Source organism: Kastovskya adunca, from assembly GCF_059505785.1.
Genome location: NZ_JCACLG010000013.1, coordinates 1 through 57,671 on the forward strand (window position 1 = coordinate 1; position 57,671 = coordinate 57,671).

A 57,671-nucleotide genomic window follows, 5' to 3' on the forward strand; every position below is an offset into this window, starting at 1 on the left:
GGGAAGCTAGATGTTGCTTCGCCTTTGATATCACGGGGGACTTTGAATCTAGTTCACCCCTTGATAAGGGGACTTTGAATCTAGTTCACCCCTTGATAAGGGGACTTTGAATCTAGTTCACCCCTTGATAAGGGGGGTCAGGGGGGTCAATCAACTTTGAACGAGTTGCTCGATTTCTTCAGCTTTGGTTGGTAAATCTGCTGTCAAAACTTCGCTACCGGATTCTGTGACTAAAACATCATCTTCGATGCGAATTCCCCGGACATCGGAGAATTGCGCTAGGCGTTCCCAGTCAACGACATCCTGATATTTTGACCGTAGGGCGGGATCGTTGAGAATTGCTGGAACTTGGTAAAATCCTGGCTCAATGGTGACGAGCATTCCTGCTTTTAAGGGACGATTGAGTCGGAGGAAGCCTAAGCCAAAGCGATCGCTTCTAGTTTTCCCAGCTTCATAGCCTGCTAAATCTCCCAAATCTTCCATATCGTGGACATCCAACCCCAGCAAATGTCCGACTCCGTGGGGAAAAAACAAGGCATGAGCGTCCATTTCAACTAAATCTGCAACTTTACCGCGCAAAATGCCCAAATCAGCTAATCCTTGGGCAATTACACTGGCGGCTAAAAAGTGTACGTCCTGATACTCCACACCAGGGCGAACTTTCTCAATGCAGGCATCATGCGCCGCCAATACTACATCGTAGAGGTCGCGTTGTGTGGGGGAAAACTTGCCGCTAACGGGCCAAGTACGGGTGACATCAGACGCCCAACCATTCTCTGTTTCTGCCCCGACATCGGCTAGTAATAAAGCGTCCGCTAGCAGGGCGTGGTGATATTGATTGTTGTGGAGAACTTCACCGTGAACTGTCACAATGCTGCTATAGGCAAAGGTCATATTATGGGCAATAATTACACCCTCCATTGCTGCTCGGACTTCTGCTTCTAGTTTGGCGTTAGGAGTTGCCTGCATCCCGGCTTTGTGAGCTTGCACGGTACAAGTGGCGGCTTGGCGTAACTCGGCTAGAGCAGTGGCGTCATGAGTTAGGCGCAGGGTGATAATCGCTCTTGCTAGCTCCAAATCAATGCTGTGGGGAGCATTGGCAGGGGCAATTGGGCGATTTAAAACTTCGGCTTGTTCCTGGTAGGTGGTAGGATTTTGAACGGCGATCGTTGCGGCTTCCGTGGAATGCGATCGCAACTCCGCCAAGGGAAAAGCTGCATCCGCGCCAATTAACTGAGCAAAGTCCTCCCGTGTCGGCATTTCTCCATGCCACAAGGCACTTCCCGGAACCGCGTCATCCATAAACAGTTGCAGCTTACCATCCTCTAGGCGAATCGCTGCATTCTCTAACGGCAACCCTGCAAAGTAGAGAAAGTGGCTGCTAGAGCGAAAGGAATAAAGATTTGCAGGAAAGTTTCGGGAACTAGCGGTTCCTGACCAGAGAATTGCCGGAAAATCAATAATTTCGGCAAGTCGCTGCCGTCGAGAACGGAGATTTGTTGCAATAGAGATAGGAGCGCTCTTTATTGACATGGAATAGACTCCTTATGGGCAGCTTCTATCCGTCAGGATATCAACCCTAATTAAAGAATGCGAGGTGGTAAGAATGTCTCCTCAACCGAAAGCCCGTCCCCACTCAATTCGTCCCCGCAACTGGCAACTCGAACAACTGCCAGGATTGAGTGCGGAAGATCGCTTACACCTAGAAACCTGCGGCATTACCACCACCAGGCAACTCCTCCAGAAAGCGAGTACCCCCACCTCCCGACAAGCCTTGGCAAATCAGTTGCAACTCCCTGTCAAACACGTCAATAAGTGGGTTGCTCTGTCCGATTTAGCGCGGGTTCCTGGCGTCGGCTACCAGCACTGCGGGCTGTTGCTACATTCCGGTATCGTCTCGGTTAACCAACTCGCGCAAATACCCGCCCACAAGTTGCAGCAACAAATTCTCCGCCTCCAAGTCGCTACCCTACAACGCCGCGATCTCTGTCCTTCGGTAGATGAAGTACAAGTCTGGATTCAACAAGCACAGCAACTTGTCAAGTCATGAATATAGGCGATCGCTAACTGTTTGAGGTGTTGAGTTGTGGATAGAGAAGAGTTAGTTAGAAAGTACGCTGGGGGAGAAAAAGATTTCACTGGACGTAGGTTTCGGAATTCTAACTGGATTGACGAAATAGTTAGAGGTGGTATCTACCGAGAAGCCGACTTCAGCAATGCCTACTTCGTGAGAAGCGGATTTGATGAGGCTGACTTGAGTTTCGCTAAATTCGTTAGAGCGCGTATGTATGAAAGTGGTTTCGGGAGCACTTGTTGTTTGGAAGGGATTGACTTTACCTATGCTGTTTTCAGTCAATGTAACTTTAGTGAGGTTGATCTCAGAGGAGCCATATTTAGGAACGCTACTCTTAGCGAAGTCAATTTCAGAAATGCCAACCTCAGTTATGCCGATTTGAGAGGGGCTAGAAAGCTGACTGTTGGAAGTTGTGAGAATGCCATTTTTTATGAAACTATCATGCCCAACGGTAGGATTTATACTGCTTGAATCTAGCTCATTTATCCAATTGTCTGCTTCTGAATTAGCCAGAAGTGCTGCTAAGAAACGCGATCTCTGTCCTTCGGTAGATGAAGTACAAGTCTGGATTCAACAAGCACAGCAACTTGTCAAGTCATGAATATAGGCGATCGCTAATTATTTGAGGTGTTGAGTTGTGGACAGAGAAGAATTAATTAGAAAGTACGCTGGGGGAGAAAAAGATTTCACTGGCGGTAACTTTCGGAGCGCTAACTGGATTAGCAAAAGAGTTAGAGGTGGTATCTACCGAGAAGCCAACTTCAGCGATGCCTATTTCGATGGCAGTAGCTTCGTTGAAGCTGATTTGAGCTTTGCTAAATTCGTTAGAGTGCGTATCTATGAAAGTGTTTTCGCGAAGAATTGTTACATGGAAGGGGCTGATTTTAGTTACGCCGTTTTCGGGCAAGTTACTTTCTGTAACGTCGATCTCAGCAGAGCCATCTTTAGAAATGCTCGTCTTAGTGAAACTAGTTTCGAGAATGCCAATCTCAGTTATGCCGATTTCAGGGGAGCCAGAAGGTTCAACGAAGTTAGCTTTGAAAATGTTATCTTCTATGAAACTATTATGCCCGACGGCAGTATCTATACTGATAGTATCTAAAGTTAGTTTATTTATCAGATTATCAGCTTCTAAATTAGGCAGAAGTGCTGCTGCTAAAGAATTTGCATTAATCCATTACAATATTTCCTCTTTGTCCCTGTCTTCAATAACATCTTGAATTTTTGCGGGGATATTTGAAAGAAAATCGTAAGCCAAACTGCTTTCTGCTTCATCGCCCTTAAGTGCGATCGCGATCGCTCGTAGGTTAGGTTGAACAATAGAGAAACCCAACAGCCGCCACTCTATTCCCCCGCTAGCATCCCCTCAAAAGTTATCTCCTCATTCATCCCCAATTCATCGGCTCAACTCCCGGCGCTACACACCGATGAAAACTCGAATATTCCCAATCCTTCGCAGCCTTCACCAAACCCGGTTTGACAGGATTGAAATGGATGTAGTCGAAATGATGTTAAAAATCCGCAGGGTCGAAGGAGGTAATTTGAGCTTCGGCGAGTTGTCCGGTAGGGAGGTCAACGATTTGGAGGGTGATGTCTAGGGGGTGAGGGGTGAGGTGGTTTGACCAGATAGAGGTTGCGCTATTTTTGAGTTGATTAACTATTTGAGGAGTTGAACTATGGATAGAGAGGAATTGCTCAGAAGGTATGCGGCTGGAGAGAGAGATTTCACTGGTATCAAACTGACGGGGATTCGTTTGTCTGATGTCAACTGCCCTGACATCATTCTTAGAAACGCCAATATTAGTGAGACTTCCATTGAATTGTCTGACTTTAGCTTTGCTGACTTGAGAGATAGTAATATGACTAGAATTCGTCTTGATGAAGTTTCTCTGAGAGGGGCTAATTTGAGTGGTGCCAATTTGAGTAGTGCTATCTTTAGCGTACCTTACCTTAGAGATGCCAACCTCAGCCATACTAACTTGAGTAATGCTATCTTTGGTGATGCTTCTTTCAAAAATGCTAATTTCAGCCATGCTAACTTGAGAGGCGTTCGTGGTTTCCGTATCAATAAATGTAAAGGAGCTATCTTTAAAGACACGATCATGCCCGATGGAACTATCAGGAACAGTGCGATCGCGATCGCCCGTAGGTTAGGTTGAACAATAGAGAAACCCAACCTACTAGGTATTATTAGCTATTACCCTCTCACTATTCTTTCGCTAAAACGCCGTTGAGAAAGATATCAGCTATCCCTTCTGCCATTTCTTGCATCTCTTGGGGCGAAGCGTCGGGTTCTCCGAGGGTTTTGTGGCTGAAACCCGCGACAGCAAACATGCCTAAAAAGACTTGGGCGACAATTTTGGGATTCGTGCGGCGATAAATGCCTTTATCCATTGCCGTTTGAAAGAAGGCTTCGGCAACATCCGTCATTTTGGCAATGACTTCCGACTGAATGCGATCGCGTAACTCTGGGTGAAACTGCGCCTCCATAAAGCACACCCGCATCATGTCGGCATTCTCGCGCATTCGCAGCATCCGCCGCCGCATCACCTGCGCCACCGCTTTATAGCTGCCCATTTCGCTCAGTTCCGTGAGCAAATCCGTGAGAATTTCTACCCATCCCTGCGTCGCTACCTCAATGAGGATAGCCTTCTTATTTTCAAAATGACGAAACAGCGTACCTTCTGCAACACCAGCCGCTTGAGCCAAATCGCGGGTTGTTGTACCGTCGTATCCCCGACGAGAAAACAAGCGTTGCGCCGCTTGCAGGATGCGCTGTCTTGTCTCCATCTCTGACTGAGGACGCCGATTTAAAATTCGCATGAATTCTCAATATAAGCTGTAGCGTTATTGTGCAACAGGTTCCCTGATAATCGACAAAAGTGTCATAGTTCCTCACAAATTCCCCCTTTCCGCCTGAGGTAAAGCAGAGGTGCAGGGGAGCCGGGGAGCAGGGGAGCCGGGGAGCAGGGAAGCAGGGAAGCAGGGAAGCAGGGAAGCAGGGGAGCAGGGGATAACTACACTTCATCCTTCATACTTTATACTTCACCCTTCACCCTTCATCCTTCATACTTTATACTTCACCCTTCATACTTCACCCTTCATCCTTCATACTTTCTTCCCTACTCAGGACTCAGGACTCAGGACTCAGGACTCAGGACTAATTAACCCTTTGGAACACTCAAAGGGTTGAGAAATTCTTATCCTAGAAGACAGTGCCAATTGCTACTGCTTTATGAGTCAGTCGAATCAATTTATTTTGCTTTTGATGAATTTAACTACCTGGTGGAGGCTGCGCCGTTGGCGTACCGGAATGGCGGTATTTCTATCAGCGATAATGCTGGCGTGGGGAATGCTTCCTGCTGTTGCGTTGGCTCGCACGGAGACACCTGTTCCGCAGTCGGAGTCTATCCAGCCTTATTTGGATCGAGTCATTGAAAAGGTGAGCGAGTTTAGCCTTGACAATGGCATGAAGTTCATTGTTTTGGAACGTCACCAGGCACCTGTTGTGTCGTTTGTGACTTATGCCGATGTTGGGGGAGTTGATGAACCCGATGGAAAGACAGGGGTTGCTCACTTTCTGGAACACTTGGCGTTCAAAGGAACTACCCGCATTGGGACAACGGATTACCAAGCAGAGAGTCAGCTCCTAGACCGATTGGATCAGTTGTTTGAGCAAATTCAAGCCGCGAAAGCTGCGGGTAACCAGGCAGAAGTCGCGAGGCTAGAAGCGGAGTTTGCCAAGGTAGACGCGGAAGCATTAGAGTATGTCACGCAAAATGAGTTGGGGCAGATTGTTGAGCAGGCGGGGGGCGTTGGCTTAAATGCCGCCACCTCTGCGGATGCGACGGTGTACTTTTACAGCTTTCCGTCTAATAAGCTAGAACTCTGGATGTCTCTGGAGTCAGAGCGCTTTCTAGACCCAGTGTTTCGGGAATTTTATAAGGAAAAAGATGTCATTTTGGAGGAGCGGCGTCTGAGGACGGACAACTCTCCTATCGGTCAGATGATTGAGGCGTTCCTTGATGAGGCTTTTCAGGTACATCCTTACAAGCGTCCGGTGATTGGTTACAACGAAGATATCCGTAACCTCACCCGTGCAGATGTCCAGGAATTTTTTGAGACTTATTATCCTCCCAACAACCTAACAATTGCAGTGGTGGGTGATGTTGATGCCTCGGAAGTCAAGCAGTTAGCTGAAACTTACTTTGGGCGTTTCAAAGGTCGTGAAAAGCCGCCAGCCGTGACGGCGGTTGAGCCGCCTCAGAAGCAAACGCGGGAAGTAACGTTAGAACTAGCGTCCCAACCGTGGTATTTGGAGGGCTATCATCGACCTGCGATCGATCATCCTGACCATGTGGTTTACGACATTATCGGGCGTCTGCTAAGTGATGGTCGTACCTCTCGACTGTATAAGTCTTTGGTGGAAGAGAAACAGGTGGCACTAACAGCGCAAGGCTTTAGTGGTTTTCCGGGAGACAGGTATCCGAATTTAGTGTTGTTGTATGCTTTGACGGCTCCGGGTCATACGGTAGAGGAAGTGGCGACAGCATTACGGGCTGAAATTGAGCGGCTGAGGACGGAACCTGTATCAGCGCAAGAGTTAGAGCGGGTGAAAACCCAGGCGCGGGCAGAGGTATTGCGATCGCTTGATTCCAATATGGGTATGGCACGCAATCTGGTGGAGTATGAAGTGAAAACGGGCGACTGGCGCAATTTATTTGAAGAGCTAGAAGCGATCGCAGCAGTCACGCCTAAAGATATTCAACGGGTAGCCCAGGTAACCTTCCAACCCGAAAACCGCACAATTGGACGCATCTTGCCCAAAGCCAATGAAGGACAGAGTCCTGAGTCCTGAGTTCTGAGTCCTGAGTAGGGGAAAAAGTATGAAGGGTGAAGGGTGAAGTATGAAGTATGAAGGGTGAAGGATGAAGGATGAAGGGTGAAGTGTGAAGTGTGAAGTATGAAGGGTGAAGGATGAAGGAGGTTATCAGTTTTCCTCATCGCCTCATCTCCTCTGCCCCTCTGCACCTCATCTCCTCTGCCCCTCTGCCCCTCTGCCCCTCTGCCCCTTTGCTCCCCCGCACCTCTGCACCCCTGCACCCCTGCTCCCCCGCTCCCCCGCTCCCCCGCTCCCCTGCACCCCTGCACCCCTGCTCCCCTGCTCCTCATTCTCTTTACATAATTGAATTGCCTTTTATGACCCATTCTCATTTTCCAATTTCTAGTAGACGCGATCGCGCCTTGCTTAGCTATCGCCGCCCTAATCTCCGCAAAGTTTTTCCCTGGTTAGGGCTAATGATGGTAACAGCGTTGCTGGTTGTGGCATCGAGTTTGCCAGCCGCGGCAGAGACAGCACAGCATTACACTGAGTTAGAGTTCAAGTCGTTACCGGAAGTGGAGTTTCCGGATTACACGCGCTATGAGCTAGACAATGGCATGGTTGTCTATCTGATGGAAGACCATGAGTTGCCATTGGTTGAGGGTATGGCGATGATTCGCACGGGTAGTCGCCTTGAACCCGCCAACGAAGTTGGTTTAGCGTCGCTCACTGGGGAAGTGATGCGTACAGGTGGTACGACCGAACACACGGGCGATGAACTCAATCAGCTTTTGGAACAACGCGCCGCAGCGGTGGAAGTTGGCATTGATACAGCAGTAGCCACTGCAAGCTTCAACGCCTTGAGTGAAGACCTGGATACGGTTTTTGATTTGTTTGCGGAAGTGCTGCAAAAGCCGGCTTTTCCTCAAGACAAGCTGGAGTTGGCAAAAAATCAGCAGGCGGGACAAATTGCCCGTCGGAATGATGACCCCAATGACATTGTGGGGCGAGAGTTTCAGAAACTGGTTTACGGCGAAAATAGCCCCTATGCCCAGACAGTAGAGTATTCCACGCTGGAGAATATTTCTCGTGAGGATTTAGTCGGGTTTTACAACCAGTATTTCCACCCCTCGGATATGATTCTGGGAATCGTTGGGGATTTTGACTCTGCCAAAATGCGATCGCGCATTCAGGAGGAATTTGGCAACTGGAAGCCAAAATCTAAACCTCCTCAGCCGGAAGTTCCCTCAGCGTCCCAAGCAAAGACAGGTGGACTCTTTTTTATCAATCAGCCGCAACTAAGTCAAAGTTACATTCAGATGGGGCATCTGGGTGGGGTGTTGAATAACCCCGACTATCCCGCCTTGGAGGTTTTAAATGGAGTTATGAATGGCTTTGGCGGACGGCTGTTTAATGAAGTGCGATCGCGTCAAGGTCTGGCTTACTCTGTCTACGGCTTTTGGAGTCCCCGCTACGACTATCAGGGAACCTTTCTCGCTGGCGGACAAACACGCTCTGATGCCACTGTCCCCCTGATTCAAGCTGTTCTTGCTGAAATTGAGAAACTACGGACAACACCGATCACAGCCCAGGAACTCGCCTATGCCAAAGAGGGCGTCCTCAACTCCTTTGTCTTCAATTTCCAAGACCCCGCCCAGTCTTTATCGCGGCTGATGCGCTACGAGTACTATGGTTACCCCAAGGATTTCATTTTCCGCTATCGAGAGGGCGTGGAAGCCACAACTATTGAGGATGTTCAACGGGTTGCCCAAAAATACCTGCAACCCGATCAAATCGTCACGCTAGTTGTGGGTAACGCGGCGGAGATTCAACCGCAGCTTACCCGTTTGTCAACTGATATCACCTCCCTAGATATCACTATTCCAAAACCAGAAAGCTAAGGTGTGGCGTGCAAAGTCAGATGAGTGACGGCAAAACAACGTCAAGGCGATCGCCTAGTGCAATTATCCTCGCCGGGGGACAAAGTTCTCGCATGGGTGAGGATAAAGCCCTGATTGCCTTGCACGGTGTTCCCTTACTGCGGCAAATTTGCGAAGTTGCCCAACAGTGTGCGGCACCAGTGTACGTCGTCACGCCCTGGATAGAGCGCTATCAGGAGGTTATACCAAACGATGTGCGGTTGATTCAGGAAGTCCCTTTGCCGAAAGAAACAACCCCCCACGGCCCTTTGGTGGGGTTTGCTCAAGGGTTAGCGCAGGTGGAAACAGACTGGGTGTTGTTGCTGGCTTGTGATTTGCCGCAGTTGCAAGTTGCAGTATTACAGGATTGGGTAGGGAGATTAGAGACGGTGCCAGAAGAGGCGATCGCCTTTTTACCCCGACACCCAAAAGGCTGGTGGGAACCCCTTTGTGGGTTCTACCGCCGTCAGTGTTTCCCCCTACTGACGGATTACATTCAGCAGGATAAAAGGTCGTTCCAGGGCTGGTTGGCACAACATCCGGTAGAGGAATTGCAGGTAAAAGAGCGATCGCTTTTGTTTAATTGCAATACACCGGATGACCTCAAAGAAGTCAACAACAGGCACCAGAATGAAGCATGAAGTCCAACCCCATCAATAAATTCCGGCGCTTGAGATTATTGATGGACTTTCACTTTTCATCTATCGGTTCCTTTTTGGTCTAAAGCACTTGCAAAGGAACCGATAGGTGCCAAAATTCACCGATGCAGATTTAGGGATTTAATTTAATATACTTACGTAGAAATATCAACGCCCGGTTCTTTATACGTACGAGTTTCTACTGAACCAAGGACAGCTCCGGATTGAACGATGTCAGACTCCAGCAGTTTTACGCCACAATCGACCGAGGATGGCTCGTTTACCTTTTTCTCTACCCAGTTTGGGGAGTGCTTTCATAGCCACACAGGAGCCTATACCGAAGCCCAAAAGAAGTTTGTCGAGCCAACGGAACTTCTGCAAAAAGCCAAGACGGCTAAACGCTTGCGGCTGCTGGATATTTGTTACGGTCTGGGCTACAACACGGCGGCGGCTTTGGAAGCAATTTGGAGCGTCAACCCTGAGTGTTATGTAGAAGTCATTGGTTTAGAGATAGATTTGACTGTCCCCAAAAGCGCGATCGCTCATCAACTTTTGCAGCCCTGGAACGCGCCAATTCCAAAGCTTTTAGAAACCTTAGTCACAACAACCCAGTCGGTACAAACTGAGCGTCTTTCTGCCCGACTTTTACTCGGTGATGCCAGACTCACGATTCAACAGATAAAGCAGTCCAGTTTCCGTGCGGATGCGATTTTTCTTGACCCTTTTTCCCCACCCGTTTGTCCGCAACTCTGGACAGTTGAGTTTTTGCAGTTAGTTGCTGATTGTTGTGCCAAAACGGGTAGGCTGGCAACCTATTCTTGTGCCGCCGCAGTCCGAGCGGCATTGATAGCCGTGGGGTTCCAGATTGGTCAAGTTCCCGATTTAGGGCAACGACCGGGCACAATAGCGAGTTTTAGCGCGGCTGGTTTGCCTCCCCTCTCAGCGCGATCGCAAGAGCATTTACAAACCCGTGCGGCGGTTCCCTACCACGATCCTCAGCTTTGTGACGAGGCAAGGGTGATTGTACAACGCCGCCACCAAGAGCAACAAATTTCTCCTTTAGAACCGTCCTCCCACTGGAAACGACGATGGTTAAATCACTGGAGAGAAAGGATGAAAGAGGAAGAATCAAGGATGAAGTAAAAACTCGGAACTGGTGCTCTTTACCCTTAGCGTTACCTTACAAATTAAAATTACAGAAAAGTTAGCAGGATTACCGGAAAAACATTAACTTTCAATACTTTTTGTTGATTAAAAGCATAATTGAGAGACATTGTTGACTGATTTCAGCTAAACATATCCGTAAAAAACCTGATTTAAAACTTACGCAATTTCAGCATACTGAAAACAAACCTCTAGATTAAGTCATGATAGATGGGTCTGATCGTGCCATTTCATCTAAAACCAGTTTTTATTCAGTGAACTTCTCAGAATCTGATCGTCTCAAAATTCTTGTTGTTGATGACCATCCTTCTAGCCGCATGACAGCGGTCGCTCTTCTAACCATAGAAGGCTACGACGTTGTAGAAGCGGAGAGTGGCCCGGTTGCCCTCAAACGAGTTACTGAGTTCAATCCTGACTTAATTCTCCTGGATGTGATGATGCCAGGAATGGATGGGTATGAGGTTTGTCGGCATCTTAAACAGGACGAGCAAACCCGCTTAATTCCTGTGGTTTTTATTACGGCATTGGGCGATAAGCGATCGCGCATTATGGGCATTGAAGTAGGAGGCGATGACTTTCTCACTAAACCCTTCGACCGCCTAGAACTCTCCGCTAGGGTTAAATCCCTTACCCGTCAAAAACGTCTCAACGAAGATTTAGACCACGCTGAAAAAGTTCTCTTTTCCATCGCCAGTGCTGTTGAAAGTCGCGACCCCAATACGGGCGATCACTGCGAACGGCTTGTCAATATGGGCAAAGCCTTTGGTGAGTACCTACAACTCTCCCGTGCTGATATTCGCCATCTGATGTGGGGAGGATACCTGCATGACATCGGTAAAGTCGGAATCCCGGATGCGGTGTTGCTAAAAAAAGGCAAGTTTACGCCGGAAGAACGGGAGATCATCAATCAACACGTCCTAATTGGCGAGAAGATTTGTCAGCCGTTGCGAACGATGCGCGGCGTCATTCCGATTATTAAATACCACCACGAACGTTGGGATGGCACAGGCTACCCTGATGGATTAATGGGAGATGAAATTCCCTATCTGGCGCAGCTATTTCAAATTATTGATATCTATGATGCGTTAACCAACGAACGTCCCTATAAACCAGCTTATTCCAGTGAAGAAGCCTTAAAAATCATGAGGGAGGAAACCGATAAAGGGTGGCGTAACCCGCAACTGATGGAGCAGTTTGCTGAATTTATCGCCTCGATCCTGCCGCAGCCAGCAACAGCCTCAAACACGCCTCATCGTAATTTTTGAAGGCTTGGCTCAAACAGACCTCATCAGCGTGGATGAAAAAGACAGTGCAGGTACCATCAAGCGCGGTATACTCCAGTCGAAGAGATTAGCTAACAAGGGAATGGTTGCAGTAGCAATTCTTGCGGCAGGACGAGGGACACGGATGAAATCTCAACTCCCTAAGGTGTGTCATGCTTTGGGGGGGCGATCGCTAGTTGAACGCGTCCTGATTAATTGTTTGTCTATCGAACCCTCGCGGCGTTTGGTAATTATTGGCTATCAAGGAGGTCTGGTCAAAACTTCCTTAAAAGCATTTGATAATTTAGAGTTTGTTGAACAAACTGAGCAACTGGGTACAGGTCATGCCGCCCAGCAACTGCTACCGCATCTAGAAGGCTTTACAGGCGACCTACTGGTCTTAAATGGGGATGTCCCCTTGCTGCGTCCCGATACCCTCAAGCTGCTTCTGGAGACGCATCAAGCCCATCAAAACGCAGCGACACTGCTCACTGCCAACTTGCCCAATCCTCAAGGCTACGGGCGGGTGTTTTGTGATGGTCAAAATCACCTGACGCAAATTATTGAAGACCGGGATTGTACAACGGCACAAAAGCAAAATCGCCGGATCAATGCTGGGGTGTACTGCTTTAATTGGTCTCAACTCGCAAAGGTGCTGCCCCAGCTCACTGCTGACAATGACCAGCAGGAATATTATCTCACCGACGCGGTGAACTACCTTTCCCCCGTAATGGCAGTTGATGTAGAGGATTACCAGGAAATTATTGGTATTAATGACCGCAAACAACTCGCCGCCGCCGATGCAATTTTGCAAGCACGGGTCAAAGATAAGTGGATGACCGCAGGTGTTACCTTAATTGAGCCAAATAGCATCACGATTGATGACACGGTGGAACTGGAACCGGATACGACTATCGAACCGCAAACCCATCTGCGCGGCAACACTATAATTCGCTCCGGTTGCCGCATCGGGCCGGGTAGCTTAATTGAAAATAGTGAGATTGGGGAGAATGTGAAGGTGCTGTTCTCAGTAGTGAGTGATAGCGCGATCGCTGCCCATACCCGTGTTGGCCCCTATGCCCATCTGCGTGGTCACGCGACGGTTGGGGAAGCCTGCCGGGTGGGGAATTTTGTGGAATTGAAAAATGTCACTATGGGCGATCGCACTAATGTGGCTCACCTGTCCTATCTGGGGGACGCCACCCTAGGCAATCAAGTCAATATCGGGGCGGGGACGATTACGGCAAACTACGATGGCGTCAGGAAGCATCGTACCGAAATTGGCGATCGCACCAAAACTGGATCGAATAGCGTCCTCGTTGCGCCCCTCACCCTAGGCGAAGATGTCACCGTCGCCGCTGGTTCGACTGTGACGGAGGATGTCCCTAGTGATTCTTTAGTTGTTGCCCGTGCGCGTCAAGTTGTCAAACCCGGTTGGCGCTTAGAAACGGCTCCTAAACCATCCAGTTAAGGCAAGGCAATCCCTAGGGGCGCTCATCGAGAACGCCCCTAAAACCTTCGACTAAGCCGCAAAGCTTGTTAAAGCCTCTCCCGTCCATTCCAGGGTGTCACCCAGTTGATTGCCATCGTGGTAGGCAGCTAGCAGGACTTGGCTAGTTTTGCCCCAAGCGATCGCGCCTGTGGCATCAATAGCGATCGCGCCAAAGTCCCGACGATTCTGCTGCGCTTCCGCAAAGGAACGCTGCATCGCCTGCTCCAAAGACATACCATCCGTCACGCGCACCACAATCCGCGCCGCCAGACACTCATCGATAATATCTTCCCCAATCCCCGTGCAACTCACCGCTGCATGGGGGTTGGCGTAGTTCCCGGCTGGCATAGCAGAATCGCTGACTCGTCCGATGCGCTCGAACCCTTTGCCCCCTGTAGAGGTGCCCGCCGCTAGATTGCCCTCTCGATCGAGGACAACCACCCCAATCGTGCCGCGTCGCGGTTCTGAGGTGGTGAGTAACTCCGGTTCAGCAACCACTCCCGCCGCATCATCTTCAAAATTATGCTCTCGTTCCCGTATCCACTCCTGCAAGCGGAGATTCGTCATGGGGTTGTAAACCGGAAGCTTCAGTTCTCGCAGCAGTTCCGCTGCACCGAAATCGGAGAGGACGCGGTCATCGGAATTTTGCAAAAACTGGGCAAGCTCAATCGGGTGCTGCACGCGGGAGACATTGATTACCCCGCTAAAACGCTGCGTCTTCCCCGCCATCAACGCCGCACTCATGCGAATCTGCCCATCTGATTGCAGCACTGAACCTGTCCCGGCATTAAAGCGCGGATTATCTTCCAACATCTGACACCCTTGAACCACCGCCTCATGGGCGCTGACTCCCTCTAATAACAGGGCATAAATCGGTTCAACGATTTCATAAAGCGATCGCCTCACTGACTCTATAGATTTTCCTCCGTGCAGAGAACTCCCCGCCCCACCATGAACAATTAGCTTCGGTTGCACAAAATTGCCTGCCATTTTAATCTCTTATCGCCACTCAAAACAAACTACTAACTGCTTTGGTACTGACCGTCACCTGCGACAGCATTCTCAACAAACAGTACTTTATATCATTCAATCAATCTAGCCATTTTATCCATCAAGAAAAGAAAAAGTGACCGACTCAGCAAATTTCCCTAGCTCTGCAATCACTTCCTCATAGTTATTGCGGAGGGAATTATCTTTTCAAATGCTTACAATCTTATTAGTGTATAGAAAGTTCTGTTTCGGTTTTTCCCGGCTTGAGTTGGCTCTAACTAACTCCTCCCCAGTCCTACAGGATGCCAGTTTTAACGAGTTGTTCCCTGAAGATTTATCACTTATTCCCTTCTAGAACTTAGGTATGAATAGCCCTAACCTCTGGCTGTATTCCTCTCTATCTCGTTTACAACAACCGAAAAGTTACAAAGGCAAAATCATGCTAGTTGCCTTTGTCGGTACTCATATACCGCTGTTGACTTTGCTGCTGTATTTCCTCATTTCCAACTCTTTTTCGCTGGAGATGACAATACGTGTCTTGGTGATCGCCTTAGTGGCAACATTAGTCGGCACCGGGTGCACACTCTGTGCCTTACACCATCTGCTACTTCCCGTCAGTTTAACCTCGCGAGCACTGCAATCCTACCTGCGCGAAAAAAAGCTCCCCCAATTGCCAACCCAGTTTACTGACGAAGCTGGCACATTGATGACAGATACGGTACAAACAATTAAAAAACTAGACGTTGTCATTCAACGGCTGACTGATTACGATGACCTTACAGATCTGCCCAATCGAGACTTATTCCGTAACTATTGCCAAAAAACTTTAATAAATTTACCGAATGACAAGCATTTATTTGCAGTCATCGCTTTAAACATCAATAACTTCAGGAGCATCAACAATACCCTAGGAGCGAGAATCGGTGACCTCCTCCTAAAAGCCGTTGCCGAACGATTGGTGACTAATGGGGGTCAAAATAATTATGTTTGTCGTCTAGGGAACGATGAATTTGCGATCGCCATCTCCCATCTCACCACGATAGAAGCCGTCACAGAGCGAGCCGAAACACTCCTCAAGACCCTCTTGCCAGCCTTTATTTTAGAGGGCAAAGAAATATACATCAGTGCCAGCCTAGGCATTGCGGTATCTCCCAATGATGGCTCCCACATCGATTCTCTGTTGCAAAACGCCACTACCGCCCTAAATCAGCCACAACGGTGCGAACCAAACCGTTACCAGTTTTACGGTTCTGAGATGAATGCTCAGTTGCAGAAGCGCTTGCTAATGGAAAACCAATTGCGTCAAGCGTTAGAGCGGGGTGAATTTTTCCTACACTACCAACCACGAGTCAAAGCCCATACTGGACAGGTTGTTGCTGTAGAAGCGCTACTACGTTGGCACAACCCTATTTTGGGAATGGTTTCCCCTGCTGTATTTATCCCCATTGCCGAAGCCAATGGTCTGATTGGGGAGATTGGGGAGTGGGCATTGTACATCGCCTGCGCTCAAAACAAGGCTTGGCAATCAGCAGGATTACCACCAATCCGCATGTCAGTTAACTTGTCAGCCCAGCAAGTGAAACAGCCCAATCTGGCAGAGCAAGTTTCCCAAATTTTGGAAAAAACGGGTCTAGATGTTGCTTATCTAGAACTAGAAGTCACTGAAAGCCTGATGATGGAAAATGTTCAGCAAGCCCTTGCCACCTTGCAACAACTCCACGAACTAGGCATCATGCTGGCACTTGATGATTTTGGGACAGGTTACTCATCCTTGAGTTATTTGAGGCATTTCCCTATTGATACTCTCAAGATTGACCGCTCATTTGTCACCGATGTTGTGACTAACCTAGATAACTCAGCGATCACGAACGCCATTATCGCCTTAGCCAAGAGTTTGTATTTGAATATCACAGCGGAGGGCGTAGAGACACAAGAGCAATTAGAATATCTCCAAGCCCAAGGCTGTCATGAAATTCAGGGCTACTACTTCAGTCCTCCAATTCCTGCCGAGGCAATTGCTGATTTTTTGCAGCCACCCCCGCTACCCTTGAGTGATAACTCGCAGGAGTACAATCAGCGATCGCTAACACATATTACTCCTACACCTATTAGCCAGCTTGTCCATTATCACTCCCCTGATTGATTTCACCCTTCATCCTGCCCTCACTGTAGGTTTTCACCTTTAACATTGTTTTGGGCAGGGGAGCGGGGGAGCAGGGGAGCGGGGGGGCAGAGGGGCAGAGGAGATGAAGCGATGAGGAGATGAGGAAAACTGATAACCTCCTTCATACTTCACCCTTCATACTTCATACTTCACCCTTCATCCTTTCTTCCCAAATGTCCTTAGATCAAATCCGCATCATCTTAGTAGAACCAGCTGGCCCTCTAAATGTGGGTGCAGTGGCGCGTGTGATGAAAAATATGGGACTAAGGCAGTTAGTGCTAGTTAATCCCCAGTGCGATCCCCTAGGGGAAGAAGCGCGGCAAATGGCGGTGCATGGGGGGGATATCCTGGAAGCGGCGCAACGAGTGGAAACTCTGCCGGAAGCCTTAGTTGGTTGTCAACGCGCGATCGCCACAACAGGACGCAGTCGTTCTCTACCAACGCAGTTGGAACCTCCTCGCGCCGCTTTGCCTTGGTTGCTGGAGTCATCGGTGCCATCAGCCTTAATTTTTGGTAGAGAAGACCGAGGACTGAGCAATGTTGAGCTAAACTATGCCCAACGCTTTGTCGGCATTCCTTCTAACCCGGAGTATCCGGCTCTAAACCTGGCGCAAGCGGTAGCGGTTTGCTGTTACGAACTTTATCAAAGTACCCAGCCCCAAACCCCTCAGAACCCAGAACTCAGGACTCAGGACGTAGTATCTACCACTGACGTTGCCCCCTTAGATGTATTAGAGGGTTACTACAACCATTTGGAAGCTGTGTTAGTAAAAATTGGTTATCTTTATCCTCACACCGCCCAAACCCGTCTAGAGAAATTCCGACGTCTGTATAATCGTGCTAACCTGACGACGGCAGAAGTCGTAATGCTACGGGGAATCCTCCGCCAAACAGAATGGGCAATAGAAAATTTAAACCCGTCTGTTAAGAATGACGTTCCGGAGCAGAAAGAGTCCTAAAATAAACTTGCATCAGATGAGTTGTTAGGTGTTAAGTGAGTTAGTAGTAGCTAGTTGCCGATCTAGAGCGCTAATTGGCGAAAAATCAGCGTTTCCTTGTCGTTCAGCAGACTACAGCTTTAGTTGGTTGTGTGGGAGGTGTGATCCGTGGCAGTAACGTTAAGAAATGACCCTCAACCGGAGGATTTACCACCGCAACAGGGCGATCGCGAAGTATCCCCTGCGGATTCTCGCCTCCGTTCGCGTCGCTACGAGCAAAAACAGTCATCTACACCGGAATCTTCTCGCTCTGTCAATAGGCGACGGCGCGAACATCAACTCGCTCGCTCTCGCAATCGCTCCGAATCTCAACAGCTAAATGGGGAGGCTAATGGCATTGCGGCTAAGGGCAAAAGCAATGGTAAGCCGCCGAAAAGATCCTTTGGTCGTAGCAGCGAAAAACGGTCGAAAAAACCTCTAACCGCCGCCCAACGCCGCCAGGTTCGGGAACGCCACCTAGCTCGCTTGGCAACTAGCCCCTCCACTGCCAATCCTCACCCCGCATCGCCTCCAGAAACGACAGCTCCCCGACGCCCAAATTCCCGGACTGACAACTCTTCTAGTCTCAACAGAAAACGGGGAGTCCGTAGCGCTCAGAAACGCCCCCTTTCACCACTGTTATACGTTGTCCGGCTGTTGATTTTGGGGGTGGGAATTGGCACGATTGCCGGGACGATTTTATCAATCTCCGATCCAGCGACGCGCCAATCGGAGTTGAACCCAACTGAGAAAAAGGAAGTGCAAGCCAGCGATACAGGTGGGGGCGTCCCTAGTCCCATCTCCCTTGCTCAAGACTTACCCGATTTAAAAGCCAAAATTCAGGGCTTGTTAGTGGCTGACTCGAAGTTGCAACCGGGCGTGTTTTTCGTGGATCTTGATACGAATTCCTACCTAGATTTGGACGGTTCTGTCTTGTTTCCCGCCGCTAGTACCATCAAGGTACCAATTCTGGTGGCGTTTTTTCAGGATGTTGATGCAGGAAAGATTCGTCTTGATGAAATGTTAACCCTTGAGCCAGAGGTGATTGGTTCGGGTTCTGGGGATCTGCAATATAAAAAAGTCGGAACCCAGTACACCGCTCTGGAAGTTGCGACCAAGATGATTGCTATTAGTGACAACACGGCAACAAATATGCTGATTACGCGGCTTGGGGGACAAGAAGTCCTCAATGAGCGTTTTCGTCGTTGGGGCTTAACCGCAACAGGAATTCAGAATCCCCTACCAGATTTAGAAGGGACAAATACGACTAGCCCAAAAGATTTGGCAATGTTGATGTCAATGGTGAATCAGGGGGATTTGCTGTCGATGCGATCGCGCGATCGCCTATTGAGTATCATGAACCGTACCGTTAACAATTCCCTCTTACCTAAGGGATTAGGGGACGGCGCAACCATTGCTCACAAAACTGGTGATATTGGTTCGCTCATTGCTGATGTGGGCTTAGTGGATATGCCCAGTGGTAAGCGTTACATTGCTGTTGTCATGGTGAGACGCCCCCACAACGATGCTAGCGCCTCAGAGTTGATCCGCCAAATTTCTCGTACGGCTTACGAATTTTTTAGTCAACCCCCCTCTACCACCCCTAGCACAACTTCCACTCCCACGGGACGCACTGCAACCACTAGCCAAAACATCACAGCCGGAAACTTACTTTAATCTGAAACTAAGTAGGAAAAAGTAAATAATTAAAGGTTGGTAGTGAGGACTAAATTCCTCAAAATAGGGCTAAAGCCCTGACTACCAAACCATTTAAGAAATTTTCCATCACCATACAAAGTTGATTTATTCTCGCTTACTTACTTAGTCGGTGAGTTGGAGGAGATTGTCTAAGGGTAGGGGGATAAAAAGAGAAACACTAGTAACTATTAGCTATTAGTGAATTAATTATGCAGACTGCCACATGTCGCAAATTTCTTCGGGGAGAAAGCTAGAAACTTCCTCGGCTCGTTCTGGGGATAATTCCTCTTTTGTCGCTGAAAAAACGGCTTTGATAACTGTTTCAGCGTCGGCTCCTGGCAAGTTTCCTTCTTGTCTAACTCGGACAAGAAAGTTTCCGGCTTCGATGTTTAACTTAGGTCGAATGCGGCTGAGGAAATAGACGATAGGGTTTTGGTCTGTCCATAAGTCTTCTGCCTCGCTGTCTAAGTCAGCCGCCACACGGTCTACGGCTTCATTACTCATTACATCTCGCAGCGTCCGGAATGTTACTTCAGTTGCACTACGGGCTTCCTCTAGGTCTTTTAAATTACCTTTCTCTTTTACTTTTTCTAGAAATGCTGTATGTTTTTCCATGAAATTTCTCCAAAATTTAAGTATCAATAGGTTAGTGAGATTGTGAATGGGATGCCATTTCACCTCTGGGGCTAATTGCTAATTGTTTAGAGCTAAATTGACACAATTAGTGATTAGCCCTGAACCCTCTATAACTTTAAAGACCGAAGGGAGGATTGTACTTCAGTCTGGAGAAAGAATTAGTTGATACTAGTTTTTAATCATTCCGAAGAAAGAAATAACTAATACTAATTTCTAAACAATGGGGAGCGTGCATCTTCGATAGACGATAACTGGTCAAGGGATTGCCAGATTTTTTGGAGTAAGGCGTCGAGATCCGCTCCTGTAACCGCAGAAATGGCAAAGACGGGGACTTGTGTCAGAGCAGAGAACTGACTGACTAGCTCGTCTTTGGTTTCAGGAGGAATCGCATCGATCTTGTTGAGGGCTAGAATTTGGGGACGCTCTGCTAAACCTCGTCCGTAGGATTGTAGCTCCTGCTGGATGATGTGATAGTTGGCGATCGCATCTTCCGCTGTCGCATCAATTAGATGTAACAGCAGACGTGTGCGCTCGATATGGCGCAAAAAGTCATGCCCCAATCCTGTACCCATATGGGCACCCTCAATTAGCCCTGGAATATCTGCAAACACCGTGCCATCCCCGGAGGGTTTACGTACAACCCCTAAATTTGGGATCAGCGTTGTAAAGGGGTAATCTGCCACTTTCGGACGGGCAGAGGAGACGGCAGAAATGAGAGTAGACTTTCCGGCGTTCGGTAAGCCAATAATTCCTACTTCCGCCAACAGCTTCAACTCTAGGCGCAACTGGCGTACTTCGCCCTCTAGCCCTGGTAAGGCGTATTCAGGAGCACGGTTACGGTTACTCAGAAAGTACTTATTTCCCAAGCCCCCCTTCCCGCCTTTTGCCACGAGGAGGGTTTGTCCGGGTTCTACTAAATCTCCCAGGATTTCTTTGGTAGTGGCGTCATAGACGACGGTACCACAAGGAACTGGAATGACGCGATCGCTACCATTTGCCCCAGTGCGGTTACTTGGCCCTCCACGTCCTCCATTATCTGCTTGGAATCGGTGACCATACCTAAAGTCCAGCAACGTTTGCAGATTTGCCGCTGCCTCTAAGATTACATCACCGCCGCGCCCGCCATTGCCACCCGCTGGCCCCCCAGCAGGAACGTACTTCTCGCGCCGAAAAGCGACGATGCCATCACCGCCCTTTCCGGCTTCTACTTCAATTTCTGCTTGGTCGATAAATTGCATTGTTAGTCCTTAGTTTTTCATCATCCATCTTGAACTTAAGTCATGAGTCGGTAATTTTGGGTGCGGGACTCTCACCCACTACTCAACTCTGACTAATGACCGATGACTAATAACTAAGAATAGGATGATATGTCTTCGCCACAGTCGTCAGCTAAATAGCATAACGCCCGGAATCGCAAACCGACCAACTGTTCGTAAAGCGGATTGATTTTGCACAGTGGGGGAATGTGGACGATTTTACGACCAAATAGTTTGACGTCGCGCTCAAATGGACATTGAGCGGGGATCAGCTTGCCCAGGAACTTCGCGACTCTGGGGTCGTTGATCTCCATCTCGTCCAGCCACTCTCGTACAGGTTGCAGGACATCAGAATGGGGGTGCGAAGATTGTCCCGGTTCCGTCGCTGATTCATCGTCAGGAGCAACTAACGACTGGCTATCACCATCGTAAAGGGTGATTTTCAAAGACTCCAGTGACTCGATTTTCTGCCCCAGCGCTTCACTAAACTGGTGTAGTACTTCCGCTTCCAGGGCTGAGTAAACGCCGTCAGCCAGTGCCACCATCACAGCAGTTCTTAAAAAATTCTCGCCTGTAGATGAATCATTGCCCAACAAGTCGGCGAGTTCCTCAGGAGCAATTGTTTGCAGAGGATTCAAGTCTGTATTTTGCCCTAGTTCTTCTTGAGTGAGCTGGGCAATGAAGTCCTGCTCTTGCTGGTCAAAGTCACCGTCTGCCCAAGCGATCGTTAATAAGCCACGTAGCCAAGCGGCAACTTGCTCTTCTGTATAAAAAGATTGCATTAAACTTGTCATAACTACTCAAATCAAATTGAACCAATCAATTACACCGGATGAGATTATCCGCTCAAATCCTAGCCTTAGCTTGATTAGACTTACCGTAATCTAAGAGACCAAAAGCCTTGCTGTACTGGGATTTTTGTTGTTGTTCTAAATTAGGGAACTGTTGTACATCTCGATTGTAACAAAACTTAATCAACAGTTTTTAACCAGAATGGGGGATTCTTCTAAGTAATTGGGAAGAAATTAGTTCATCGAGCAATGACTGACATCAAGTTAAGTGAGATTAATATTTACCCGATTAAGTCGGCGGCGGGAATTGCCTTGAAAACCGCCTCAGTTGAAAACCGGGGATTGCAATACGACCGACGCTGGATGTTGGTAGACCAAAGGGGAAAGTTCATCTCTCAACGGCGATTCCCCCGCTTGGCGTTAATTCGCGTGCAGATAGAGGGTTCTCAGTTGGTAGTGCAAACGCCCAATCGGGATCAGCTTTCTATTCCTTTATGTCTGGACGCCGAACGGGTTGCTGTAAACATTTGGAAGGATGTTTGTGAGGCGATTCCGGCTCCAGAAACGGTTAGCCAGTGGTTTAGCGACTTTTTAGAATTGCCTTGTCAGTTAGTGTATATGCCTGACAGTACCAAGCGACCTGTAGATACTCACTACGCTCACCACAATGAATCAGTAAGTTTTGCTGATAGTTTCCCTTTTTTACTGATTTCTGAGGCATCCCTGGAGGACTTAAATCAACGGCTAGAGGAGCCAGTACCGATGAATCGGTTCCGACCAAATCTCGTTGTGTCAGGCTGTGAGGCATTTGCGGAAGATAGCTGGCGCACTATACGCATTGGTTCTGTGCGATTTCAGGTCGCTGCACCTTGCAGTCGCTGTGTGGTAACGACAGTAGATCAATCGCGAGGAATTCGCGGTAAGGAACCGTTACAAACACTCGCTCAGTATCGCCGACGGGATAGGGAAATCTTCTTTGGGCAGAATTTGATTGCAGGAGAGTTGGGCACACTTCAACTTGGAGATGCGGTACAGGTTGAAAGTCTGGTGTCTGAATAACCCTCTCCAAATAAACTGGGGTAAAACCGCGAGCTTTTGTTGGCTGAAATGATGTGTAGCGAAGTAATGAGGTGCTGGTTAAATCTTAAACTCAGCACTTGCGGTTCAGGAATCAGGACTGTCCTACACCTATATGGCGATCGCTATAAATTAGTCAAATTTTCCTAAAGTTACAAAAGAGGCTAGCAGACCTAAGCTTTTAGTGACTGCTTCTTATTTTCTAAGTGAGGAGCTGTCTCATATTTCTCAATGGGAACTTGCACCACTACCTCTTTTAAACCAAGTCGGTTCGCATAGGAAACTAGGGCATGAATAAAGATAATGATGCCTAGCATCTCTAGGGATTCCTCGATAGCGGTGAGGAACTGGTACGTAAGATTCGCTTGACCGTATAACTCATCATAGTTTCCACCAATGAGTTCCATGCCCAAACCACCTCCAACAAATATCATCCCAGCAGTGATAAATAAATGCTGTGTCCTTGCAGGAAGATGAAAGAGAAATTTTAAAAACGTCAGCCCGAAAACGAACAAGAGAATAGCTGCGGGGACAATCCATGCATAGTAGAGAAGTCCTTTGAACCCTAAGTTTTGCAACGGTTCTGTTAAGTGTTCGTGAAGACCGAGTCCCTCGTCTACCGCAAGATATAAAAAAATGAAAGCTAAAGCTCTCCAATGCCGGACGAAACGAGCATTATCAAGTTTTTTAATATGGGCAATTGTTCCCAGCAGAACCGAGCAAAAGAGTAGTGTTAGTACTGAATACAAGGAGGGAAAGTTTCCCTCCTCATTAAGGTTAAATTCCGTTGCAAATGAATCCCTTCCAGGGAAATCAGGTAGTAAGTACACGGCAATTTGCCCGACGATCGAGGCAATAACCAGGCAAGGTGCTACAACAGCCAAGAATTTAGTAAACTGCCACGGTTTTAGACAAAGCGTAATTTTCATTAAATCAATGCAGGAATGATATTAGGAAGCCAGTTAATTTATTTACAGCGTCGGGAAAGACTGTCTTGCAACTTAAAACTGGTTCATTGACAGTTAACTAATCTCTCGAAATTCAATGGAGATGCATGAATCCCAAAAAAAGGCAATACAAAGTTATCCTCCCTAACCCCTTAAAATCGGTAGGCTAAGATGGGTTCGCTTTTATACCAGCAAATTTTCTCTTGATACCTTACTTAGAAGGAATCAAGAAAGAATTGTTACGTGCAGACTTGTATAAAGCACATCAGTACATAAGACAAAGTGTGCCCTATAAACACTGGATTTTATTCTCAATTGTTGTATTTTTACCAAATCTTTACCTTTCCTTTACCAAAGGGTGTAGCACTGATCGCTGTGCTGGAGTTGAAGGAGGCGATCGCTTACATAACTTAGCTTCACCGACCTGGTTGACTAACAAAACTAAGAAGCGGGAAAGCGGCTTTTCGCTATGCCTCCCAATCCTCAGAAAGCCCAATCGAGCTAAAATCCAGACAGGAAGCCGCAGGAGAGGTGTCATGGTAAACTACAACCCGTTGCAAAATTTGCCATCAAGTGACGAATTACCGGATTGTGACGACACCCCTGTGGATAATGAGCTGCAAATTTTAGTCCCTGCCTTGTTGAGGGCGCTTTTAAGTTTGCTCTGGCGAGAGCGCAATGACTGGTTTTTCGGCTTCAATATGGGTGTTTACCATGCAACGGGAAACAATCCTCGAATCCCGATTATTCCTGATGGTTTCCTCAGCTTGGGAGTAGAGCGACGAAAAGGAACCTACGGACGCAAGAGTTATGTTGTCTGGGAAGAAAATGGGGTTGTCCCAATTTTTGTGTTGGAGTGTGTCTCCCACACCTACGGGGGAGAATACGAGGAGAAAATTGCTATTTATGCTCGCTTAGGGGTGTTGTACTACGCCATCTACAATCCCCAGTTCAGCAAACGCGACCAGCATGACCCCTTGGAAGTTTATCGCTTGGTAGATGGGGAATACGTGCGACAACCTGGGGAACCTGTTTGGATGCCTGAGATTGGTTTGGGGATTGGGCGTGAAATTGGAACCTTTGAAAGCTGGCAGCGAGAGTGGCTGTACTGGTATGACCGAGAAGGGATGAGATTTCCCACACCCGATGAGGTGACTCAGCAAGAACGGCAACGTGCAGAGCAAGAACAGCAACGTGCAGAGCGGCTAGCCGAACGGTTGCGAGCAATGGGGATTGACCCAGAGCAGGTGTAGCGCGATCGCTCGTTTCTTTTCTTTCCCCAAATAACTCTATCCTTAATCCTTGATTATCATTAACTCCCAAGTTGTGAAAAATACTTGCAATGCTAGTGTCGAGTCAAAAGGCTATTGTTTTTACAAAGCCACTCATGGGAGTCGGGCATCTGGTTTAGGAGTCGGCTGTTTCCAGTCAGTCATAGTCTAAACCTTCTTGAGCCAGGAGGCGGGGTAGGGCTGGGGCTTCGGGGTGATCGTAACGGGCGATCAGGTTCAGGTAGCGTCACTGAATCTGTAATAGGGTCGAACCTACTCTATAAGCTCGCCGATGTTAAAGTCTATTCTTATCCAACCTTTGAGTCTGCGTAGATTGTCGAGGAGTAGTATGGGAATTTGCCAGTGGTGTACCATCAAAAACGGCAGTGGGTCATTAATCTCAAAAATTGCATCTTTCCCTCGCCAAATATTTTTGACCCACGTTTGCAGTTGCTTTAACGATCTAATTTCATTAAGCCTCCAGAGTTCGTGATATAGCCAATAGGTGGGCTTACTATCAGGAAGTGGTTGCCAAGCTTCCGATGGGAAATTTGGCGTCCCTACACCAAGATAGGCATCTGCTACCCCTGGATGGTTGTAAAACATAGTAATGGCGGAGTGGGTGCGGGGGTTGCACTCGATGGCGTGAACAGTTCCGTCATCCGCCTGAATAAAGTCAAAGGAAAGCTGCCCGGTACGTCCCAGTTCTTTGGCAAAATGAGTCACCCATTGCATAATTTCAGGCTTGTCAACATTTTCGTAGTTGACTTGAAAGGCGGATGACTCACAGCAGCAGTACATTCTTGTCTCTCCATCTCGCACGGTACTGTGAGTGCAATATTCCTTGCCGGGGATGAATTCCTGCATAATCCACGGCTTCTCCTCGCTGATGGGCAGACTCTTGACAAATGCTTCTGTTTGTGATGGTGTATCGCAAGGGAGCTTGGTGAGATTCAAGCGACGCACTTGGTCGTAGGGGATGCTTTTGAGGATGTACTTATTCTGTTCGTGGGAAAAGTCGAAGTTGAGGACTTGTTCGGGGTCGGTAATTTTGAAGGATTTGGGGACTGATAAACCGAGCGATCGCGCAAATTCTGCCAAGGCAAACTTGTCATCCAGCATCCTCGTTATATCAGCATCGAAGTGGAAAATGTCGCAACAGCCAGATAATACGGGTTTGTCGTTGGAGTCAAAGTAGATGACGGAGAAAATGGCTACCGGGATAAAAAGGTCGATGTTTTCTTGTTTGGCGATCGCACGCATGGCTTCAATGTAGCCTTCTCGGTCTTTCTGCGGATCGGGGACGGTGTAAAAACCAGCGACAGTGTTGGAAAATCGATTACCGCTTAACCAGTATTTGTTGGTATCAACTATGATTGCCCGATGCCCAGCCGCATGAAACGATCGCGCTAGCTGAAGAGTTTTAGTCATCCTAGCGCCAACGATCAAGATGTTTTTGGGATTCTCGTTTAAAACGACTGGCTTGCTGAACGGTCGGCGGACAAAATTCCACAGCAGCGCGGCTAAGACAACAGTCAGGTTAAAGGGAAAGGCGATCGCTAATAATGCCAGCGTCCCCAAATTTTGAAACGCGGCGAAAATACGCGCTTGTATAGATTGTTGTTGCGCCATAAGCTTTATTTTGGGTTGTTATAAATAAGCTTGTTGTGACTGGGAGGTTAGACCCCTTAAGAGGAAAAGGATCTAACCTCACTTCCCCTAAAAAAACATTTATTTTACTTCCCTACCCTTGTAGGGGAGGAAGGGAAGGGAACTCTGCTGGGGGTTCGGGAAAACCGAACTCGCCAACAGTATCTTTTAAACCCCAGACAGTTCTTTTACTGGGTAGCTAATTTCCGGATGATAGTTAAACCATCTCGCAAAGGCAGCAAAACCTGTTCAACGCGGAAATCTTCAGCAACAATACGGTTGAAGGTCGCGATCGCTTCCCCATTTTTAGATCGTTCTTCCGCAGGCAGGTAAACTTGTCCTTGCAGCAAGGTATTATCCACGCAGATGATGCCGTTGGGGGAGAGTAAGTTGGAGTCCAGCAGTTTATGGAAATACTGCACGTACTCGGTTTTATCGGCATCAATAAACACCAAGTCGAAAGACTCACCCTTAGCGGCTAGCTTGTCCAGGGTTTCCAAGGCTGCACCGAGTTTCACTCGAATTTTTGACCCGTGCGGGGAATTTTCAAACGCCGCTTGGGCAAATTCCGCCGTATAGGGATCGACTTCACAAGCTACTAAATGTCCGTCTTCCGGCAAAGCTTCTGCCATTGCCAACGCCGAATAACCCGTAAACATCCCAATTTCTAAGATGCTTTTGGCTTTCATCATATGGACAAACATCTTCAGCATTTGCCCTTCCAAGTGCCCGGATAGCATCTCTTGTTCCAGGTGACGCACTGTCGCACCGTCAGAAAATAGCTTATTCCACGCTTCTTCGCTCGTCTTTTTTGCCAGTGCAGCTAAAGCAGGAGACTCGGCGGTGGTGCATTCGTCCAGGTAAGGATCTAAACCTGCCGCCAAACGCAATGCTTTTTGCAAGTGTGCTTTTACCTCAGCAGGTACGTTTGGTTCTCGTTCCACCATCCGGACGACTGTTTCGAGTTGTTCGGTTAAAATCCCTAGTGGCGTGACGGGACGAGCGGTTGCCATATTCACCCCACTAGACATTGGCAGCACTCCTTAGCTTTTGCTCGGTGCTGCTTGGATAACCGTCCATTTCTGGCTCCTTACCTCCCACGTAGGCATCGATGCCAGCACCACCACGGGGATAGGTGGCGCAGATGCGCTTGTGGTCAGCTAAAGCGGCGTCTAGTTCTTCACGGGTTAAGTCGTTGACAAAGAAGCATTCGCCGATGGGACGAGGCATAGCAGCACGTTGCAAACCGTCCCGTGTCTGAACGATTGACTGGGTAGCATACCACAACAGATCGCCATTTAGGAGGGGGTGGTCGAGAGCGAGTCCGATTCTGCTCATTAGTCCCAAAATGCGATCGCGCTCTTGAGATGTAATATAGCCGCGTCTTTCTGCAATGGTAGCCGAAAATGCCATATCAATATTTACGGCATGACCGTGCAATAACGGTATGCTGGGAGCCAGTTCCAGCGTCGGACTCCAGGTGTGACCGTAGGCAATTACCCGATCCAGCATCAACTCGCGCAGGTTAGGAGTCTCCAAATCCAGCATCGTTTTGATCGACTCGTAATTCACGCGATGAGCAGATGTCTTCAGTTCGGCAGAACCATCAACATAGCCAAAGTGGGTGTTGAGTAACTCTTCCCCATATTTATCCAATAGCTCAAATACTTCAGCATTTGAGACAACGGCGATTTTTACAAGTTCAGCCATGCCGTTGCGAACTTGATCTGTGGGGAGTGTCTGCAAGAAGGAAAAGTCTAGAATTACTTTCTTTGGCGCGTGGTAGGCACCCAGACGGTTTTTGAGTTTACCGTGATTCACTGCAACCTTAATTGCCACGCCAGCATCGATCAAACCGATAAGTGTTGTCGGAACGCGGATATAGTTTGTGCTGCGACGGTAAGCAGCGCAAGCAAAGCCAGTAACATCTGTAACTAATCCACCACCCACAATTAAAACGGGTTCTTTGCGAACCAAACCGAAATCTGCAAACGCATCGATGATCGACTCAAATGTTTCTATCGTCTTTGTCGGTTCGCTAATTGCAATTGGGAAGATGGTCAGATCAAGGTTGTAGTGCTTGAAATACTCTTTAATTTGAGTTCCGTAAAGCCGATTTACGTTGCGATCGACAACAGCAAGGCAGCGCCCGAAACTCTTGTAGCTCTCAGCTATCTCTGTGTTTTTGACATCAAAAGCACCGTTTACGAATTCAAGACTAAACTCGATTTTTTCGTAACCTTCTACATGGAAAGCCCTTTCGGTTGCTTCTACTTTTGCTTGGACGTTGCTCATTCTATGCTTGCCTTTATTCAAAAATTAGAAAAATTATTAACAATTGCTGCAACACTGAATTTGACCCGCGTTTTTTTTAATAAAACAGCGAGCCAGTTCCTAGCCCTGAAACTATGAATTGGATAAAGGCTTTAAATTTTCTGGTACTGGATTTTTCTCTTCTTACGAAACTAAGAAAGCCAGACCGAAAATACCTTTGGTTTGAGCTATTTAAAACAACAGCAGCGAACTATTCGTAGATTAATTAACCATTGATGACTCGGACTATATCAAAAGGAGTAGAAAACCGAACTAATGTAAAGATTGATGAATTAGAGCTTAATTAATAAGATTTAATTATTCTTTACATAAAACGCTAGTTCTCTAATCAAACTCGCCTTAAAGCAGTGCCTGACATTGCTCCGCTATGTCGGATGACTCCTAGAAGAGATTTGTTGCCACGCTTGGGTTTCATCCTCAGTTGACACCACGGACAGTCCTGCACTCCTGCACCGCAATTTTTTATCTTCAATTCCGACTTGACATTTAAGGGAATACTTAATTATCCTGTTGTTAGTTAAGCATTCGCTTAAATATTGAGTAGACCTAGTGCCAGTACAGATATATTTCAGGCGATCGCTGATCCGACGCGACGCGCCATCCTCGATCGCTTGCGCGACGGCGAACAACCCGTCAAGCAGCTAGCAGAACCGTTTAATATCTCGCTACCAGCTATCTCCCAACACTTGCAAGTTCTTTGTGAAGCTGGCTTGGTGACGCAGCGAAAAGCGGGACGACAGCGCCTCTATCGACTCAACCCAGAACCCCTCAAGGAAGTGTCCGATTGGATTACCCATTACGAGCAATTCTGGCAAGAGAAAAATGCAACCCAGACGATATTATGCTAAAGGTGCTGGAAGGCATTGCCGATATGCTGCCACTGTATAGTGCTGAATGGATTGAACAATGGCAGATAAAGGCAAGGAACTATCCCGATTAAATCTCTGCATTATTCGGTTAAAGTGAGCAACTTTTTAGAGGTGGCGATCGCTACTACTCCATATACCTGTATTCCTTGTCTGCGTAGAGTTTGGGCGGCAGAGGACACGGTGGCTCCTGTGGTGTAGATGTCATCTAGCAATAGCACAGGGGAAGTGGGGGGACGTTGGGATAAGCGTTGGCTGACGACAAAGGCATCGGTGAGGTTTTGCGATCGCGCTTGAGCTGTCAGGTTAAACTGGGCTTCGGTTGCCCGCAATCGTTCTAAACCTTGAGGGTACTGTTTATAGCCTGTGACTTGGCAAAAACTTTCGGCAAGCCGTTCTGCCTGGTTGTAGCCGCGTTGTTGCAGTTTTGTGGAGTGGAGAGGGATGGGAATCACGATGAGTTTGTTGGTAGCTAGAGCAGCGGGAGATTGTCGCCACGCTTGCCCTAGCCAGTAACCCAGAGGGCGGGCAAGTTGGGGTTGGTTGTTGTATTTAAGTGTGGCAAGGGTGCGTTTCAAAACTCCCCCATAGTTCCCCCAAACAAATAGCGGCAGTTCACCTTGCCAAAATTGGCTGGGATTAGACAATTGACAGCGTTTGAGTTGATTGTCGCAATACTGACAAAAGACTTCTGCCGTTGGGCGATCGCACAGCGGACAGTTAGACTTCAGAAACAGAGAGATTAGTCCGGTTGTGAGCTTCACTGCTTTTGAGCCTCATCGCATTTGAAGCAATATACAGATGAATTAATACTAGTTGCGTACCTGTTGCTGGCTAACTTGTTTCTAATAAAGTGCAATTCACCAAAGCGCTAGAATGCTTCTCTACCTGAGTAACTGAGTGAACAACATTTACTGGCTCAACCAAATTCAACCTGTATCAGCGCCGTTTGTTGGGGATGAAGCCTTATTTTTGGCGAAAATAGGGCAGCGTGATTACCCGGTTGTGCCAAGTTTTGTTGTCCCAGCCTCGGCGCTGCAAGAGTTTTTAGCTACCCTCAATGATTCGGAATCATTGCTCCTTGACTTTCCTGATTCTTCCTTACATATAGATGTAGATAATCATCATGCCTTGCAGCAGGTAGCGCAGCAGCTTCGTCAGAGAATTGCCACAACCCCTCTGGATGAGTCGTGGATGTCTAGCTTAGAATCAGCAGCGGAGTGTCTGCTTTCTCCCATCCTGATTTTGCGTCCTTCTTTGCAGTTACCACCTCAATCTACGGCGACGCAGGGAAAGGCAGTATTAGGATTGTTGGAGTCTCAGTTTTGCCTCAAACAATCAGAGTCACTCAGCACGGCGTTAAAACGCTTTTGGGGGGAGCTATTTGGTGCGAGGAGTTTGTTTTATTGGCAGCGATCAGGGATTGAGCTGAGTCAAATCCATCTGGCGGTATTGGTGCAGCCGATGTGGGATGCGATCGCTTCTGGTACAATCCAATGCGATCGGACGAGTTGGCAAATTCAGGCGACATGGGGACTGATTCAGGCATTGACTAAAGGGGAAGTGCTGCCAGATTACTACCAGGTACAGCCTCACACAGGTAGCGTACAAGCACAGTATCTGGGCAGTAAAACCCGTGCCTATCGCGTCACATCGGAGCCTAGTTGCGTGCAGGCTTATGTCCTCACCGAAGAACAACAACAGCAGTATGCGCTGGATGAAGAGTATCTCCAGCAACTGATTATCCTCGCCCAGAAATTGACAGCGGAATTTAATCCTACCTTTGCTGGCGAGTGGACGCTCTGCGAGATCCCCGGTAGCTCCCAGCCCCAGATCTATTTCACTCAATTCACTACCCAGCGCTCGATGGTAGACACTAGCGACTTGAGACATCTTTATCAGTCGGCGGTGACTCATCCTATCTCCTCGACGCCCTACTTACTCAAAGGAATACCCGCCGCCGGGGGACGAGCGAGTGCATCAGCACAGATACTTGTGAATTTTAGCGATCGCACTACTCCCATTGAACCGGGTACAATTCTCGTCACTCACAGCGTCGCTCCTGACTGGCTACCCCTCCTCAGACAATCGGCTGGTGTCGTTGCTGAACAAGGCGGAATGACAAGCCATGCCGCAATTATTGCCAGAGAACTCGGTATTCCCGCTGTCGTCGGTGTCAAAGGAGCAACCCAACTCATTCACACGGGAGATTCCCTGCTAGTCGATGGCGATGAAGGGGAAGTCCATCAGTTAGGAAAAGGAGGAGTAGGGAGGATGGACGGGGGAGCGGGGGAGCGGGGGAGCGGGGGAGCAGGGGAGCAGGGGAGCAGGGGAGCGGGGGAGCAGGGGAGCGGGGGAGCAACAAGTTCAGGACTTAGGACTCTCTCTCACTTCGCCAATCCCACTTCGCCAATCGCCACCCAACTACTCGTCAATCTCAGCCAGCAAAGTTCAATTGAGCGTGCGGCGGGTTTACCTGTGGAGGGGGTGGGGTTGTTGCGTTCAGAATTGATGTTATTAGATGCACTAGAACAGCGACAACCGAATTGGTGGTTACAGCAGGGACTCAAAGATGAGTTAGTGGAACGCCTTGCTCAACTTATCGGTCAATTTGCAGCGGCTTTTGCACCTCGCCCTGTGTTTTATCGCTCTCTGGATTGGCGCTCTTTTGAATTTCAACGGCTACTGGGTGATGATTCCCTGCCCGATTCTTCAAAAAATCCCATGTTGGGGTTGCGGGGGACGCTACGCTATCAGCTTGACCCCAGCTTATTTGATTTAGAGCTGGCAGCGTTGGCACAAGTACAGAGATTGGGTTACTCCAACGTTAAATTGTCACTACCCTTTGTGCGGACTGTTGAGGAATTTTCCTTCTGTCGCGATCGCGTTGTTCAAGTTGGTCTAACTGCATGTTCTGGGTTTCAACTTTGGATTATGGCAGAAGTACCATCAGTGCTATTTCTACTCCCCGATTATGTCGATGCAGGTGTCCAGGGAATTTCGATTGGCACAAACGATCTAACCCAATTGTTACTGGCAATTGACCGGGATCTGGAGCAACTCGCCGCCTCTTTTGATGAACGCCATCCCGCCGTCATGCGAGCCGTTCAACAACTGATTCAAATGGCAAGAAGTGCCGGAATTCCCTGTTCAATTTGCGGACAAGCACCCAGTCGCTATCCTGAGATAATTGACTCCCTCGTACGTTGGGGTATTACTTCCATTTCTGTGGATATGGCTGCGGTTGAACAGACTTATCAGGCGATCGCCCAAGCGGAAAAACGCTTACTCCTAGAAGCCGCTCGGCAGCAGTTGAAGCCTCCTTCCTAGAGATGACGGGATGCTGCGCGACGCCTTTTTTAATCGCTCAGGAGTTAAGGAGGCGATCGCCCTTTCCTCCCTTCAATTCACTGATTGAGTTAAAACCATTACTCTTCAACCTTCTCCAAAGACTCAGGCTTGTGAGCTGCCTCTTTACCGGATTTATCGCTCTTTACAAGGTATTCAGGATTTTCTTTTGAGGCGGCGACATGGTGTTCTTTAATATCTGTGGGTGAAGTCAGCTTCTTTTCCACTTCGCCAATAGTTTTGCCTCGTGATGTGTTCCACTCAACCTTATCGCCTTTCTTAAACTGCTCAGTCACTGGTTTACTCCGGTTATATTTTTGACATCTACTACCGTCACAGTATGTTTACTGAATAAACAGCAGCCATCTGTCTAATTGCAGATTGCTAGGTTGAAGTTAATTTTACAAACAGCCTATCTTGAGAGAAAATCATATATTTGAGCGTTCCGGCTGTAGTTGAGGCGGCAAAGATAAAAATTGATGAAAAATAAAAGACAACGCTGGCTTCTCTCCGCTTTACGCCTGAAAGGGTCAGTCATCCCTGCAATTCTTAACCGGGTAATTTTGTGCGGCGCTTTCGGTGTTTTTATTTCTATCCTCTATTTATTAAATCTACCTGTATCTCAACCCATTTTTGGCACCATCGTTCCTAGCATTGTTTTAGGTCTATTACTAGTTTTTAGAACTAACACGGCTTACGAACGATTTTGGGAAGGTCGCAAGTTATGGGGAAGTTTAATTAACAATAGTCGTAACTTGGCGCGGCAAATCTGGGTAGCTGTGGCAGAAAATGCCCCGGAAGATCGCGAGCTAAAACTTTCTAGTCTGCGTTTATTAGTTGCCTTTGCTGTTGCAACTAAGCTACATCTGAGAGAGGAACCAGTAAATTCTGAGTTAGAAAGATTGATGTCTCCATCTCAATATCTAAAACTTAAGACAATGAATCATCCTCCTTTGGAGATTGCCTTCTGGATTGGAGATTACCTTCAGCAGCAATCTCAACGACAAAGCCTCAGTAGCTATCAGCTAACGACGCTTCAACAATTGGTCAATAGCATGGTAGATAATTTAGGAGGGTGCGAACGTATTTTAAAAACTCCTATTCCGCTGGCTTATGCAATTCATCTTAAGCAGTTATTATTACTATATTGTTTATTGTTGCCGTTTCAAGTTGTTGAAGCCTTAGGCTTGTTGACTGGAGCGATCGTCGCACTAGTGAGTTTCACCTTATTTGGTATTGAAGAAATTGGCGTCGAAATTGAAAATCCTTTTGGGTATGACTCAAACGATTTACCCTTAGATGCCATGTGTGCCACGATGGAGCGCAATATTGAAGATTTGATTACCCTCCGTCCTAGTCAGAGTATTATTGAGAGCCTTTAAAAAATTGGAGAAAATAACTAATAAATTTACAAATGCTCTATTTAACTGAGTCGAAAGACATTCAATTCCTTATTGAAAAGTATGTTCAGGCAAAAACTCTATGGGTAGATACAGAAGTTGCTGACTACAAAACGAGTAAGCCTCGATTGTCTTTAATTCAGGTGCTAGATGACTCGACGGATATGAAAGGCGATCGCGTTTCTATTTTAGATGTCTTAGACCAGCCAGAAATTACAGATGAATTCATTGAAAAAATCATGCTCAATCCAGAGATTGAGAAAGTATTCCATAATGCTAAATATGACTTAACTTTCCTAGGTAAACGTAAGGCAAAAAATGTCACCTGCACCTTAGAAATGGTGAAAAAAATTCCTTACTACCTAGTCCCATTGCCTAATTGGAAGTTAAAAACCTTAGCGGAAAAACTCTGCTATTTTCCCACTATCGATAAAACCGAGCAAGGGGGAGATTGGGGGAAGCGTCCCCTCACTCAAAAGCAGTTGCACTATGCCAAGATGGACCCTATTTATGTGGCGCACGTCCATCATCGTCTCTTGCAACTGACGCAGCTTATCGAACCCAATCCCGAAACGGAGGATATCGAAGCCCTCACCCTGCGGTATCGGCAAATTGAGCATCCGTGGAAACAGTTAGATACCGAAATTAACCACATCAAAGAACGCCTCAAAGCCGCAATGCCAGCACAAAATCTCTCTGAAAATAGAGGGTTTAAGTTAAGCAGTCAAGAGCGCACGACGAAGAAAGTAGATTTTAATCAGCTAGCAAAACTAACCCAGGCTTTGGGTAAGGACTTAGATTTATCGGTGACACTCACCAAAGCTCTGCAAGAAGAATTAGGAGATGTCATTGAGAAACTGCCAGTAGAAGAGCAGAAAAAGACTATTTTGCAGCTACAAGTTCAAGAACAGGACGAGGAAGAGGAATTACCCTTTTAATCAAGAAATCTGCGGAATCATCTGCCTCCCTTTTGTAACCATCCCACAACGTAACTTGGCAAAGGAATCAATATGTCAGAAGTTAACGGCACAATGATGCAGTACTTTCACTGGTATCTGCCATCAGACGGTAGCTTGTGGGAAGAAGTGAAAGACAAAGCCCAGGAGTTGCAGCAGGCGGGTTTTACAGCGCTATGGCTTCCCCCCGCCTACAAGGGTATAGGCGGTCAATACAATGTCGGTTATGGGGTTTACGATTTGTTCGACTTGGGGGAATTTGACCAGCATGGCTCTAAGCCGACTAAGTACGGGACGCGGGAGCAGTTCCTCAGTGCGGTGAAGGCGGCGCAGAATGCAGGGATGCAGGTTTATGCCGATGTCGTCTTGAACCACAAGGATGGTGGCGACAATCGAGAAACAGTATGGGCTTTACCTTTCAACAGGGATAACCGCACTCATCCTATTGGCGATTGGCAGCAAATCGAGATTTACTCCAACTTTACCTTTCCCGGACGTGGCGACAAATACTCCAGCATGAAGTGGCACTGGTGGCACTTTGACGCTGTGAATCATCGAGCCGATAGACCTGGCGACAACAGCATAGTTTACCTTTTAGAAGGCAAAAGTTTCTCTGAATTCGTTGATTTAGAGAAGGGCAATTATGCCTTTTTAATGGCTTGCGACCTAGATATGGAACAAGAGCAAGTACGTTGTGAGCTGAAGTATTGGGGCGAGTGGTTCCTGGATACTACGGGAGTAGATGGCTTTCGGCTTGATGCGGTTAAGCACATCCCCGCCTGGTTTTACAAGGATTGGTTAGCGGACGTTCGTCACCATGCGAAACGGGATTTATTTTGTGTGGGCGAGTACTGGTCAACGAATCTTGAGGCGTTACACTGGTACATTGACGCGACAGGCGGACAAACTTCACTGGTGGATGTGCCGCTACAAAACCACTTCCACCAAGCTAGTCGCAGTGGCGGGCATTATGACATGCGGCGCATTTTGGATGGTACGCTGATGCAGCAGCAGCCGACTTTGGCGGTGACGTTTGTAGAAAACCACGATACTCAACCCTTACAGTCCCTAGAAAATGTGGTTGAGAGTTGGTTCAAGCCGTTGGCGTATGCGTTAATTTTGCTCCGGCGGGAAGGCTACCCTTGTGTGTTTTATGCCGACTATTATGGCGCGCATTACTCGGACAAAGGGTATGAAATCTGGCTGGATTCCCATCGCTGGCTAATCGATAAGTTTTTACATGCCCGGCAGCACTACGCCTACGGCGAACAATATGATTACTTTGACCACTGGGATATTATTGGCTGGACTCGCTTAGGTAATGAGGTGCATCCTAAGGCGATGGCGGTGTTGATGAGTGATGGTTCGGGGGGTAGTAAGTGGATGGAAGTCGGCAAGCGCAACGCGACGTTCCACGACTTAACGGAACATATTCACGAGCCTGTGCAGACGAACGCTGATGGTTGGGGCGAGTTTCGCTGCAAAGGTGGCTCAGTTTCGGTCTGGATTGAAGAATAAGCGGATACTGGACGATGGTACAAAGCCCGTCTATGTGCGGGCTTTCAATTAGGAAACGCCCTCAATCATCTGTAGGGTAGGTTTGGGTGCTGCGATTTAGGCTCGAGGCAAAACCAGCGGAAACGCCATTATTTTCACTCAAATCTTGCGGTCTGATTGTGCTTTCTAAAGCTGTTGAATTATTGGTTTCTAGCTGTAATCGTTCAGGTAGTAAGAAGGTGTACCAAGCAATAAAACTGAGCACTACATGTTCACCACCGTCTTCCAAAAGACCCACTAAAGATTCCATTGCGGGCAATTGAGCCACTATTACATGAAGTAGGTCTACTACAATCCCAAACACAGCGAGAATAAACAGCATTTTAATCAGATCTTGGCTGACTTTCCTAAAAAAGCGATCGCTAAACTTATAGGCTATAGCAATGAATAGGAAAAACACCACGCCAGCTGAAGCTGAAACGATAACTTCTCCAAAATCAACCGCCCGCAACCCTAATGCTGCTGAGAATCCTAGCTCTCTAGCGATAATTTCTCCTAAGCTCTCATGAATTTGAATCGAGTCATCCAGCAATAGATAAAAGAAGAGTAAAGACCAGCCCAAACTAAGTAAAGAGCGCTGGCGCACTGCAACAAAGCCTAACAAAAGTACAATCCAATATTCTTTTAAGTACTGAAATATTTCTGCATAGCCCCGGTCTCTTTCAATTGAATACAGATCATTTGAATTAACCGGGGTATATAGATAAATCAAATGAACTAGAATAAAGATGAGATCTGCCGCCAAGAATAAATAAAGAAGCCTGGTTGCCCAATGATTTATATTTAATTTCACCTTAATTCCTCCTCATTCGGTTGCCTAACAGGTGACTCAAAGAACCTGCAAGAATTTATAGATTGAAGTCACTCTTACCTCTCAAGCATTGCCTGGGTGGGTTGGGAAGTATTTGCCCATATGTAGCAATAGAATCGAGTATTTGCTTAACCGCAAGTTAAAAGTAAATTAACCTAAAGTTAAACTAATTTTGGTTCTAGTTATATGAAGATTGTGTAAACCCAGCCAGATCTAACGTAGTGAAAAGCCTCTAGAGATGTAGAGATGAGGCAGTTAGCTACGTCGGGGTCAAAGGGTGAGGGATTATCCGCTGGTGACAGAATTGATTGGGGCATTCACAGCTGGCGAATGCCGACTTCTAAGCCGTGACAGACACCAGCCATAAAATTGAGGTCGAGGGTTTCGATGGTGTCGCTTGGCTTGTGGTAATGGGGGTTTCGCATAAAGGCGGTATCCGTCACCATTATGGCTCGATAACCCTTGTCCCAAAAGGGCGAATGATCGCTCAGTCGCGTCTGGGGAACGATAACGCCACGATTAGGAACGAGCAACCACTCGCTATTGACATCAACTTTGCGGATGTTGCGGCTGAGGTGCCTTAAGTCAGGAATAGTTGGTAAATTACCAATTAAAGCGATGAAATTACCTTGATTGGGGTAAAAGTACTGCAACCCGGCGGGATAACGCTGAGAATTGGCGGTGGTGTTGCAGTACCCTAACATTTCTAAGGAAATCATCAACCGTAGCGGCTGCTGTTGCTGCTGCAAGTCGGCAGCGTATTGGGTACTGCCGAGCATACCGTATTCTTCCATATCAAAGGCAACTAATTGCACTGGGTGTCTGGCAGGTGCGGCAGCAAAAGCCTTGGCAAGTTCCAAGAGTACGGCGACGCCTGTGGCGTTGTCATCGGCTCCTGGCGTTCCGGGTACGGCGTCGTAATGTGCGCCGATTAGGATGGGGGGTTTGTGGTTGTCTGTAGCGGCGGGTAGGTTGAGGACGAGGTTTTGATGAGCGTTACCCCGAATTTGAAACTCGTGATTTTTTACGGTTCCCCATTGTTCTAGCTGCTGACGGATATATTGCTGCACGAAGAAATGCCCGCCTGTTGACAGGTAGGGATCGCGTTCTCGCACGAGTTGGGTAAGATGCGATCGCAGACTCTCTTTTAAATCCAATTTGCTCTTGCTCCTGAGCAGACCTATGCCATTGCTTCAATCCTAGCGGCTTGTTGGGCAACTTGCACCAGTCAGGAAAAGTGACTCCGCAGTTTTTTTAGAATCAGTATTTTTAATACTATTCATTTTTTAGGAAAATATGGCAAGTTTTGTTGCTTCTAGAGAACTTGTCCAGTGTGGCAATTTCCCTAATATAGCAGTCTTAAATAATTCATTAAGACGAGATCCCCTACTTCTTAGATAAGCCGGGGATCACAGGCGGCAGACTCTCGCAGCTCAAACAGGATTGCTATCGCTAACAGAAGAAAGCTTTTAAACTGTTCTTAAACTTCTTATTTAATTCGTGATTTTTTACTAAACTTCAGCCTGGTTTTATGCTCCCCAGAAGCAATCAGTCTCAGGGAAGATCTATTGATCCCCATGCTCTGTATACTGGAATACTGTTTATGATTCTCAGTCCGGAGTGCATCGAAGCCTGGAGATTTTAACCCTCATGTCATTATCCAAAGTTATTGGATTAACTTCCTGGATCAGCTATTTAATAAGCTCTAGTCAGGGCTTATTAAAAGTCCCAGACTACGTTTCCAGTATTCTTCCCATGAAAGTTTTTTCTATTGCCAATAGTCCTTTAGAAAAACCCGTTCCCCTATTTTTTTCAGAGCAGTTTAGCCGCACTAACTGGCATTCAGAATTGTCTACTGATGCTAGTTTGCAAGCCAAGGGCGAACAAGCCCAGTTGCCAGCCATCAATATGCGCTCTCCCTTTTGGCAAAAGACAGCAGAAGATAACTTTTGCCGTGCTGGAGCCTTAGAAGAGTCGCCGTTCTCAGCCACCAACGTTAGCGACTCATCCTCAACCATGGAGTCAGAAGCCGGATTGAAGCGCACCTCCCAAGTGGGTTTCTCCCAGCACATTTTGCAGGTTATCCAAAATTTAATGCCTTGGCGTCAGCGTCTCAAACCGACGATCCCGGCAACACCTGCACCCGTCGTTGTTCTCAGCAGCCATGCTTCTGAAGCGGACAACTCGCAAAACAGTAATAAACGCCTCGTGAAGCGGGGTTTTTGGCGGTACTCGCAACGGCTTACGGGACGTGCTGCCACAGCGGAATTGCCTGCAAATAGAGAGTGGTTTCAAGTTTGGGTGGGGAAGCACTTAGTCGCGCAGTTTGCGGATAAGTTTCAAGCCGACTTACTGGCACAACGATTAATCCCACTGCTGGCTGAACCCCGTTTTAATGCCTCGAAACTGAAACCTACCTTAGTGGATAGTATGCCAGCAGGTAAGATGGGCGACAGCCTGTTATTTGTCGTTAGTGACGATTTAGCAACAGCGTTGCAGCGCAATCAGGAAGTGATTGCCATTGAGTGGATTAACAATCTCCGTGTAGCGTTTGGCGCACCACCTTTAAATCTGGTTGAAGCCCAGCAGAAAATGCACGGTTTGGTAGAAAGCCAAAAAACCCTAGAAGGACTCGCCTCTTGGTATGGACCCTATTTTCACGGACGCCTGACTGCTACGGGTGAAACCTTTGACCAAAATGAGCTAACCGCTGCTCATCCGTCTTTACCGTTTAATACTTATTTGAAGGTGACAAACCAGGAAAACGGTGATACGGTAATTGTGCGAATTAATGACCGAGGGCCCTATATTCCTCCTAGGAAGTTAGATTTATCCTGGGCAGCGGCACGTTGCATCAACAGCGAAGACTCAGGCGTCGTGCCAGTAGAAGCCGTGATTATGGAACCACTGACGCTTCAGTAGCCGAGTACAAACGGCTTAGGGTGAGGATTTTGCAGAGACACACTCAGCCGAATCGTGGCAGTATTACAGAACTTAGAGCAAAGCCCACCTATGGGAAAGGGTGGGATGTAGCGACAAGCGCTTTTAAGCGCCGTCGTTTTTTTCTGCAAGTGTGTCTATCCAATCTTCGATTAGTTGAGTCATCGTCTTTTCCTTAGCCTCAGCTATTCTTCTAAGCTTTTGAAGCCTACTAACCGTTATTCGCAAACTTAACCTTTCTTTGCTCATATCTACCCGTTGGCTATCCATTTAGACTAGAATACTAGCATGAAGACTCTGAAGTTCAAGCTGTATCAGCACAAGCGCAATCGGTATCTCAAGCGGTCAATCAATGCCTCTGGAGTTATCTATAACCATGCGATTGCCCTGCACAAACGGTATTACCGGATGTGGGGAAAGTACTTGAACTGTGCCAAACTTCAGAAACATATTGCCAAGCTGCGGAAGCGTAACCCGTTTTGGCAGTTGGTAGGTTCTCAAGCTGTTCAAGATATTTGCCAACGGATTGACAAAGCCTACCAACTGTTCTTTAAACATCACAAGAAAGGAGTCAGACCACCTGGATTTAAGAAGGTCAAGAAGTATAAGTCATTCACTCTAAAGCAAGCTGGCTACAAATTCCTTGGCGGCAACCGAATCAAGATAGGGAACAGAGTGTACCAATACTGGAACTCTAGGAAAATAGAAGGGACGGTCAAGACACTGACTATCAAGCGCACACCCTTGGGTGAGTTGTTTATGGTCGCAGTGATTGACAGCACTCTGGAGCCACAAATCAAAACCACGACGGGTAAGATAGCGGGTTTTGATTTCGGACTCAAGACATTTCTCACCTGCTCTGAAGAATTCAAGATTGAATCGCCTCAATTCCTGAAAGCTGCACTCAATAACATTTGTAAAGCTTCAAGACACCATTCAAAAAAGCTCAAGGGTTCTAATAATCGAGAGCAAGCCAGAAAGTGCTTAGTCCGTCAATATGAAGCTGTCTCTAACCGAAGACGTGACTGGTTCTGGAAGCTGGCACACGACTTGACTAGCAAGTTTGATGTGTTGTGCTTTGAGACTCTAAACCTCAAAGGGATGCAGCGGCTGTGGGGACGCAAGATTGGGGATTTAGCATTAGGTGAATTCCTAGAAATTCTAGAGTGGGTAGCCAAAAAGAAAGGCAAGCAGGTTATCTATATTGACCCGTGGTATCCATCCACTAAGACTTGCTCTTGCTGTGGTCATGTTCTAAACTCTCTAGATTTATCAGTTAGACGTTGGCGTTGTCCGTCTTGCCAGTCAGTAAATGACCGTGACGAAAATGCCAGCATTAATATCAAAAGGGTTGGGAGTTCAACCCTAGGCGTAGGAGATGTCAGACAGTGCAATAACCTGCAATCTCTGTCTGATGCCTGAATCCCATCGGCTTCTATCCGTGGGAGTGGCTCAATACTGAATGCAGTGACACCGTGAGATAAAACTTATGCCAGCCCTGGAAATGAAGTCAAACTCAGCACTTAAGAGTGTGCTGTTTCTCTTCCTCTCGTTGCTATTTGCTGCGGTACTGCTGATTGGGGCAAAGCTGGCTCTTTCTGGAAGCCTTGCGTCTTTTTCTGGCGTCGCCCCGACTAATCTGGGGATTCAATCCGGGCAACTTGCGCCTTGTCCTAGTACGCCCAACTGTGTCAGCAGCTTCGCTAAAGACAGCGAACATAAAATTGAGCCGCTTACCTATACCTCCACTCCAGAGGTAGCATTCAACGACCTCAAGTCAGTGATTAAAAATCTGGAGAGAACTAAAATCATCACGAAAACCGACAATTATCTTGACGCGGAGTTCACCAGTCAGTTACTGGGATTTGTGGATGATGTCGAATTTTATTTAGATAAGGCGGAAAATGTGATTCACGTCCGTTCTGCTTCCCGCTTGGGAGAGTCGGATTTGGGAGTCAATCGCCAGAGGATTGAGAAAATGCGATCGCTATTAAATCAAGCCCAAACTCAGCCAGCTAGTACATCTAACTACAAGTTGTAGAGACGTTGCCGACAACGCCTCTACAGAGGTAAAACAGTTAAAAATTAGCCAAACCAGTGAGCTTTTGCAGGGGATGAAGAGCGATCGCGTAGGAATTCAGCAGGCAACAGCGCACCTCACCCAAGAAAGATTTCTGCCCAAAACAGGCTCAACGTCCAATCTGCAATTTGACCGATTGCCCCGCGTTAAACCGCTTACATAATGTGACAGTGAGAAATTGGTAAAAGTCTGAAAAAATGAGTAACAAAAGCGATCGCGCGGTTATCGACGAATTTAAAGAAGCCGTTAATATGACTCCCAAACAACTGGAGTCTTGGTTAAAAACAGAGAAGTCGAAATCAGTCGGTCAAAAAGACGATGATGATGACGAGTCTATCGGTCACGCCTCCGGACGAAGAATCATCAAGCTTCTAGAAACAAATAAATCCGACTATACCGACGACGACCTTGCCCATATGAAGAAAGTTGTTAGCTACGTCCACCGACACAGCGCCCAGCGACCCTCCGGTGATGTAGAAGATACTCGCTGGCGCTACTCGTTAATGAACTGGGGACACGATCCTTTGAAGTAGAAATTGAGAACGTTATGAGTGTTGAGTACTAAGTTTGTTTAAACTCAAAACTCATAACTTCCCTTCCCACATTACCGATGCGTGTGTTCCTCTAACAACTGTTTTGCCCGTGGCTTATAGATGAGATAGAACAATGCTTCGATATAGCGCAGGATGTCCTCGCGGTTTTCTTTCGAGGCGTAGTTCCAGAAGCCATAAATCCGCGATAGTGATAGCAGGCGAGTCGTGTGGATTTTCCAGGTGTAGGTAGTGTAAACTCGATCAATTCCCTTGCTAGAAATTTCTTGCCAATATTTAGGATTTTGGTCGCATTTGGAGACAAATTCCAGAATCTTCTCCGCCGTTTCTTCTAAGTGAGTCGGGTTGATCAAAAAACCGTTGACTTTGTCTTGAATAATCTCCAGAGGGCCACCAAATTCGGTAGCCAAGGTGGGCAGACCAGAAATCATTGCTTCCAAAATAGTCAAACCGAAGGCTTCAAAGAGCGCAGGTTGGACGAAGATCCCTTGACGGTCAGCAATGACGCGATAAATCTCACCGGAATCGCTTTTAGGTAGGCGGACGCCTAGCCAGCGAATCTTGCCGTGGAGGTTGTATTCATCAATCAGGTGATAGAGTTTGACGATTTCCTCTTTTTCTTCGTTATCACCAGATTCTTCAATCCGCAGTTTACCTGCAACTAAAATCAAGTTGCAGCGCTCTTGCAGTTCCGGACTGCGACCATAGCATTCTGCCAAACCTGTTAGGTTCTTAACCCGGTCAAGACGCGCCATGGAGAATAAGGGACGCTTGCTCGGGTCATCGAGTTTGCCAAATATGTGTTCCGGGTCTTCGGCGGTGAAGAGGAGCTGGTCAATGCGATCGCGATCGCTCGGTATCCGGTCTTCCCGCGTATAGGGGAAGTAGACATTCTCATTTACTCCCGGCGGTACTACATTGAACTTGGGCGAAAATAGCTCAATCCCATTGACAACGTGGTACAGCTCCGGCATCGTGAAACACTGATAAGACTCGTACTGACCAATACTATCGGGAGTACCAACAATTTCTTGATAGGTACTGCTGATCACAAAGTTGGCGGCATTCATCGCAATCAAGTCAGCAGTGAATTGCAGTGAGAAGTGATACTTCTCCTCTAGTTCTTGCCAGTAAAGGTTACTAAAGAGATATTTTGACTTCTCTAGAGCGTGAGCGACGTTACATTGCGTCACCTTTAAGCGCCGCGATAGCAGAAAGGCAACTAAATTTCCATCGGTGTAATTCCCAACAATTAAGTCCGGAACACCTTGGAATTCAGCTAGCAGTTCTTTTTCCGCATCAAGGGCATAGGTTTCCAGATAGGGCCAGATTTCAAAACGAGAAATCCAGTTCTGGGTCATGTTGGGATTAAATTCCCGGAACGGTACGCGCAAAATCCAGGCATTCTCCGTGCCGTGAACTTTCTCTAAACGCTGATTACAAAGGGTACCATCACTATTGGGAATCAATCGGCTGAGGATAATTACCTTGGGTTCTACTCCCAATCCCTCTAATCCCGCCAATTCAATGTCCTCTTGCAACTGCTTTTCTAGGCTGCGTGCTTGGTCGAGGACATAAACAACCTGACCGCCAGTATCAGGACGCCCTAAAACCCCTTCCTGTCCAAACCAACCGTGAATTGAAACCAGGACGATCCGAAAGATCATCGGGATGCGGGAGATAAACTTTTCGAGCACCTCATCGTTGGGAGAGTCAACGAGTTCGTCAAAAATCTCTAGGGTTTCCCGCACGCGACTGGCTGTGTTCCCCCAGCCCGGTTCAAAGCCCATGTCTTGGAGTTTGTAGCGAAATTCATCATAAGGCTCATTGTCTGGGCGACTGTTGACGAACTTCAACGCCTGTTTGACTTGATTAGAGAGTTGTTGCTGGTCTTTAATCCGTCCATTGATCAGCAACTGCATGCCGTTAAAACTATGAAGGCTCAGGAAGTTATACAGAAACTCCAGCCACTTCCGAGGGTCTTGAAAGAGCTTACTGGATAAGAAACGGTTGAGAAAGCGAACTCCTTTACCAATATTTTTGGCATCGCGAATGGTAGGGGAATAGTCGTAGAACGGCTGAAAGTCCAGCTCCAGGACATCCCCTTCGTTGGGAGAGAAACGCTTAACTAGGCGATCGCGTACATCTAACAGTTCCTGCGTCGTTATCCGCTCAATGCTTAAATCTTCTTCTAGCACCCGGAAGACTTCTTGATAAGCAATCTTTGGTCGAATAATCAGACAAAGACTCTCCTCCTCAAGAATGATTTCTTGAGTGTATTCAATTAGTTGCCCTAGGTTAGACGAGAGAAAAAAGTCATCCGGTTTTTGATTTTCACGGCAATAGGTAGAAAAAGCAGTAAGAATGTCATTTCGTAGTAAATACTGCTTTTCTGAGGCACGCAACTGGCTCACAAACTGGCGTAGGGCAGTTTTCTCATTACTATTTACAATATTTTCAATTAACTTAGACATGGCGTCTCCCAAGGAACTAAACTTAACGACAGTATCAGCTTTAGGTTATATGAAACTGTCCAGAATACCTGATTCTGGAGGTAGATTAGCCTTTGATTAAGGGCTAAACACTCAGCCTTTAGGGGGATTAGAGAGTTATAGATTTTCAATAGCGGGTTTTAGAGTAGACATCTTTGCTCAGGAATGGATGAGCATTCTGGAAATGAATGTCATGGGCGGTGTACGGGCGATGTCCACAATACTTGAGCCAAATGAACAGCAAATCAGCATCAGTAGCGAGCCGTTGTTGTGCTTTGAGTCCATTGAATACAGCGATGTAAAAGTGAAACGTTTGTTACCGTAGACAGTCTGAAGCGCTGCACCAAAAACCGCTCGCACGTCCCTAAGCTTTGGAGAGCGTGTCTGGAATGGCAACTTCAGCAAGTGTATAATCAACGGTTCAAAACTCACAAAGGTGAGAAGAAATCACAATGAACCAAATTAAAGCACTGCCTCTAGCAATCTGGATCATTGTGAGTAGCTTAGTCGCGCTGCTCACGATTGGTAGTTTCGCTCCTGCACGCTCTCACTCTCAGGTCGCTCAGCCTGTTTCAATTTCCTCGAAGCCCCAGGTTGTCCCTACCACGACAAAAGTTGCTCAAGACATTGACTTAGGGCAGTCTTTTCGAGAACTTGACGTTGTCGGCTCGATTTTGATTTATGACCAAAATAACGACCGGGTTTACGAGCATAATCCCTCTCGAAACTCAACGGCATTCCCGCCCGCTTCAACTTTCAAGATTTTCAATGCTCTTGTCGCCTTAGAAACCGGAGTCATTCAGGATGATGTCGCGGTTCTAACCTGGGACGGTATTAAGCGTGAAATTCCAGTGTGGAATCAGGATACAAATCTGCGCCAAGCCTTTAAGAATTCAACGGTTTGGTTTTATCAGGTCTTGGCACGAAAGATCGGGCATGAACGAATGCAAGGCTTCATCAATCAAGTGGGCTATGGAAACCGTCAAATTGGTACAGAGGAAGAGATCGATCAGTTTTGGTTAGGAAAATCCCTGCAAATTACACCCCGGCAAGAAATTGAATTCCTGCAACGGCTGGAGCGAGGAGACTTGCCTTTCTCTCAACGCACGTTGGATTTGGTTAAAGACATCATGATTGTCGAGCGAACGCCAGACTATGTACTGCGCGGAAAGACAGGCTGGGTCAACAACGTCGGCTGGTTTGTAGGATACCTAGAACAGAATGATCAAGTCTATTTCTTCGCCACAAACATTGAGATGCAGGACGTCTCTACTGCTGCCAAACGCATTGAACTGACTCGACGCAGCTTGACAGCCTTAGGATTGCTTTGAACAGAGAGTAATCAAGAAAATCGCCACCTAGCTTCGGCAGAAGTCTACTAGTAAGGGTACGGTATCACTCCTCAATCAACCTCTTTCTCCAAACTGTCAATGCTGCCGTACCCCTACTGCCCTATCTGCCCGATTCTTTACCAGACAGCAAGCAACAAAAGACTAACTGTACTGGTAAAGCTCTCCATATTTGTTTTCGATATAGCAAACGAACGGATCAATACTCAAAGAGCTACCCGTCACGCGCTCTATCAGCTCTGGGGCAGTATATTTGCGCCCATGCTGATAAATTTGGGATTTTAGCCAATCATGCAAAGTCGTAAAATTGCCCTGCTCAATTTGCTGGGGAATTTGGGGACGGGCGCTGAGAGCGGCGTCAAAAATCTGAGCGCTGATCAAGTTACCCAAGGTGTAGCACTGAAACATGCCGCCGATTGTTGCGGTGTACCAGTGGACATCCTGCAAAACCCCAATGTCATCACTCGGAGGGACAATTCCCAGGTCAGAACGGTAACGTTCATTCCAGGCATCGGGAAGGTCGCGAACCTCCAAGCTACCTTCTAGCAGTTGTAGTTCTAGATCGAAGCGAATCATGACGTGGAGATTGTACGTCACTTCGTCCGCATCAGTGCGTATCAAAGAACGCCCAACTTTATTAATGGCGCGATAAAACGTCTCTAAAGGAACGTCAGCCAGTTGCGTGGGGAAGGTGCTTTGCAGTTGGGGATAGAAGTAGTGCCAGAATCCTCGACTCCGCCCTACCATGTTTTCCCACAGGCGCGATTGACTTTCATGCAAACCCATTGAGGTACCAGTAGCTAAAGGTGTACCTTCGTACTCTGGGTTGATGCCTTGCTCGTAGAAGGCGTGTCCTGTTTCGTGAATCGTGCTGAACAGGGCTTGACTGAGGTCATTCTCATAGACGCGGGTGGTGATGCGAACGTCATTGATAGAGAAGTTGGTCATGAAGGGGTGCAAGGTTTTGTCTTGCCGTCCTCGCTGGAAGTCATAGCCCAGTTGCTCAATTACTTTCAGGCTAAAGGCTAGCTGCTGCGCTTCCGAGAAGGTTTGGTGCAAGCAAGAATCATCGGCTGGCGGTTGGGCTGTGATGGCTTCGACAATGGGGACTAATTTTTGTCGCAACTGGGCAAACAACTCCCGCAACGCCGACGCCTTCATGCCGTAGTCCACCTCATCAATCAGCGGATCGGCAATATGCTCGTAACCAGGGAAAAAGTTTGCCATTTCCCGGCTCAGTTCGAGGGTCTTTTCTAAATAAGGTTGTACGGTAGCAAAGTTGTTTTCGCTGCGTGCCTCTGCCCAGGCACCATAGCACTCGCTGCGATGGGTGGAGAATTTCGTCACAAAATTTCCTGGTACTCGCACGGCTCGTTCGTACTCGTGGCGGCTGACGCGAATCAGGCTGGCTGCGTCAGACTCGGCTGGTAAGCTGGCTTCGTAGTCGCGCAAGTCTTCCAGTAGTTGCCCAATGGTGGGGTCAATAAACTTTTCGTGGGCAATTTGGTGCAGGGTTGCCATCTGTCGCCCCCTGGCGGCGGCACCACTGGGAGGCATGTAAGTTGCCTGATCCCAATACAGCACGGATGCGGCAGATTCAATGTTGTTGATTTCCAGCAGGCTGGTTTTGAGTTCTTGAAGCTTTGGATGAGTTTTCTCTACGGTTTGCATTCTTGAGTATCTTTTGCTGCTCTTTTCCTCTAGTGTGGCGCACAGGAGCGAGGATGAACTCAGTCTTTGTTTCTGATTCTTGGCGAAGCGATCGCAACTGACGCACTGATAGCGATTCGCTAACGGTTCTCATCAGCCTGTTCTAAGGCAAACTTCACGACCTTTTCACTTAAGCGAATGCCCTGATTTCTCATCCGCTCGATTGCTTGCTGCATCAAGACGGGGTGCCCTTCTCGCTTGGCACGTAGCAAAATACCGATAGAACCTGTGAGCGAAAGACCGCTCAATTTGGCAACCCGCCTGCCTACTGTTTCATCAATGCAGACTGTTTGGATGCCTTCGTTTATTGCCAATTGAATTACCGCCGCCTCGCCTCGATCTAGAGAATTGAGAAGAGTGGGCGTAATTTCTAAAGGACTCGATCTTTTTTTCAACCAACTCGCTGCCTCAAATTCAGCGACAGCAAAACCACTGGAACCTCCTGCTAGTATTTCTTTGCAAACTTCAAAGGGAACTAATACCTGAGAGTATAGAAAGTTTAAGACTTCTAGATCGCCTAGGGCAGCAACAAGAGAAATAAGTGGCGCACTATCAATGACGATTCTTTCAGACTCAGGCATTCTCTAGATCGGATAGGAGTTCCTCTTCTTCGAGGTCAATCATGGCTGCACCATAACAATGTAAGTTCAGCAGGAAAGAAACTCTATCTGTACCTAATAGCTGCGCTGCCATGCCTGAAGATATACGCTTCATTTCAAACAGTTTGACTACCATAGCTCGAAACGGTTCAGAGTCTCGAATCTTGTCAAAATCTGAATTAGTTTTTGCCATCCGTAAGGATTCTTCAGGATCTAAATCGATCGCTTGTTGCAAATTCTCGATTGCCTGCTCAATATTTGCCTGCAAAGCATAACAGCAAGCTTTGTTGTACCAGGATTGGTAAAGGTCGGGTTGGAATTGCAGTGCTTGGTCATAAGAGGTGATCGCTTCCTCCCATCGTCCCAAATTACCTAACGCCACGCCCCGGTTGTTCCAGGCTTCGTAGTAGCCGGGTTGGAATTGCAATGCTTGGTCGAAGCTGGCGATCGCTTCCTCCCATCGTCCCAAATTACCTAACGCCACGCCCCGGTTGTACCAGGCTTGGTAAAGATCAGGTTTGATTTGCAGGACTTGGTCATAAGAGGCGATCGCTTCTTCTAATCGTCCCAACTTATCTAGGGCAATGCCCCGGTTGTTCCAGGCTTCGTTTTTATCGGGTTGGAATTGCAGGGCTTGGTCATAAGAGGCGATCACTTCCTCGAATCGTCCCAACTCATCTAGGGCATTGCCTCGGTTGTACCAGGCATCGGGGTTATCGGGTTGGAATTGCAGGGCTTGGTCATAAGAGGCGATCGCTTCCTCGAATCGTCCCAAATTACCTAGCGCAATGCCCCGGTTGTTCCAGGTAGCGGGGTCATCGGGTTGGAATTGCAGGGCTTGGTCATAAGAGGCGATCGCTTCCTCGAATCGTCCCAAGTAAAACAACGCCTCGCCTCGGTTGTACCAGGCTTCGGAGAAGTCTGGTTGAATTTTTAGGGCTTGATCATAAAGAGCGATCGCCTCTTCATATTGCTCCAACCTAAACAGCTTATTGCCCTCGTTGTAGAGAGCATCATCTTTGTCGGGTTTGATTTCCAGGAGCTTTTCGAGACTAGCAATTACATCTTCCCGGCATCCTAATTTACCTGTTCTCATTGGTTATGCCTTCCATGTGAGTTGTACCAAAAGCAAACTATACTGCCTGCTTCTTTCACTCTTCCCTAAATCCTAACCTTCCCTTACCCGCCGTTGTTTAGTACCTCCAAAGTCCTCAGCCAATCCGCCACGCCATTAAGAATTAATTGCACCGCGATCGCCAAAATAAATAATCCTAAAATTCGGCTAATTGCTCTAATTCCAGTTTCTCCTAACCAAATCCTAAATGATTCGTGAAGGCGAGATCCCCGGCTTTTAGAAATCGGGGAGCTGAAGCGCTAGCATCTGAAAATTTCTACCACTAAACGTACAAACTTGCCACGTATTCTCCATAACCGTTGTAAGGAAGGGTTGGGCGTTTTTCCCACTTCAAACCCGGCCCCTTGCTGATGAACTTCTCTGTCGCTTGCGACCAACGAGGGTGAGGCTTACTGGGATTCACATTTGCCTCAAAGTCGTATTCATGGGCGTCTATCGTGTTCCAAAATGTTGCTGGCTGAGTCTCGACAAACTCAACTTTGACAATAGACTTTGCCCCTTTAAAGCCATACTTCCAGGGCAAAACCGCACGAATCGGCGCACCGTGCTGCTTGGGTAGGATGTGACCGTAGTTACCCAAGGCAAAAAATGCCAAATCGTTTACCATTTCCTCAATCCGCATCCCTTCGGTATAGGGCCACGGCAGAGAACCGACGTGAAAAGTTGGCCCCGTGGTAATCTGCGGGTCGTAGAAGGAGGTAAAGCGCACAAATTTTGCCTGAGATGTTGGCTCTACAGCTTTAATCAGCGCTTGCATCGGGAAGCCAATCCAGGGAATCACCATCGACCACGCTTCCACGCAGCGGAAGCGATAGATGCGCTCTTCTAGGGGAAACTTGGTTCTCAGGTCGTCGAGGTCGTAGATGCGGGGGTTTTTCACCAAACCTGTTACTTCTAGCTTCCAGTCTTCTGTCGGTAAGGCTTGAGCATTGCGCCAGATTGACTTAGTGCCGCCAAACTCATAGAAATTGTTGTACTGTCCCGCCAAGTCTATATCCGTCATTGGTCGGTCAACGCTAGCAAAGTTGAGATTCACCGCCGCATCTAAAGTTTTTTTGTCCAGCGTTGCGGCTAGTGCTTGATTGGGCTGGGTCGTTTTCTCGCAACCCACTAGCGGCAAGAGGCTAGCTCCAATACTGGCACCGACTAGAGTTTTGAGGAAGCGACGCCGATTGAAATAGACGGCTTCGGGTGTAGCTTCTCTCTCTGGTATTTCCCAAGGTTTGGGCACGCGAATAATCGACATAGCAGGGAAAAGGCTTGTTTACAGCTTTGGTTAAAGGTTAGTGAGAGCAAGGGATGGAGGAGGTTTGAGCATCACATCAACGTTGCCCGTCTGTTACTGATTTTACCGATGTTTCTAGGGGTTTCCGGGTTTACTGTTTTGGTATCAAGAGATGAATGCAGAGGGAGCAAAAGCGATCGCCTCTACCCCTCTTCTGTCACTTTCCGAAAAGCCTTGCGTTTTCTGAATCCTAGAGTGTAGACGGAGCAAGCGATCGCGCAATTTTTTCTGAGTAGAAATTCTTGGAGATACGAAATTGGTCAAAATGTGATCGCCAACCCCTGCATGGCTCAGCATACCTTGTCTTTGGGAATTACTAATCCTACGAAAAACCGGAGAGTGACAGAAGAGGGCTACTATCACCGCCATCAGAGGTTGGTAAACTCTCGGTTTTTTTGCAAATATTTCCCCCTTTGCCCTCTCTATTCTCAAACTCTGAAGAATCGGAATTGTCTCTTCTTCTACCTAGGTGTGATTAGTTTTGTAGGGGTACATTGGATCATAAAGAATAAATAACCCCGATATGGTGCAAGTGTAGATTAACGATGCAGGATATCAACGCTACGAGCGTCACCTCCCGTCGCTCTCGTCCCTGGTGGGAAAAACTGATTGCTCTGATTGCCGTCGTCAATTTAGTGTTAGTGCTGTTTAGTCTCAGCTACGTTCCCTTGCGGGATCTCTATCTACAGGAATTGCCAGGAGTGGTGAGAGTAGTTGACCCGATTAAAGGGATTGAACCCAACCCAGTCACCGAAGAATACCTAGAGACGGTTGATGTTTTAGAACGTCAGTTGACGCAAGTAGGAGTCGAAGCTCCGGCTACAGAAGCGATACTTGCCGAATTGCGCGAAGACAGTGAGGCGATGATGGATGAAAATCCCTTCTTAGTCGCGGCGAAGTTTGGCACCTTTGCTACGATTCAGCGGCTGATGCGCCACCATCTGGGAACAGAAACCGCCCGCGCCGCCTTTGAAAGATTCTGGAGTGCTGAGTATCTGCTGACTTCTGACTGGGTGCAGGAACTGAGTTTCTTTGACCATCAGATTCGCCCGTTGATTGCCACGAACTATTACCGTTCAGTGGATGATTATGGACGGTTCATCGACGAATTTTGGCGTATTGATATCTTCTTTGTGAGCTTTTTCGCCATTGAGTTTTTGGTGCGAAGCTTTTTTGTGAGTCTGCGGCATTCGGGTGTCACCTGGTTTGATGCCATGTGGCGACGCTGGTACGACGTTTTTCTGTTTCTCCCGTTTTGGCGTGGGTTGCGGGTTTTGCCTGTGGTGGTGCGTCTGTATCAGGCAGGATTGCTGAATTTAGAGCGGGTATTGGCGCAAATTATCCACGAACCTTCAACGCTGCTGGCGGATAGAGTTTCTACCTTTGTAGCCGTGCGATTAATTAACCAAGCACAAGACTCTTTAGAAACAGGCAGAGTTGCACAAGCTTTACTTTATCCAAGAGATTATTTAACGGTTAACGAGGTTAATGAAGTAGAAGTGGTTACTGACCGCCTTCTGCAATTAACTATTTATAAAGTGTTGCCAAAGGTACAGCCGAACCTGGAAGCACTGATGCATCACTCTCTAGAAGAGGCGTTCCGGCAATCTGACCTTTATCGAACGCTACAAAGAATCCCAGGAATTGCAAACGCATCAGGAGATGTCATAGAACAACTTGCTACTAGCCTTGCCCAAGCGTCTGTTGGCGTTCTGGCATCTTCTTATTCTGATGAAAAAGGGAGGAAGATTTTTGAGGATCTGACGAAAAATTTTAGTGAGGCTTTGCGTCTGGAATTGCGAGATGGAGAAACCTTGCAGGAACTGCAATCATTACTTTCGGATTTTCTAGAAGAAGTGAAGCTAAATTATGTGATTAGAGCGACAAAGGAAGACCCAGAGACAACGATGGAAGAGGTAGCTCAACTGATGGGAGAAGCGATGGTGCCAAAGAAAGTCTCTTCTGGATTAGGAACATCTACGGTCAATCCTCCCTCACCGGAAGTGCGGCGATGAGATGATGCAGTTTTACCCGTTTTTTGATAATGATCTGATCTCGCGCCAGCTTTTGGGATGTGGCAAACAGTAGCGAGCAATAGGGATGCGATCGCGCTTCTGCTAGAGGTAGAATCTGAGCGTCTACTTTATATATTGATTTAAATCAGCAATATGTCAGAAGAAAAACACCCTCCTGAACTGCCGCCCATTGGCGCTATTCAAAGCCACTCGTTGACGGCACGAACAGAAAACTGGTTTGAGTACCCTGTACGCGCACAACCCCATCACACAGATTATGCGGGTATCGTCTGGCATGGCACCTACATCGCCTGGATGGAAGAAGCACGGGTAGAATGCTTGCGTTCCATTGGTATCGACTTTGCAGATTTAGTTGCCTTGGGATGCGATTTGCCTGTTGTTGAGCTGTCGCTACGCTATCACCGTCCGGTGCGGATGGGGATGGCAGCACTAGTACGGACGCGGATGACAGAGATGGAAGGAGTTCGCATCAACTGGGATTACCAGATTCGGTCATTAGATGCACAGGAACTGCACGTAACAGGACAGGTTACCTTAGTCGCTGTTGACCGCGAGAAGGGAAAGATTTTGCGTCAGCTTCCCTCCCAGGTGAAAGATGCGCTGGTGAAGCTTTCTACCTGATCAGTTGCCGTGCATCTAAAATACATCATTTAAATAAATACTCGCGGACGTCTGAAATGAGACCACTCTAAATATAGATGTTTCAATTTTTATTGTTAACTATCTTCCTAGCAGTTCTAGCAATCTGTTGTTTGTAAGCTGGAGGCTTAAATTTCTTTTTAAGCAAATCTTTAAGCAAAACAGCGCACAATTTTTTAATTTTGGTAAATATAGGGTTGGGGAAGTAACGATTTTGGCGAAGGATCGAGTGGAATGCAAGGTACTTAAAAGCAAGGCAAATAAAGGTTGATCCTTAACCTAATCGAAACTTTCCTAATGATTAAATTGCTTTTCGCTGTGCTGATTTTTGTGATTAATACGGTTTATATGATGTGTTTGTAAACATTCGCGACGACGAAGCCGAGCATGTCAAAACAATGGTGGCTTGTCAGCAACCCACTGCTCAAACCACATTCAAAAGTCCCCATAGCATTGAAGCTGAGGTGGTGATTACTAGTACAGAGGCGAAAGATATGGAAGCTCTCAGCAGCTAATAATCGCACTTCGCCACCTTGCTGTGTTTATTGTTCATTCAGGTAAATTCCGATGACAACAACACCCATACGTCAAGTCTCTGTCCCTGAGATTTCTGTGGCACAAGTCCGGGAAAATCATCGTGCGGAACTTGAAGCACTCTCCCGCTATCGCCGCGTCACCAATTACTTAGCGGCTGCTCAAATTTATCTCAAGGACAACGTTCTCCTGAGAGAACCCCTCAAACCGGAACACATCAAGGAACGGCTTTTAGGTCACTGGGGCACTTGTCCCGGCATTAACCTGGTTTACGCCCATCTCAACCGCCTGATCCGCCGCTATGACATTGATATGTTCCTGATAACAGGGCCGGGACATGGCGCACCTGCAAATCTGGCGAACCTATATCTGGAAGGCTCTCTGCAAGAGTTTTACCCAGAACTAACCTTCGACCAAGCAGGACTTTACAACTTCATCAAGCGATTTTCCTGGCCTGGGGGCTTCCCCTCGCACCTTTACCCCGGCATTCCCGGTACAATCCACGAAGGCGGCGAACTGGGCTATGCTCTTGCCACGTCCTTTGGGGCGGTGATGGATAACCCAGACTTGGTTGTGGCTTGTATTGTTGGGGATGGGGAAGCGGAAACGGGCCCCACCGCTACGGCGTGGCATAGCTATAAGTTTATTGACCCTGCCAAATCCGGTGCGGTGCTGCCGATTTTGCATCTGAACGGCTACAAGATTTCTAGCCCCACCATCTACGGCACGATGAGTGATGAGGAGCTGCTGCATCTGTTTACGGGCTACGGCTATCAGGTGCGGATTGTAGAAGAGGAGGATTTAGAGGCAGATATCTATGCCTCAATGGATTGGGCGTATCAAGAAATTTGTCGCATTCAACAAGCAGCCCGGTCGGGAGAACGGATTCTTCAGCCGCGTTGGCCAATGTTGATTTTGCGATCGCTCAAAGGATGGACAGGGATTAAGGAAATGCACGGCGTCCCGATTGAGGGTTCCTTCCGCTCCCACCAAGTCCCCGCTAAAAATGTTAGGAGCGATCCCAACGAACTGCGACTTTTAGAAGAGTGGCTGCGCTCTTACCATGTTGAAGAACTCTTCACTGAAAATGGGCAACCGATTAATGAGATTTTAGAGCAATGTCCAAAAGGCGATCGCCGCATGGGTTGCAATCCCCACACCTTTGGCGGACGTCTCCGCAAACCTCTCGATTTACCAAGCATTTTTGACTACCAAGTGCTAGTAGAGCGAGAGGAGACGCCCGAAGTTTGTACTAGAGGGGGCAACAACGTTGGCAACACTGAATCTTTGGCGAAGTACCTACGGGGTGTTGTGGAACATAATCCCCACAACTTCCGCATCTTTAGCCCCGACGAGTTGGAATCCAACAAACTGACGGAAGTCCTCGAAGCTACCCAACGCACCTACGAGTGGCCGATTAGTCCCTACGACGAGCATATTGGCCCAGAAGGCGGACAGGTCTTAGAAATCTTGAGCGAACATACCTGTCAGGCTTGGCTACAAGGTTATATCCTCACGGGTCGTCACGGTATGTTCCCCTCCTATGAGGCATTTTTGGGGATTATCACGACGATGATGGATCAGTATGCCAAGTTCATCAAGTTTTCCGAAGAGATTTCTTGGCGTCCGCCCGTATCGTCTCTAAACTACCTAGAAAGCTCAACCCTGTGGCGACAGGAACATAACGGTTTTTCCCACCAAAACCCCAGCTTTATCAATAGCGTCCTCGGCCAGGAAGCAGAATTTGCACGGGTTTATCTTCCCCCCGATGCCAACTGCCTGATCAGCACCATGAATCATTGCCTAAAAAGTACAGGCTATGTGAACTTGGTGATTGCCAACAAAAATCCCATGCCTCAGTGGTTGTCGATGGAAGAAGCGATCGCTCACTGTCGCGCCGGGGCTTCCGTCTGGCAATGGGCAAGCACTGATAACGGCGTCAACCCGGATGTCGTGCTAGTAGGGATTGGTGACGTCCCAACTGTGGAGGTACTAGCCGCCGCCCATATTCTACGCACCGAAATGCCAGAACTGCGGGTGCGCGTGGTGAATGTCACTGACTTAATGATTCTAGAAGAAGACTCAGAGCATCCTCATGGCTTAGATCAAGAGATATTTGAAGCCCTCTTCACTAAAGATAAGCCCGCGATTATCAACTTCCACGGCTACACCTCGATAATCAAACAGCTAATCTATGGGCGTCCTAACCTCCATCGGTTTC

Annotated in this window: 51 protein-coding genes and 3 pseudogenes (1 of these 54 running past the window's edge); 32 read left to right on the forward strand and 22 right to left on the reverse strand. The window is 47.6% G+C overall.

Annotation, left to right across the window (positions count from 1 at the left end):
• Window positions 1-150 precede the first annotated feature (150 nt).
• Window positions 151-1,533, reverse strand: coding sequence for an aminopeptidase P family protein (locus AC5JR3_RS03750; protein ID WP_495843179.1), 1,383 nt, complete (start codon window positions 1,531-1,533; stop codon window positions 151-153).
• Window positions 1,534-1,606: 73 nt separating this feature from the next.
• On the opposite strand from AC5JR3_RS03750, the gene AC5JR3_RS03755 reads away from it, so the two are divergent.
• The 3 genes from AC5JR3_RS03755 to AC5JR3_RS03765 all read left to right on the forward strand — a co-directional run bounded on the left by AC5JR3_RS03755 (window position 1,607) and on the right by AC5JR3_RS03765 (window position 3,176).
• Window positions 1,607-2,050 carry a DUF4332 domain-containing protein gene (locus tag AC5JR3_RS03755; protein ID WP_495843181.1) on the forward strand — a complete coding sequence of 148 codons (444 nt, stop codon included), beginning with the start codon at window positions 1,607-1,609 and terminating at the stop codon, window positions 2,048-2,050.
• A 36-nt stretch (window positions 2,051-2,086) separates the two neighbouring features.
• On the forward strand, window positions 2,087-2,545 hold the full coding sequence (locus tag AC5JR3_RS03760; RefSeq protein ID WP_495843183.1) for a pentapeptide repeat-containing protein: 459 nt from the start codon (window positions 2,087-2,089) through the stop codon (window positions 2,543-2,545).
• Window positions 2,546-2,711: 166 nt separating this feature from the next.
• Complete coding sequence (locus AC5JR3_RS03765) at window positions 2,712-3,176, forward strand: pentapeptide repeat-containing protein (protein WP_495843185.1); 465 nt, start codon at window positions 2,712-2,714, stop codon at window positions 3,174-3,176.
• Between the two features lie 75 nt (window positions 3,177-3,251).
• On the opposite strand, the gene AC5JR3_RS03770 is transcribed toward AC5JR3_RS03765, so the two are convergent.
• Both AC5JR3_RS03770 and AC5JR3_RS03775 read right to left on the reverse strand, forming a co-directional pair.
• Window positions 3,252-3,407 (reverse strand): hypothetical protein, encoded by a 156-nt coding sequence (locus AC5JR3_RS03770; protein WP_495843186.1) that lies wholly within the window; start codon window positions 3,405-3,407, stop codon window positions 3,252-3,254.
• A 52-nt stretch (window positions 3,408-3,459) separates the two neighbouring features.
• A pseudogene (locus AC5JR3_RS03775) lies at window positions 3,460-3,582 on the reverse strand (REP-associated tyrosine transposase); the annotation flags it as partial.
• A gap of 168 nt (window positions 3,583-3,750) precedes the next feature.
• Between AC5JR3_RS03775 and AC5JR3_RS03780 the strand changes: the two are divergent.
• A complete protein-coding gene (locus AC5JR3_RS03780) occupies window positions 3,751-4,233 on the forward strand; it encodes a pentapeptide repeat-containing protein (protein ID WP_495843188.1) in 483 nt (160 codons plus the stop codon).
• 49 nt (window positions 4,234-4,282) lie between these two features.
• On the opposite strand, the gene AC5JR3_RS03785 is transcribed toward AC5JR3_RS03780, so the two are convergent.
• Window positions 4,283-4,897 (reverse strand): TetR/AcrR family transcriptional regulator, encoded by a 615-nt coding sequence (locus AC5JR3_RS03785; protein ID WP_495843189.1) that lies wholly within the window; start codon window positions 4,895-4,897, stop codon window positions 4,283-4,285.
• A gap of 490 nt (window positions 4,898-5,387) precedes the next feature.
• On the opposite strand from AC5JR3_RS03785, the gene AC5JR3_RS03790 reads away from it, so the two are divergent.
• From AC5JR3_RS03790 to glmU, 6 genes are all read left to right on the forward strand, one after another.
• Entirely contained in the window at window positions 5,388-6,932 is a 1,545-nt protein-coding gene (locus AC5JR3_RS03790; RefSeq protein WP_495843320.1) for a M16 family metallopeptidase, read from the forward strand.
• A 341-nt stretch (window positions 6,933-7,273) separates the two neighbouring features.
• A complete protein-coding gene (locus tag AC5JR3_RS03795) occupies window positions 7,274-8,797 on the forward strand; it encodes a M16 family metallopeptidase (RefSeq protein WP_495843191.1) in 1,524 nt (507 codons plus the stop codon).
• Between the two features lie 20 nt (window positions 8,798-8,817).
• On the forward strand, window positions 8,818-9,456 hold the full coding sequence (locus AC5JR3_RS03800) for a molybdenum cofactor guanylyltransferase (protein ID WP_495843193.1): 639 nt from the start codon (window positions 8,818-8,820) through the stop codon (window positions 9,454-9,456).
• 228 nt (window positions 9,457-9,684) lie between these two features.
• Window positions 9,685-10,596, forward strand: a complete 912-nt coding sequence (locus AC5JR3_RS03805; RefSeq protein WP_495843195.1) for a tRNA (5-methylaminomethyl-2-thiouridine)(34)-methyltransferase MnmD — start codon at window positions 9,685-9,687, stop codon at window positions 10,594-10,596.
• Window positions 10,597-10,820: 224 nt separating this feature from the next.
• Window positions 10,821-11,882 carry an HD domain-containing phosphohydrolase gene (locus tag AC5JR3_RS03810; RefSeq protein ID WP_495843197.1) on the forward strand — a complete coding sequence of 354 codons (1,062 nt, stop codon included), beginning with the start codon at window positions 10,821-10,823 and terminating at the stop codon, window positions 11,880-11,882.
• Between the two features lie 100 nt (window positions 11,883-11,982).
• Complete coding sequence (gene glmU, locus AC5JR3_RS03815; RefSeq protein WP_495843322.1) at window positions 11,983-13,350, forward strand: bifunctional UDP-N-acetylglucosamine diphosphorylase/glucosamine-1-phosphate N-acetyltransferase GlmU; 1,368 nt, start codon at window positions 11,983-11,985, stop codon at window positions 13,348-13,350.
• A gap of 51 nt (window positions 13,351-13,401) precedes the next feature.
• Here the strand turns inward: glmU and AC5JR3_RS03820 are convergent, their stop codons facing one another.
• Window positions 13,402-14,361, reverse strand: coding sequence for an isoaspartyl peptidase/L-asparaginase (locus AC5JR3_RS03820; RefSeq protein ID WP_495843199.1), 960 nt, complete (start codon window positions 14,359-14,361; stop codon window positions 13,402-13,404).
• A gap of 364 nt (window positions 14,362-14,725) precedes the next feature.
• Here AC5JR3_RS03820 and AC5JR3_RS03825 point away from each other — a divergent pair, with 364 nt between their 5' ends.
• The 3 genes from AC5JR3_RS03825 to AC5JR3_RS03835 all read left to right on the forward strand — a co-directional run bounded on the left by AC5JR3_RS03825 (window position 14,726) and on the right by AC5JR3_RS03835 (window position 19,179).
• Window positions 14,726-16,504 carry a putative bifunctional diguanylate cyclase/phosphodiesterase gene (locus tag AC5JR3_RS03825; RefSeq protein WP_495843201.1) on the forward strand — a complete coding sequence of 593 codons (1,779 nt, stop codon included), beginning with the start codon at window positions 14,726-14,728 and terminating at the stop codon, window positions 16,502-16,504.
• A 194-nt stretch (window positions 16,505-16,698) separates the two neighbouring features.
• Window positions 16,699-17,484, forward strand: a complete 786-nt coding sequence (locus AC5JR3_RS03830; RefSeq protein WP_495843203.1) for an RNA methyltransferase — start codon at window positions 16,699-16,701, stop codon at window positions 17,482-17,484.
• Between the two features lie 147 nt (window positions 17,485-17,631).
• Window positions 17,632-19,179, forward strand: coding sequence for a serine hydrolase (locus AC5JR3_RS03835; RefSeq protein ID WP_495843205.1), 1,548 nt, complete (start codon window positions 17,632-17,634; stop codon window positions 19,177-19,179).
• 228 nt (window positions 19,180-19,407) lie between these two features.
• Here the strand turns inward: AC5JR3_RS03835 and AC5JR3_RS03840 are convergent, their stop codons facing one another.
• The 3 genes from AC5JR3_RS03840 to AC5JR3_RS03850 all read right to left on the reverse strand — a co-directional run bounded on the left by AC5JR3_RS03840 (window position 19,408) and on the right by AC5JR3_RS03850 (window position 21,886).
• Complete coding sequence (locus tag AC5JR3_RS03840; protein ID WP_495843207.1) at window positions 19,408-19,815, reverse strand: DUF2267 domain-containing protein; 408 nt, start codon at window positions 19,813-19,815, stop codon at window positions 19,408-19,410.
• A 227-nt stretch (window positions 19,816-20,042) separates the two neighbouring features.
• The gene (gene obgE, locus AC5JR3_RS03845; protein ID WP_495843209.1) at window positions 20,043-21,074 is read right to left on the reverse strand and encodes a GTPase ObgE; all 1,032 of its coding nucleotides are present in this window, start codon (window positions 21,072-21,074) and stop codon (window positions 20,043-20,045) included.
• A 113-nt stretch (window positions 21,075-21,187) separates the two neighbouring features.
• Entirely contained in the window at window positions 21,188-21,886 is a 699-nt protein-coding gene (locus AC5JR3_RS03850; RefSeq protein ID WP_495843211.1) for a Mo-dependent nitrogenase C-terminal domain-containing protein, read from the reverse strand.
• 246 nt (window positions 21,887-22,132) lie between these two features.
• On the opposite strand from AC5JR3_RS03850, the gene AC5JR3_RS03855 reads away from it, so the two are divergent.
• The gene (locus tag AC5JR3_RS03855) at window positions 22,133-22,942 is read left to right on the forward strand and encodes an MOSC domain-containing protein (RefSeq protein ID WP_495843212.1); all 810 of its coding nucleotides are present in this window, start codon (window positions 22,133-22,135) and stop codon (window positions 22,940-22,942) included.
• 191 nt (window positions 22,943-23,133) lie between these two features.
• Here AC5JR3_RS03855 and AC5JR3_RS03860 read toward each other — a convergent pair whose 3' ends face one another.
• The gene (locus AC5JR3_RS03860) at window positions 23,134-23,889 is read right to left on the reverse strand and encodes a DUF8692 domain-containing protein (RefSeq protein WP_495843214.1); all 756 of its coding nucleotides are present in this window, start codon (window positions 23,887-23,889) and stop codon (window positions 23,134-23,136) included.
• Window positions 23,890-24,443: 554 nt separating this feature from the next.
• On the opposite strand from AC5JR3_RS03860, the gene AC5JR3_RS03865 reads away from it, so the two are divergent.
• A complete protein-coding gene (locus AC5JR3_RS03865; RefSeq protein ID WP_495843217.1) occupies window positions 24,444-25,160 on the forward strand; it encodes a Uma2 family endonuclease in 717 nt (238 codons plus the stop codon).
• Window positions 25,161-25,209: 49 nt separating this feature from the next.
• A pseudogene (locus tag AC5JR3_RS03870) lies at window positions 25,210-25,299 on the forward strand (transposase); the annotation flags it as partial.
• 152 nt (window positions 25,300-25,451) lie between these two features.
• On the opposite strand, the gene AC5JR3_RS03875 reads toward AC5JR3_RS03870, so the two are convergent.
• From AC5JR3_RS03875 to AC5JR3_RS03885, 3 genes are all read right to left on the reverse strand, one after another.
• Window positions 25,452-26,810: an ATP-grasp domain-containing protein gene (locus AC5JR3_RS03875; protein ID WP_495843220.1), complete on the reverse strand. Its 1,359-nt coding sequence runs from the start codon at window positions 26,808-26,810 to the stop codon at window positions 25,452-25,454.
• Between the two features lie 206 nt (window positions 26,811-27,016).
• Window positions 27,017-27,859, reverse strand: coding sequence for an O-methyltransferase (locus AC5JR3_RS03880; RefSeq protein ID WP_495843221.1), 843 nt, complete (start codon window positions 27,857-27,859; stop codon window positions 27,017-27,019).
• Window positions 27,852-29,123, reverse strand: coding sequence for a sedoheptulose 7-phosphate cyclase (locus tag AC5JR3_RS03885; protein ID WP_495843222.1), 1,272 nt, complete (start codon window positions 29,121-29,123; stop codon window positions 27,852-27,854). The genes AC5JR3_RS03880 and AC5JR3_RS03885 overlap by 8 nt, the downstream gene beginning before the upstream one ends.
• Before the next feature lie 575 nt (window positions 29,124-29,698).
• On the opposite strand from AC5JR3_RS03885, the gene AC5JR3_RS03890 reads away from it, so the two are divergent.
• Window positions 29,699-30,010 (forward strand): ArsR/SmtB family transcription factor, encoded by a 312-nt coding sequence (locus tag AC5JR3_RS03890; protein WP_495843224.1) that lies wholly within the window; start codon window positions 29,699-29,701, stop codon window positions 30,008-30,010.
• 101 nt (window positions 30,011-30,111) lie between these two features.
• Here AC5JR3_RS03890 and AC5JR3_RS03895 read toward each other — a convergent pair whose 3' ends face one another.
• Window positions 30,112-30,792: a ComF family protein gene (locus AC5JR3_RS03895; RefSeq protein ID WP_495843226.1), complete on the reverse strand. Its 681-nt coding sequence runs from the start codon at window positions 30,790-30,792 to the stop codon at window positions 30,112-30,114.
• A gap of 136 nt (window positions 30,793-30,928) precedes the next feature.
• On the opposite strand from AC5JR3_RS03895, the gene AC5JR3_RS03900 reads away from it, so the two are divergent.
• Window positions 30,929-33,358, forward strand: coding sequence for a putative PEP-binding protein (locus AC5JR3_RS03900; protein WP_495843227.1), 2,430 nt, complete (start codon window positions 30,929-30,931; stop codon window positions 33,356-33,358).
• A 98-nt stretch (window positions 33,359-33,456) separates the two neighbouring features.
• On the opposite strand, the gene AC5JR3_RS03905 is transcribed toward AC5JR3_RS03900, so the two are convergent.
• Window positions 33,457-33,672 carry a hypervirulence associated TUDOR domain-containing protein gene (locus AC5JR3_RS03905; protein ID WP_495843229.1) on the reverse strand — a complete coding sequence of 72 codons (216 nt, stop codon included), beginning with the start codon at window positions 33,670-33,672 and terminating at the stop codon, window positions 33,457-33,459.
• Between the two features lie 183 nt (window positions 33,673-33,855).
• Here AC5JR3_RS03905 and AC5JR3_RS03910 point away from each other — a divergent pair, with 183 nt between their 5' ends.
• The 3 genes from AC5JR3_RS03910 to AC5JR3_RS03920 all read left to right on the forward strand — a co-directional run bounded on the left by AC5JR3_RS03910 (window position 33,856) and on the right by AC5JR3_RS03920 (window position 37,250).
• Window positions 33,856-34,758 (forward strand): bestrophin family protein, encoded by a 903-nt coding sequence (locus AC5JR3_RS03910; protein ID WP_495843231.1) that lies wholly within the window; start codon window positions 33,856-33,858, stop codon window positions 34,756-34,758.
• Between the two features lie 32 nt (window positions 34,759-34,790).
• A complete protein-coding gene (locus AC5JR3_RS03915) occupies window positions 34,791-35,714 on the forward strand; it encodes a ribonuclease D (protein ID WP_495843233.1) in 924 nt (307 codons plus the stop codon).
• A gap of 72 nt (window positions 35,715-35,786) precedes the next feature.
• Window positions 35,787-37,250, forward strand: a complete 1,464-nt coding sequence (locus AC5JR3_RS03920; RefSeq protein WP_495843235.1) for an alpha-amylase — start codon at window positions 35,787-35,789, stop codon at window positions 37,248-37,250.
• A 61-nt stretch (window positions 37,251-37,311) separates the two neighbouring features.
• Here AC5JR3_RS03920 and AC5JR3_RS03925 read toward each other — a convergent pair whose 3' ends face one another.
• Together AC5JR3_RS03925 and AC5JR3_RS03930 are read right to left on the reverse strand one after the other, a co-directional pair.
• Complete coding sequence (locus tag AC5JR3_RS03925; protein WP_495843236.1) at window positions 37,312-38,082, reverse strand: DUF8692 domain-containing protein; 771 nt, start codon at window positions 38,080-38,082, stop codon at window positions 37,312-37,314.
• A gap of 335 nt (window positions 38,083-38,417) precedes the next feature.
• Entirely contained in the window at window positions 38,418-39,257 is an 840-nt protein-coding gene (locus AC5JR3_RS03930; RefSeq protein WP_495843238.1) for a M20/M25/M40 family metallo-hydrolase, read from the reverse strand.
• A gap of 598 nt (window positions 39,258-39,855) precedes the next feature.
• On the opposite strand from AC5JR3_RS03930, the gene AC5JR3_RS03935 reads away from it, so the two are divergent.
• The 5 genes from AC5JR3_RS03935 (at window position 39,856) to AC5JR3_RS03955 (ending at window position 43,653) form a co-directional block, all read left to right on the forward strand.
• Complete coding sequence (locus tag AC5JR3_RS03935) at window positions 39,856-41,022, forward strand: septal ring lytic transglycosylase RlpA family protein (protein WP_495843240.1); 1,167 nt, start codon at window positions 39,856-39,858, stop codon at window positions 41,020-41,022.
• A 306-nt stretch (window positions 41,023-41,328) separates the two neighbouring features.
• Window positions 41,329-42,462: an RNA-guided endonuclease InsQ/TnpB family protein gene (locus AC5JR3_RS03940; RefSeq protein WP_495843242.1), complete on the forward strand. Its 1,134-nt coding sequence runs from the start codon at window positions 41,329-41,331 to the stop codon at window positions 42,460-42,462.
• 67 nt (window positions 42,463-42,529) lie between these two features.
• The gene (locus AC5JR3_RS03945; RefSeq protein WP_495843243.1) at window positions 42,530-43,081 is read left to right on the forward strand and encodes a DUF1499 domain-containing protein; all 552 of its coding nucleotides are present in this window, start codon (window positions 42,530-42,532) and stop codon (window positions 43,079-43,081) included.
• A 73-nt stretch (window positions 43,082-43,154) separates the two neighbouring features.
• A complete protein-coding gene (locus AC5JR3_RS03950) occupies window positions 43,155-43,283 on the forward strand; it encodes a hypothetical protein (protein ID WP_495843245.1) in 129 nt (42 codons plus the stop codon).
• 34 nt (window positions 43,284-43,317) lie between these two features.
• Window positions 43,318-43,653: a DUF3140 domain-containing protein gene (locus AC5JR3_RS03955; RefSeq protein WP_495843246.1), complete on the forward strand. Its 336-nt coding sequence runs from the start codon at window positions 43,318-43,320 to the stop codon at window positions 43,651-43,653.
• Window positions 43,654-43,724: 71 nt separating this feature from the next.
• Here AC5JR3_RS03955 and AC5JR3_RS03960 read toward each other — a convergent pair whose 3' ends face one another.
• Entirely contained in the window at window positions 43,725-46,145 is a 2,421-nt protein-coding gene (locus AC5JR3_RS03960; protein WP_495843248.1) for a sucrose synthase, read from the reverse strand.
• Window positions 46,146-46,332: 187 nt separating this feature from the next.
• Here AC5JR3_RS03960 and AC5JR3_RS03965 point away from each other — a divergent pair, with 187 nt between their 5' ends.
• Together AC5JR3_RS03965 and blaOXA are read left to right on the forward strand one after the other, a co-directional pair.
• The gene (locus AC5JR3_RS03965) at window positions 46,333-46,488 is read left to right on the forward strand and encodes a hypothetical protein (RefSeq protein ID WP_495843250.1); all 156 of its coding nucleotides are present in this window, start codon (window positions 46,333-46,335) and stop codon (window positions 46,486-46,488) included.
• A gap of 127 nt (window positions 46,489-46,615) precedes the next feature.
• Complete coding sequence (blaOXA, locus tag AC5JR3_RS03970) at window positions 46,616-47,494, forward strand: class D beta-lactamase (RefSeq protein ID WP_495843252.1); 879 nt, start codon at window positions 46,616-46,618, stop codon at window positions 47,492-47,494.
• A gap of 162 nt (window positions 47,495-47,656) precedes the next feature.
• On the opposite strand, the gene AC5JR3_RS03975 is transcribed toward blaOXA, so the two are convergent.
• From AC5JR3_RS03975 to msrP, 5 genes are all read right to left on the reverse strand, one after another.
• Window positions 47,657-49,183: a carboxypeptidase M32 gene (locus AC5JR3_RS03975; protein ID WP_495843254.1), complete on the reverse strand. Its 1,527-nt coding sequence runs from the start codon at window positions 49,181-49,183 to the stop codon at window positions 47,657-47,659.
• A gap of 119 nt (window positions 49,184-49,302) precedes the next feature.
• Window positions 49,303-49,803 carry a PIN domain-containing protein gene (locus tag AC5JR3_RS03980; RefSeq protein ID WP_495843256.1) on the reverse strand — a complete coding sequence of 167 codons (501 nt, stop codon included), beginning with the start codon at window positions 49,801-49,803 and terminating at the stop codon, window positions 49,303-49,305.
• Window positions 49,796-50,917, reverse strand: coding sequence for a tetratricopeptide repeat protein (locus AC5JR3_RS03985; protein ID WP_495843258.1), 1,122 nt, complete (start codon window positions 50,915-50,917; stop codon window positions 49,796-49,798). Before AC5JR3_RS03985 ends, AC5JR3_RS03980 begins: the two co-directional genes overlap by 8 nt.
• 83 nt (window positions 50,918-51,000) lie before the next feature.
• Window positions 51,001-51,180, reverse strand: coding sequence for a MarC family protein (locus AC5JR3_RS03990; RefSeq protein WP_495843324.1), 180 nt, complete (start codon window positions 51,178-51,180; stop codon window positions 51,001-51,003).
• A 38-nt stretch (window positions 51,181-51,218) separates the two neighbouring features.
• A complete protein-coding gene (gene msrP, locus AC5JR3_RS03995; RefSeq protein ID WP_495843260.1) occupies window positions 51,219-52,202 on the reverse strand; it encodes a protein-methionine-sulfoxide reductase catalytic subunit MsrP in 984 nt (327 codons plus the stop codon).
• A 584-nt stretch (window positions 52,203-52,786) separates the two neighbouring features.
• Between msrP and AC5JR3_RS04000 the strand changes: the two genes are divergently transcribed.
• The 4 genes and pseudogenes from AC5JR3_RS04000 to AC5JR3_RS04015 all read left to right on the forward strand — a co-directional run.
• On the forward strand, window positions 52,787-54,256 hold the full coding sequence (locus tag AC5JR3_RS04000; RefSeq protein ID WP_495843263.1) for a hypothetical protein: 1,470 nt from the start codon (window positions 52,787-52,789) through the stop codon (window positions 54,254-54,256).
• Window positions 54,257-54,409: 153 nt separating this feature from the next.
• Entirely contained in the window at window positions 54,410-54,898 is a 489-nt protein-coding gene (locus AC5JR3_RS04005) for an acyl-CoA thioesterase (RefSeq protein ID WP_495843266.1), read from the forward strand.
• A gap of 362 nt (window positions 54,899-55,260) precedes the next feature.
• Window positions 55,261-55,431 (forward strand): annotated as a pseudogene (locus tag AC5JR3_RS04010) (alternative oxidase); the annotation flags it as partial.
• Window positions 55,432-55,483: 52 nt separating this feature from the next.
• On the forward strand, window positions 55,484-57,671 hold the 5' portion of the coding sequence (locus AC5JR3_RS04015; RefSeq protein WP_495843268.1) for a phosphoketolase family protein. Its footprint extends 245 nt past the window's final position; 2,188 of the gene's 2,433 nt are visible here — the first part of the coding sequence; it begins with the start codon at window positions 55,484-55,486; the stop codon falls past the right edge of the window.

Excerpts from the sequence above, each read along its gene's own strand:
- AC5JR3_RS03750 (WP_495843179.1), bottom strand. The coding sequence starts at position 1,533 with ATGTCAATAAAGAGCGCTCCTATCTCTATTGCAACAAATCTCCGTTCT.
- AC5JR3_RS03755 (WP_495843181.1), top strand. The coding sequence starts at position 1,607 with ATGTCTCCTCAACCGAAAGCCCGTCCCCACTCAATTCGTCCCCGCAAC.
- AC5JR3_RS03780 (WP_495843188.1), top strand. The coding sequence starts at position 3,751 with ATGGATAGAGAGGAATTGCTCAGAAGGTATGCGGCTGGAGAGAGAGAT.
- AC5JR3_RS03785 (WP_495843189.1), bottom strand. The coding sequence starts at position 4,897 with ATGCGAATTTTAAATCGGCGTCCTCAGTCAGAGATGGAGACAAGACAG.
- AC5JR3_RS03790 (WP_495843320.1), top strand. The coding sequence starts at position 5,388 with ATGGCGGTATTTCTATCAGCGATAATGCTGGCGTGGGGAATGCTTCCT.
- AC5JR3_RS03795 (WP_495843191.1), top strand. The coding sequence starts at position 7,274 with ATGACCCATTCTCATTTTCCAATTTCTAGTAGACGCGATCGCGCCTTG.
- AC5JR3_RS03800 (WP_495843193.1), top strand. The coding sequence starts at position 8,818 with ATGAGTGACGGCAAAACAACGTCAAGGCGATCGCCTAGTGCAATTATC.
- AC5JR3_RS03805 (WP_495843195.1), top strand. The coding sequence starts at position 9,685 with ATGTCAGACTCCAGCAGTTTTACGCCACAATCGACCGAGGATGGCTCG.
- AC5JR3_RS03810 (WP_495843197.1), top strand. The coding sequence starts at position 10,821 with ATGATAGATGGGTCTGATCGTGCCATTTCATCTAAAACCAGTTTTTAT.
- glmU (WP_495843322.1), top strand. The coding sequence starts at position 11,983 with ATGGTTGCAGTAGCAATTCTTGCGGCAGGACGAGGGACACGGATGAAA.
- AC5JR3_RS03820 (WP_495843199.1), bottom strand. The coding sequence starts at position 14,361 with ATGGCAGGCAATTTTGTGCAACCGAAGCTAATTGTTCATGGTGGGGCG.
- AC5JR3_RS03825 (WP_495843201.1), top strand. The coding sequence starts at position 14,726 with ATGAATAGCCCTAACCTCTGGCTGTATTCCTCTCTATCTCGTTTACAA.
- AC5JR3_RS03830 (WP_495843203.1), top strand. The coding sequence starts at position 16,699 with ATGTCCTTAGATCAAATCCGCATCATCTTAGTAGAACCAGCTGGCCCT.
- AC5JR3_RS03840 (WP_495843207.1), bottom strand. The coding sequence starts at position 19,815 with ATGGAAAAACATACAGCATTTCTAGAAAAAGTAAAAGAGAAAGGTAAT.
- obgE (WP_495843209.1), bottom strand. The coding sequence starts at position 21,074 with ATGCAATTTATCGACCAAGCAGAAATTGAAGTAGAAGCCGGAAAGGGC.
- AC5JR3_RS03850 (WP_495843211.1), bottom strand. The coding sequence starts at position 21,886 with ATGACAAGTTTAATGCAATCTTTTTATACAGAAGAGCAAGTTGCCGCT.
- AC5JR3_RS03855 (WP_495843212.1), top strand. The coding sequence starts at position 22,133 with ATGACTGACATCAAGTTAAGTGAGATTAATATTTACCCGATTAAGTCG.
- AC5JR3_RS03860 (WP_495843214.1), bottom strand. The coding sequence starts at position 23,889 with ATGAAAATTACGCTTTGTCTAAAACCGTGGCAGTTTACTAAATTCTTG.
- AC5JR3_RS03865 (WP_495843217.1), top strand. The coding sequence starts at position 24,444 with ATGGTAAACTACAACCCGTTGCAAAATTTGCCATCAAGTGACGAATTA.
- AC5JR3_RS03875 (WP_495843220.1), bottom strand. The coding sequence starts at position 26,810 with ATGGCGCAACAACAATCTATACAAGCGCGTATTTTCGCCGCGTTTCAA.
- AC5JR3_RS03880 (WP_495843221.1), bottom strand. The coding sequence starts at position 27,859 with ATGTCTAGTGGGGTGAATATGGCAACCGCTCGTCCCGTCACGCCACTA.
- AC5JR3_RS03885 (WP_495843222.1), bottom strand. The coding sequence starts at position 29,123 with ATGAGCAACGTCCAAGCAAAAGTAGAAGCAACCGAAAGGGCTTTCCAT.
- AC5JR3_RS03910 (WP_495843231.1), top strand. The coding sequence starts at position 33,856 with ATGAAAAATAAAAGACAACGCTGGCTTCTCTCCGCTTTACGCCTGAAA.
- AC5JR3_RS03915 (WP_495843233.1), top strand. The coding sequence starts at position 34,791 with ATGCTCTATTTAACTGAGTCGAAAGACATTCAATTCCTTATTGAAAAG.
- AC5JR3_RS03920 (WP_495843235.1), top strand. The coding sequence starts at position 35,787 with ATGTCAGAAGTTAACGGCACAATGATGCAGTACTTTCACTGGTATCTG.
- AC5JR3_RS03935 (WP_495843240.1), top strand. The coding sequence starts at position 39,856 with ATGAAAGTTTTTTCTATTGCCAATAGTCCTTTAGAAAAACCCGTTCCC.
- AC5JR3_RS03940 (WP_495843242.1), top strand. The coding sequence starts at position 41,329 with ATGAAGACTCTGAAGTTCAAGCTGTATCAGCACAAGCGCAATCGGTAT.
- AC5JR3_RS03945 (WP_495843243.1), top strand. The coding sequence starts at position 42,530 with ATGCCAGCCCTGGAAATGAAGTCAAACTCAGCACTTAAGAGTGTGCTG.
- AC5JR3_RS03950 (WP_495843245.1), top strand. The coding sequence starts at position 43,155 with ATGAAGAGCGATCGCGTAGGAATTCAGCAGGCAACAGCGCACCTCACC.
- AC5JR3_RS03955 (WP_495843246.1), top strand. The coding sequence starts at position 43,318 with ATGAGTAACAAAAGCGATCGCGCGGTTATCGACGAATTTAAAGAAGCC.
- AC5JR3_RS03960 (WP_495843248.1), bottom strand. The coding sequence starts at position 46,145 with ATGTCTAAGTTAATTGAAAATATTGTAAATAGTAATGAGAAAACTGCC.
- AC5JR3_RS03965 (WP_495843250.1), top strand. The coding sequence starts at position 46,333 with ATGAGCATTCTGGAAATGAATGTCATGGGCGGTGTACGGGCGATGTCC.
- blaOXA (WP_495843252.1), top strand. The coding sequence starts at position 46,616 with ATGAACCAAATTAAAGCACTGCCTCTAGCAATCTGGATCATTGTGAGT.
- AC5JR3_RS03975 (WP_495843254.1), bottom strand. The coding sequence starts at position 49,183 with ATGCAAACCGTAGAGAAAACTCATCCAAAGCTTCAAGAACTCAAAACC.
- AC5JR3_RS03980 (WP_495843256.1), bottom strand. The coding sequence starts at position 49,803 with ATGCCTGAGTCTGAAAGAATCGTCATTGATAGTGCGCCACTTATTTCT.
- AC5JR3_RS03985 (WP_495843258.1), bottom strand. The coding sequence starts at position 50,917 with ATGAGAACAGGTAAATTAGGATGCCGGGAAGATGTAATTGCTAGTCTC.
- msrP (WP_495843260.1), bottom strand. The coding sequence starts at position 52,202 with ATGTCGATTATTCGCGTGCCCAAACCTTGGGAAATACCAGAGAGAGAA.
- AC5JR3_RS04000 (WP_495843263.1), top strand. The coding sequence starts at position 52,787 with ATGCAGGATATCAACGCTACGAGCGTCACCTCCCGTCGCTCTCGTCCC.
- AC5JR3_RS04005 (WP_495843266.1), top strand. The coding sequence starts at position 54,410 with ATGTCAGAAGAAAAACACCCTCCTGAACTGCCGCCCATTGGCGCTATT.